This is a genomic window from Stutzerimonas kunmingensis, from assembly GCF_014764705.1.
In the GTDB taxonomy this organism is placed as follows: Bacteria; Pseudomonadota; Gammaproteobacteria; order Pseudomonadales; family Pseudomonadaceae; genus Stutzerimonas.
This window is the reverse complement of sequence record NZ_JACXXG010000033.1, coordinates 1-43,642: the sequence shown is the minus strand read 5'-3', so window position 1 is coordinate 43,642 and position 43,642 is coordinate 1. Positions and strand designations below refer to the sequence as shown.

32 protein-coding genes and 6 pseudogenes are annotated in these 43,642 nt (G+C 56.5%); 22 read left to right on the top strand and 16 right to left on the bottom strand.

Going from position 1 to position 43,642, the window contains the following annotated elements; translation table 11 throughout:
- On the top strand, positions 1-119 hold a 119-nt coding region (locus IEG05_RS19245), incomplete at its 5' end, for a transposase (RefSeq protein ID WP_135960837.1).
- Between the two features lie 280 nt (positions 120-399).
- On the opposite strand, the gene IEG05_RS19240 is transcribed toward IEG05_RS19245, so the two are convergent.
- On the bottom strand, positions 400-1,719 hold the full coding sequence (locus tag IEG05_RS19240; protein WP_046622394.1) for an OprD family porin: 1,320 nt from the start codon (positions 1,717-1,719) through the stop codon (positions 400-402).
- A gap of 288 nt (positions 1,720-2,007) precedes the next feature.
- Positions 2,008-3,036: an IS30 family transposase gene (locus tag IEG05_RS19235; protein WP_038661402.1), complete on the bottom strand. Its 1,029-nt coding sequence runs from the start codon at positions 3,034-3,036 to the stop codon at positions 2,008-2,010.
- A gap of 629 nt (positions 3,037-3,665) precedes the next feature.
- Between IEG05_RS19235 and IEG05_RS19230 the strand changes: the two genes are divergently transcribed.
- From IEG05_RS19230 to IEG05_RS19220, 3 genes are read left to right on the top strand one after another with little or no spacing between them, the layout of a single operon-like run.
- Positions 3,666-4,973, top strand: coding sequence for a TolC family protein (locus tag IEG05_RS19230; protein ID WP_046622390.1), 1,308 nt, complete (start codon positions 3,666-3,668; stop codon positions 4,971-4,973).
- A gap of 9 nt (positions 4,974-4,982) precedes the next feature.
- A complete protein-coding gene (locus tag IEG05_RS19225; RefSeq protein WP_046622389.1) occupies positions 4,983-6,353 on the top strand; it encodes an efflux RND transporter periplasmic adaptor subunit in 1,371 nt (456 codons plus the stop codon).
- Positions 6,354-6,370: 17 nt separating this feature from the next.
- Complete coding sequence (locus IEG05_RS19220; RefSeq protein WP_046622387.1) at positions 6,371-9,541, top strand: efflux RND transporter permease subunit; 3,171 nt, start codon at positions 6,371-6,373, stop codon at positions 9,539-9,541.
- A gap of 639 nt (positions 9,542-10,180) precedes the next feature.
- Here IEG05_RS19220 and IEG05_RS19215 read toward each other — a convergent pair.
- Positions 10,181-10,510, bottom strand: a complete 330-nt coding sequence (locus IEG05_RS19215) for a hypothetical protein (protein ID WP_080950630.1) — start codon at positions 10,508-10,510, stop codon at positions 10,181-10,183.
- A 393-nt stretch (positions 10,511-10,903) separates the two neighbouring features.
- On the opposite strand from IEG05_RS19215, the gene IEG05_RS19210 reads away from it, so the two are divergent.
- On the top strand, positions 10,904-11,824 hold the full coding sequence (locus IEG05_RS19210; RefSeq protein WP_003463565.1) for a cation diffusion facilitator family transporter: 921 nt from the start codon (positions 10,904-10,906) through the stop codon (positions 11,822-11,824).
- 215 nt (positions 11,825-12,039) lie between these two features.
- On the opposite strand, the gene IEG05_RS19205 is transcribed toward IEG05_RS19210, so the two are convergent.
- From IEG05_RS19205 to IEG05_RS19195, 3 genes are read right to left on the bottom strand one after another with little or no spacing between them, the layout of a single operon-like run.
- The gene (locus tag IEG05_RS19205) at positions 12,040-12,501 is read right to left on the bottom strand and encodes a methyltransferase family protein (RefSeq protein ID WP_041013797.1); all 462 of its coding nucleotides are present in this window, start codon (positions 12,499-12,501) and stop codon (positions 12,040-12,042) included.
- A 4-nt stretch (positions 12,502-12,505) separates the two neighbouring features.
- The gene (locus IEG05_RS19200; protein WP_041013796.1) at positions 12,506-13,186 is read right to left on the bottom strand and encodes a DsbA family protein; all 681 of its coding nucleotides are present in this window, start codon (positions 13,184-13,186) and stop codon (positions 12,506-12,508) included.
- Complete coding sequence (locus tag IEG05_RS19195) at positions 13,183-13,617, bottom strand: disulfide bond formation protein B (RefSeq protein WP_173425615.1); 435 nt, start codon at positions 13,615-13,617, stop codon at positions 13,183-13,185. The genes IEG05_RS19200 and IEG05_RS19195 overlap by 4 nt, the downstream gene beginning before the upstream one ends.
- 209 nt (positions 13,618-13,826) lie before the next feature.
- Between IEG05_RS19195 and IEG05_RS19190 the strand changes: the two genes are divergently transcribed.
- Positions 13,827-14,786 (top strand): arsenic resistance protein, encoded by a 960-nt coding sequence (locus tag IEG05_RS19190; RefSeq protein WP_041013794.1) that lies wholly within the window; start codon positions 13,827-13,829, stop codon positions 14,784-14,786.
- Positions 14,787-14,811: 25 nt separating this feature from the next.
- On the opposite strand, the gene tnpC is transcribed toward IEG05_RS19190, so the two are convergent.
- The 3 genes and pseudogenes from tnpC to IEG05_RS19175 form a co-directional block, all read right to left on the bottom strand.
- Positions 14,812-15,174 carry a Tn3 family transposase post-transcriptional regulator TnpC gene (tnpC, locus tag IEG05_RS19185; RefSeq protein WP_041013793.1) on the bottom strand — a complete coding sequence of 121 codons (363 nt, stop codon included), beginning with the start codon at positions 15,172-15,174 and terminating at the stop codon, positions 14,812-14,814.
- Positions 15,171-18,185 carry a Tn3 family transposase gene (locus IEG05_RS19180; RefSeq protein WP_041013792.1) on the bottom strand — a complete coding sequence of 1,005 codons (3,015 nt, stop codon included), beginning with the start codon at positions 18,183-18,185 and terminating at the stop codon, positions 15,171-15,173. The genes tnpC and IEG05_RS19180 overlap by 4 nt, the downstream gene beginning before the upstream one ends.
- 122 nt (positions 18,186-18,307) lie before the next feature.
- Positions 18,308-19,085: pseudogene (locus IEG05_RS19175) on the bottom strand (FUSC family protein); the annotation flags it as partial.
- Between the two features lie 203 nt (positions 19,086-19,288).
- On the opposite strand from IEG05_RS19175, the gene IEG05_RS19170 reads away from it, so the two are divergent.
- Positions 19,289-20,038 (top strand): IS5 family transposase, encoded by a 750-nt coding sequence (locus IEG05_RS19170; protein ID WP_191122547.1) that lies wholly within the window; start codon positions 19,289-19,291, stop codon positions 20,036-20,038.
- A 68-nt stretch (positions 20,039-20,106) separates the two neighbouring features.
- Positions 20,107-20,911 (top strand): annotated as a pseudogene (locus IEG05_RS19165) (helix-turn-helix domain-containing protein).
- 348 nt (positions 20,912-21,259) lie between these two features.
- Here IEG05_RS19165 and IEG05_RS19160 read toward each other — a convergent pair.
- Positions 21,260-21,619, bottom strand: a complete 360-nt coding sequence (locus tag IEG05_RS19160) for a YgjP-like metallopeptidase domain-containing protein (protein WP_234175060.1) — start codon at positions 21,617-21,619, stop codon at positions 21,260-21,262.
- On the opposite strand from IEG05_RS19160, the pseudogene IEG05_RS19155 reads away from it, so the two are divergent.
- The 8 genes and pseudogenes from IEG05_RS19155 to IEG05_RS19120 form a co-directional block, all read left to right on the top strand.
- Positions 21,600-21,968 (top strand): annotated as a pseudogene (locus IEG05_RS19155) (Arm DNA-binding domain-containing protein); the annotation flags it as partial. The gene IEG05_RS19160 and the pseudogene IEG05_RS19155 sit on opposite strands and share 20 nt — an antisense overlap.
- Positions 21,965-22,231 (top strand): annotated as a pseudogene (locus tag IEG05_RS19150) (S26 family signal peptidase); the annotation flags it as partial. The pseudogenes IEG05_RS19155 and IEG05_RS19150, both read left to right, overlap by 4 nt.
- Before the next feature lie 460 nt (positions 22,232-22,691).
- Entirely contained in the window at positions 22,692-24,683 is a 1,992-nt protein-coding gene (locus IEG05_RS19145; protein ID WP_191122546.1) for a relaxase/mobilization nuclease domain-containing protein, read from the top strand.
- Positions 24,684-24,793: 110 nt separating this feature from the next.
- A complete protein-coding gene (locus IEG05_RS19140; protein WP_023101672.1) occupies positions 24,794-25,192 on the top strand; it encodes a BlaI/MecI/CopY family transcriptional regulator in 399 nt (132 codons plus the stop codon).
- Positions 25,192-26,187 (top strand): M56 family metallopeptidase, encoded by a 996-nt coding sequence (locus IEG05_RS19135; protein ID WP_191122549.1) that lies wholly within the window; start codon positions 25,192-25,194, stop codon positions 26,185-26,187. The genes IEG05_RS19140 and IEG05_RS19135 overlap by 1 nt, the downstream gene beginning before the upstream one ends.
- A 138-nt stretch (positions 26,188-26,325) precedes the next feature.
- Entirely contained in the window at positions 26,326-27,573 is a 1,248-nt protein-coding gene (locus IEG05_RS19130; protein WP_191122545.1) for a TolC family protein, read from the top strand.
- On the top strand, positions 27,570-28,799 hold the full coding sequence (locus tag IEG05_RS19125; protein ID WP_191122544.1) for an efflux RND transporter periplasmic adaptor subunit: 1,230 nt from the start codon (positions 27,570-27,572) through the stop codon (positions 28,797-28,799). The genes IEG05_RS19130 and IEG05_RS19125 overlap by 4 nt, the downstream gene beginning before the upstream one ends.
- A 10-nt stretch (positions 28,800-28,809) precedes the next feature.
- Positions 28,810-31,950 carry an efflux RND transporter permease subunit gene (locus IEG05_RS19120; RefSeq protein ID WP_191122543.1) on the top strand — a complete coding sequence of 1,047 codons (3,141 nt, stop codon included), beginning with the start codon at positions 28,810-28,812 and terminating at the stop codon, positions 31,948-31,950.
- A gap of 286 nt (positions 31,951-32,236) precedes the next feature.
- Here IEG05_RS19120 and IEG05_RS19115 read toward each other — a convergent pair.
- Positions 32,237-32,695 (bottom strand): annotated as a pseudogene (locus tag IEG05_RS19115) (IS5 family transposase); the annotation flags it as partial.
- A gap of 72 nt (positions 32,696-32,767) precedes the next feature.
- On the bottom strand, positions 32,768-34,273 hold the full coding sequence (gene ltrA / locus IEG05_RS19110; protein ID WP_046622612.1) for a group II intron reverse transcriptase/maturase: 1,506 nt from the start codon (positions 34,271-34,273) through the stop codon (positions 32,768-32,770).
- A gap of 763 nt (positions 34,274-35,036) precedes the next feature.
- Here ltrA and IEG05_RS19105 point away from each other — a divergent pair.
- Both IEG05_RS19105 and IEG05_RS23640 read left to right on the top strand, forming a co-directional pair.
- Positions 35,037-35,300, top strand: a complete 264-nt coding sequence (locus IEG05_RS19105) for a hypothetical protein (protein WP_191122542.1) — start codon at positions 35,037-35,039, stop codon at positions 35,298-35,300.
- A gap of 88 nt (positions 35,301-35,388) precedes the next feature.
- Positions 35,389-35,508: pseudogene (locus IEG05_RS23640) on the top strand (hypothetical protein); the annotation flags it as partial.
- A gap of 127 nt (positions 35,509-35,635) precedes the next feature.
- Here the strand turns inward: IEG05_RS23640 and IEG05_RS19095 are convergent.
- From IEG05_RS19095 to IEG05_RS19080, 4 genes are read right to left on the bottom strand one after another with little or no spacing between them, the layout of a single operon-like run.
- Positions 35,636-36,037, bottom strand: coding sequence for a DUF6957 family protein (locus IEG05_RS19095; RefSeq protein WP_191122541.1), 402 nt, complete (start codon positions 36,035-36,037; stop codon positions 35,636-35,638).
- 11 nt (positions 36,038-36,048) lie between these two features.
- Positions 36,049-36,384, bottom strand: a complete 336-nt coding sequence (locus IEG05_RS19090) for a hypothetical protein (RefSeq protein ID WP_191122540.1) — start codon at positions 36,382-36,384, stop codon at positions 36,049-36,051.
- Positions 36,381-37,694, bottom strand: coding sequence for an N-6 DNA methylase (locus IEG05_RS19085; protein ID WP_191122539.1), 1,314 nt, complete (start codon positions 37,692-37,694; stop codon positions 36,381-36,383). Before IEG05_RS19085 ends, IEG05_RS19090 begins: the two co-directional genes overlap by 4 nt.
- On the bottom strand, positions 37,691-38,272 hold the full coding sequence (locus IEG05_RS19080) for a restriction endonuclease subunit S domain-containing protein (protein ID WP_191122538.1): 582 nt from the start codon (positions 38,270-38,272) through the stop codon (positions 37,691-37,693). Before IEG05_RS19080 ends, IEG05_RS19085 begins: the two co-directional genes overlap by 4 nt.
- A gap of 140 nt (positions 38,273-38,412) precedes the next feature.
- Between IEG05_RS19080 and IEG05_RS19075 the strand changes: the two genes are divergently transcribed.
- The 4 genes from IEG05_RS19075 to IEG05_RS19060 are packed head-to-tail and all read left to right on the top strand — an operon-like array spanning position 38,413 to position 43,390.
- Entirely contained in the window at positions 38,413-39,033 is a 621-nt protein-coding gene (locus IEG05_RS19075) for a TnsA endonuclease N-terminal domain-containing protein (RefSeq protein WP_191122537.1), read from the top strand.
- A gap of 2 nt (positions 39,034-39,035) precedes the next feature.
- Positions 39,036-40,895 (top strand): DNA-binding domain-containing protein, encoded by a 1,860-nt coding sequence (locus IEG05_RS19070; protein WP_191122536.1) that lies wholly within the window; start codon positions 39,036-39,038, stop codon positions 40,893-40,895.
- A complete protein-coding gene (locus tag IEG05_RS19065; RefSeq protein WP_157837832.1) occupies positions 40,876-41,802 on the top strand; it encodes a TniB family NTP-binding protein in 927 nt (308 codons plus the stop codon). Before IEG05_RS19070 ends, IEG05_RS19065 begins: the two co-directional genes overlap by 20 nt.
- Positions 41,795-43,390 (top strand): TniQ family protein, encoded by a 1,596-nt coding sequence (locus IEG05_RS19060; RefSeq protein ID WP_191122535.1) that lies wholly within the window; start codon positions 41,795-41,797, stop codon positions 43,388-43,390. The genes IEG05_RS19065 and IEG05_RS19060 overlap by 8 nt, the downstream gene beginning before the upstream one ends.
- Positions 43,391-43,642: the final 252 nt, after the last annotated feature.

The following is a 43,642-nucleotide window of genomic DNA, read 5'->3' as shown; positions in this document are numbered from 1 at the left end:
GCGTCCTTGAGGGCGTCAACAACCGCATCAAGGTGATCAAGCGTATGGCCTATGGTTTTCGGGACTCGGAATACTTTTTCCTGAAAATCAAGGCTGCCTTCCCCGGGAAAGCGCGATGAACCAAAAATAATCCATGTAGTAACTAGGTCAAGACGAAAGCGGCTTGGCTCTAGCGTGAAAGGCAGAGGCGAAAAGATCTGCCCAGGGAAGCGGGAAGCACTTTAACGCGGTAAAAGCCCTGTGAGGGCTATCTTGCGAATTTGTAATCTACCGGTCATTTGGTTGACCCGCAGCGCGAGCGGGTGCACCAAACGAAAAAAGGCGCCCTGATGGGCGCCTGAAACACATCTTCAAACCAAGGGAGCAAACTAAAGAAGATGTGGTGTTGCTCATGGTGTTTCACAAGATCGAGAGAGGGTACTCGGCGATGAATCGGACCTCATCGAGGTCGGACTCGAAAGCAGTCGCCCGCGTGGTAGCCTGGCGCACCCGCAGAGACAAATCCTTGAGAGAGCCAGTCTGTACAACGTAGCGGGCTTCGACGTCGCGTTCCCAGCGGTTCTGTCCGGTCAGCGGCGCACCGTTATCGTCTTGGCGCATGTACACCTCGTTCGCGTTGCTGTAATCGGCGCCCCAACCGCGGGCGTAGCGGGTCATGAAAGTAAGCCCAGGTATGCCGTACCCCGCCATGTTCAGGTCGTAGCGCAGCATCCAGGACTGTTCTTTAGGTGAGTTGAAATCACTGTACTGGATGGAGTTGTTCAGGTAGATCGAGTCCGCCTGGCGCAGGTAGTCAAAGTCGTTGTTACCGTTGTTTCGCTGATACGACGCCGTGACGGTGTGCGCGCCGAAGGCGACACCCAGGCTGGAGCTCCATATGTTGTTGTTGAGTTCGCCCAACAGCTCGCGGCCTTCATCGGTTGCCTTGTAGTAGTTGAAGGTGCCCAGCAGCGCGACGACATCAGAAAGCGGGTAAGTGGCCGATACACCAAAGTAATGCTGATTCCATGCATCTTTAAGGCGGCTGGTATACAGGCTAAGACTGAGATTTTCGTTGACGCTATAGTCGCCGCCTGCGTAGCCGAGCCAAGGGGCGTCGACGGCACCGCCATAAAACGTGACGAAGTCATCGTTCGTGTTGCTGGTATTGGGCTGGCTCATCGCGTGTAGGCGCCCGGCCGCAAGCGTAAGACTGTCCAGCGAGTTGTTCACAACGGTGAACCCCTTGAAAGACTCCGGCAGCAGCCGTGCGTCACCAAAGTGCACGACGGGAGTAGTGGGGAACACATCACCAGCTTTAATCTCGGTGTCCAAGAACCGTGCTTTCACGGCCCCTCCCACTCGAGAAAAGTCATCCTCGGCATCGCCGGCGCTATTGTAGGGGAGAAGATCGACGCTTCCGCCAGCACCGGAACGTCCTGATCCAGAATCGAGCTTGAGACCGAGCATGGCGAAGGCGTCGACACCGACCCCCACCGAGCCTTGAGTATATCCGGACTCGAAGAAGGCCATTAATCCGTGCGCCCACTCCTCAGAGTAGCCATTGCCGGTCGCACTCTCACCGTCGCGAAAATCTCGATTGAAATAATAGTTGCGATTTATCAGCGATAGCGTGCTGCCTTCGATGAAGCCCTCCGCTGTTTCCGATTGGGCAAAGACCGGGGCGCTGCCCAATGCCAGTGAAAGGGCTGTTAGTGAAAAAACGGCCATTTTGCTCATGATGATGCTCCTGGTGTACGGCAGGTCAGTGCTCAAATGACGCCTTTCGCTTTTTTTTAGCGCTTAGGCAAGTTCTTCCCTGCAGATGACCGCAGGATTAGCGGCAAATTACTATTTTGTTATCTGAGAGGCAAGCAATCGCGCATATCCTCGATTACAGATTTGTAATGTTGCGGTCACGCGGTCGTTATCCACTCTTCTTTAAAGTCAGCCCCATGGCCATCAGTTATCTCCCCGGCTTGGCGAGGCAGATAAAAACGGCGGTTGCAGGAGCTGAGTGCAACACGGTTATTGAATTGAAGCAGGCGCATCATGCCGCATAGCCATGGCTTCCTGCATCACTTTGCCCATAACTTCAATTGGGCATTTGAAGTCGAAGCGCTTACGTGGGCGCATGTTCAGTTGCAGTGCGATGGCATCCAGTTCTTCCTGGCTGTGTACCGACAGGTCTGTGCCTTTGGGCAGGTACTGGCGGATCAAGCCATTGATGTTTTCGTTGCTGCCGCGCTGCCAAGGGCTGTGCGGGTCGCAGAAGTAAATGGCCACCCCGGTCTGCTGAGTGATTTCAGCATGCCGCGCCATTTCTCGGCCCTGGTCGTAGGTCATGCTCTTGCGCATCGCCAGCGGCATGCCATTGAGCGCTGCACTGAAGCCTTCCATCGCCGAGGTCGCCGTCGCGTCGTTCATCTTCACCAGCATCAGGTAGCCACTGGTGCGCTCCACCAGCGTACCTACAGACGAGGCGTTGGCCTTGCCCTTGATCAGGTCGCCTTCCCAATGCCCTGGCATCAGCCGGTCTTCGATCTCCGGCGGACGTACATGAATACTGACCATCTCAGGGATCTGACCGCGCCGATCCACACCGCCAGAGCGCGGCCTGCGCGTCGTCTTGCTTTGGCGCAGGCAGATGATCAGCTCCTTGCGCAGTTCACCGACCGGCAGGGCATAGATCGCGTTATAGATCGTCTCACGACAGACGTAGGCCTCTCTGAGGCTGGGAATGTTCATGCTGCGCAGCTTGCCGGCAATCTGCTCGGGAGACAAACGCTCACGCAGCATATGAACCACCAGCTCAAAGCGCTCGCTACCCGGCAACAGCTTTCGCATCGGTCGACACACCTGGCGGCGGGCTTGCATCTGCTGTTGGGCTACACGGGCCGAGTAGCCACCACAGGCATCTCGATTGCGGCGCAGCTCCCGGCTGATGGTCGAAGGGGATCGGTTGATCAAGCAGGCAATCCCACGCAGGCTGAAACCTTGGGCATGACCGATTTGAATGGTGGCGCGCTCTTCAACGCTGAGTTCGGTATAAGACATGGGGGCAGCACCGTACCGGAAAGGTCAGGTGTTGCACTCAGTTTTTGCCGCCGCCAACGCTTTCGTGTATTGTGTCCTAAACTCAGGACGAATCACTGTCGCAGTAGCGGCGCTGTGTTCCGCGTCTTGGCGGGGGTAGCTCTATGATTGGATTCGACATCTAAACCAGGAAGTCATCGTTTTGCCTTGGATGAGAAAAATAGTTCTGCTGTTGTTGCTAGCCCTGTTCCCATTGCAATCATCATGGGCAGTTGTTAGCACGAACTGCAGACATGAGGATGGTTCGGCAGCAAATCATCTTGGACATCACGAACATTCGCACGAGTCTCTGGGTGCTGACGAGGAAGGATCGTCAAAAGCCGCAAAAAAAATCAGTCTGGATGGAGACTGTGTCTTTCATGGCGACCATATCAAGCCGCTTATAAGGAAAGGGATTTCTCCCGGTTCGGTATTATCAATAAGCTTGAAACCGTTTTCTTCTGCTAGCTACGCATCGGCTGAAGCGGGGCGTCCTGAGAAACCTAATTGGCGCATCGGTGCAAAGCCGGTGAGACGCCAGATTAACCAGTAGGACGCCATTTATCTGTATCTGACGTCTCACCGAACCTTCCCTTTTCTAGGAGATTTCGGTGCGAAAAGTTCTTTTACCGCTGGGGTTGTCGATGTTGTCGTGCAACCTCGCCTATGCGCAGCCTTTAGAGTTGCCGACCTTCACACAGACCTTACCTGTCAGTGTGTCAAATACCTTCCCCGTTGAGTCTGTCGACTCCATAAGCTTTCTACGCGCCTTGGAGCTCGCTAGCTCTGCAAGCCCTGAACTGGCTGCTGCAAGACGTGAGCTGGCTGCTTCTCGCGCATTGATTAGCCAAGCCGGAGCACGTCCGAATCCAATATTGTCCGCTAGCCAGGAGGGAATCCGAGGTGATGCCCCCGAGACGACGCTTGAGCTGAGCCAAGAAATAGAGCTGGGTGGTAAACGTTCGGCTCGTATTGAGGCAGCGCAACGCGCCATGGACGTAGCGGCCGCCGACCTACAGGACGCCCAAGCTCGACTGAGGGGGGCAGTGATGGGTGCATACTACGATGTGCTTACTGCTCAAGAACGGCTGGACCTCGCTCAGGCTGCTTCAAAGCTTGCGAAGCAAGCTGTGAACGTTGCCAATCGACGTGTGAGGGCCGGCATGGTCTCTCCCGTAGAGGAAACCCGGGCGCGGGTTGCGGCTACTGGAGTGCAAGTAGAGCTTGCCCAGGCCACAGCTGAACTCGAAGCTGCGCGCACTCGGCTGGCGGCCAACTGGGGAAATCCACAGCCACGCTTTGAGCGAGTAAAAGAGCCGGTAGAGGCAGTGCCTCCTCTTCCCGAGCTAGCTGAGCTTTATAGCCGTTTGAACGATTCCGCCCAACTAACCCGCGCGCGTCGGGAGGCTGAAAGACGTCGGGCTGCGTTGGAGCTGGAAAGGACGAATCGCTTTTCTAACGTGACGGTTAGCGTAGGTGCCCAACGCTCAGATGAATATAACGGCACGCTGGGACTGGTGAGTATCTCGATGCCCCTGCCGTTGTTTGATCGAAACCAAGGCAACATCGGAGCAGCACAGGAACGGGCCTACCAGGCGCAGGACGAGCTTAACGCCGTCCATATACGCCTGAAAAGCGAACTTTCCCAAGCGCACATGCGGCTGCGCACTGCTCGCCAGCAGTTCGAACTGTTGCGCAACGACATGCTCCCCAGTGCCCAAAGCGCTTATGAAGCTGCCAGCAAGGGGTTTGAACTAGGAAAGTTCACCTTCCTTGACGTACTGGATGCTCAACGCACGCTTTTCCAAGCCCGCTCTCAGTATCTGTCTGCGCTCTCGCAAGCTAACCAGGCGGCGGCGGAAATCGCCCGAATCGTCGGCGATGGGTCGGCCGTTATCACCTCGGCCACTCAGCCATAAGGAATCCATATGAAAAGTAAATCGAATACATCTTCCTTGGCTGGTCACAAGAAGCAGATTTTTTGGATCGTCGTCATATTAAGCGTGGCACTTATGCTTGGCGGATTGCTTCTTCGCAGTAGTCCAACTGTGCCCGATGCGGGCGACGCACATAGCGAGCATGGTGACGAATCGGAGCATGAGGATGAAGGGCATTCGGATGAGGATGCAGAAGCAGAAGCAGAAGCAGAAGCAGAAGGAGAAGGAGATCATGGCCATGATGAAGGAGGCGCCGATAGCGATCACGAGGTCGGTGCGGCAGAGAAAGATGAGCATGACGATGGTCCTGAGGGAGCAGCGCACGCCGAAGCAGCAGAGGTAGAACTCTCAGAGACACAAATCCTAGCCGCGGGCATCTCGCTGGCAACCGCTCAGCCTGCACAGATACAAAGCGCAATCGAGCTGCCAGGTGAAATTACGTTTAACCAGGATCGCACAGCGCAAGTTGTGCCTCGTCTCTCAGGCGTCGTTGAAGCGGTCAAAGTCGATTTGGGCGAACAGGTGAAACAGGGGCAAGTACTCGCTGTGATCGCGAGTACTGACCTGTCGGAACGTAGAAGCGAGCTCTACGCGGCACAAAAACGTCTTGCATTGGCTCAGAAAACCTATCGACGCGAAAAGGAGCTGTGGGAAGAGCGTATTTCCGCAGAACAGGATTATTTACAGGCACAACAGGCTCTACGGGAAGCAGAGCTGACTGTTGCGAATGCAAAAGCACAGCTACAAGCGCTTGGCAGTGATGCTGGCAAGCCAGACGCATTGAGCCGCTACGAACTCAGGGCGCCGTTCGATGGGATGATCGTTGAGAAGGACATCACTCTCGGTGAGTCAGTCAATACCGATGACCAGATATTCATCATTTCCGATCTTTCTACCGTTTGGGCAGATATCAGCGTTCCTGCCAATGCACTCAGCGCGGTACGAGTCGGCAGCAACGCGGTTATCGAAGCCACAGCATTCGAGTCCAGTGCCAATGGCACCGTTTCTTATGTCGGCTCACTTGTTGGTCAGCAAAGCCGCGCCGCTACCGCCCGGGTCACGCTTCCCAACCCGGAAGGTGTTTGGCGCCCCGGCCTGTTCGTCAAAGTGCGGGTAGGCTCTGGCGGAGCGTCCGTGCCGGTTGCAGTTAAGCCCGATGCGATCCACACATTGGAAGATAGTCCGGTGGTGTTTGTACGGACCGATCATGGCTTCGCCGCTCAGCCAATCGTGACTGGTCGCAGCGATAGTGAAGCGGTTGAAATCAAGGAAGGCCTCCAGCCCGGAGCGCGCTATGCCTTGGATAACAGCTTCATCATCAAGTCCGAGCTTGGCAAAGCCAGCGCCTCGCATGCTCACTGATACGGAGTTATAGAATCGTGTTCGAACGTATCATTCGTTTTTCTATAGAGCATCGTTGGCTGGTTTTGCTAGCCGTACTTGGCATGGCAGCGTTAGGAGCTTACAGCTACCAAAAGCTGCCTATCGATGCTGTCCCTGATATCACCAACGTACAGGTGCAAATCAACACTGCGGCGCCAGGTTATTCGCCGTTGGAAGTGGAACAGCGTATTACCTACCCGCTCGAGACGGTAATGGCCGGGTTGCCCAAGCTCGAGCAGACCCGTTCCTTGTCTCGATATGGCCTGTCTCAAATCACAGTTATTTTTGAGGAAGGCACTAACATCTATTTTGCCCGCCAGCTTGTAAATGAGCGCCTGGGTGGAGCCAAAGATCAGCTTCCTGAAGGCGCCACTCCAACACTTGGCCCTATTTCCACAGGGCTTGGCGAAATCTATTTTTGGACGGTTGAAGCTGAGGAAGGTGCCGCCAAATCGGACGGTACGCCTTATACCCCTACTGACTTGCGTGAGATTCAAGATTGGATCATCAAACCGCAAGTCCGTAATGTGCCAGGTGTTACTGAGATCAATACGATCGGAGGATATGCAAAGGAATATCAGATCGCCCCCAACCCAGACACGTTGCGGTCGTTTGGACTAACACTACAAGATCTGATCGAGGCGGTTGAGCAAAACAATAACAATCTAGGTGCCGGGTATATTGAAAAACGAGGCGAGCAGTATCTTGTTCGTGCTCCAGGACAAATGCAGTCAGTAGAGGACATCCGCAATACCCTTATTAGCAACGTTGACGGTACCCCAGTACGTATCCGCGACGTTGCGACGGTCGAGGTTGGAAAGGAGCTCCGCACTGGCGCAGCCACCGAGAATGGCCGCGAAGTGGTGCTAGGTACGGCTTTCATGCTTATCGGTGAAAATAGCCGGGTAGTTTCTAGGGCTGTCGATGACAAGATGAAAGAGATAAACCTTTCGCTTCCAGAGGGCGTAAAGGCGATTACTGTCTACGATAGAACTGTACTCGTAGACAAAGCTATATCCACCGTTAAGAAGAACCTCACTGAGGGTGCCATTCTTGTTGTGGTTATACTTTTTCTCTTCTTGGGTAATATTCGGGCGGCGATCCTAACCGCACTTGTTATACCGCTGGCGATGCTCTTTACGTTCACCGGCATGGTAGCCAACGAGGTCAGCGCCAACCTGATGAGCTTAGGCGCATTGGATTTCGGCATCATCATCGATGGTGCCGTGGTGATTGTTGAGAACTGCGTGCGTCGACTTGCTCACGCTCAGTCCCATCACGGGCGGGCATTAACGCTGTCCGAACGGCTTCATGAAGTGTTCGCTGCGGCAAAGGAAGTGCGTCGGCCTCTTCTCTATGGGCAGCTGATCATTATGATCGTATATCTGCCGATATTCGCCCTTACAGGGGTAGAAGGTAAGATGTTCACGCCCATGGCGTTTACCGTAGTGACAGCGCTATTCGGAGCGATGATTCTCTCGGTGACGTTCGTCCCGGCAGCCGTTGCGCTCTTTATCGGCAAGCGTGTTACAGAGAAGGAAAACTTTCTAATCCGCAATGCTAAACGGGCCTACGCACCTGCATTCGATGCGGTGATGGCCAACAAGCCAGTAGTGCTCACCTTTGCCGTAGTTGCAGTTGTACTTTCCGGCCTCGTAGGGGCACGTATGGGTAGTGAGTTCGTGCCTAGCCTCAATGAAGGAGACTTCGCTATCCAAGCTCTTCGTGTACCGGCTACCAGTCTTAGTCAGTCTTTAGAGATGCAGCAGCAGCTGGAACGAAAGCTTATGGAAGAGTTTCCAGAGATCGAGCGGATTTTTGCGCGTACTGGCACTGCGGAGGTGGCATCCGATGCCATGCCACCAAACATTTCCGACGGCTACGTCATGCTGAAACCTCAAGAACAGTGGCCGGATTCAGGCAAGCCGCGCGACGAACTCTTAAGCGAGGTCCAAGCATCCGCCGCTGAGTTACCGGGCAATAACTACGAGTTTTCCCAGCCTATTCAGCTGCGTTTCAACGAGTTGATTTCCGGTGTTCGTGCCGCTGTAGCCGTGAAAATCTATGGTGATGACATGGAGGTTCTTAACAGCACGGCGGCGGAAGTGTCCGAGGTGCTAGGACAAGTACCAGGCGCCTCCGAGGTTACGGTCGAGCAAACGACTGGCCTTCCTATGCTCACGATTGATATCGATCGCGATCAGATCGCACGATACGGCCTGAGTCTAGATACCGTCCAGCAAGCGGTTGCAGTAGCTATCGGTGGCCGAGAGGCCGGCACCTTGTTTCAAGGAGATCGGCGTTTCGATATCGTGGTTCGTTTACCGGACGAGATACGCAGCGATCTCGCCGCAATTGAGAGGCTTCCAATTGCCCTTCCAAGGGAATTAAACAGCGCCATGAGTTATATCCCCCTCGGCGAGGTGGCCACGCTAGATTTGGCCCCCGGCCCGAATCAGATCAGTAGAGAGGAAGGGAAACGGCGAATTGTCGTTAGTGCAAATGTCCGTGATCGGGACATTGGATCATTCGTATCCGAGGCAGAACAGAAAATCCAGGCCCAGATAGATATTCCGGCAGGTTATTGGATCGACTGGGGCGGTACATTTGAGCAGCTTGAATCAGCAACGAAGCGGCTGCAGATTGTCGTCCCCGTGGCGCTGCTCCTCGTCTTCATTCTGCTTTTCATGATGTTCAACAATGTCAAAGACGGCTTGTTGGTCTTTACAGGGATTCCATTTGCGCTCACCGGAGGCATTGTTGCGCTGTGGCTGAGAGATATCCCATTGTCCATTTCAGCAGGAGTTGGCTTTATTGCTCTGTCAGGCGTCGCCGTTCTTAATGGCTTGGTAATGATCTCCTTCATCCGTAGCTTACGGGAGCAAGGTCTACCTTTGGACACTGCTATCCGCGAAGGCGCTCTTACCCGGCTAAGACCGGTATTGATGACGGCCCTGGTGGCTTCACTCGGGTTCGTTCCGATGGCCTTGAATGTGGGTACCGGTGCAGAGGTACAACGTCCCCTTGCGACAGTGGTAATCGGGGGAATTCTCTCCTCAACGGTGCTAACGCTATTAGTTTTGCCGTTGCTCTACCAGATGGCTCATCGGCGCGAAGACGAATTGGAGGAGCAAGAAATCGCGCTAGCCGCCGACAGAACGAGCTAGATATCGGATGGCGGTACACAACGCCCCGTTCTTGCTAGCAAGCAAGAACGGGGCGTGTTGATTATCGGAGCGCTAAGTTCATTAGCGGCGCAGCGGGCAGTACAGCCTTGGTGGCGCAGGTCTGATGCATCTAAGCGGTAAATAAGAAACTTGCTCGCGCTAAGTGCTATGACCTGCGCTACATACGCCTCCTCGACCTGATGGCTTTCACCCAAGGTGAGCTGACGAAGGATTATGCGAGCAGCGGCTGACCTGCCCTGGTTGGCAGCAAGGGGCGATAGCTACGACAACGCCCTGGCTGGAATGATCAGCAGGCTGTACAAGACCGAGCTGACACCTTCAATCATGCACGAACCGCGAGACCGCTGAGATGACGACCCCCGACATGGATGCGGGGTAGGCCACCAGCGTCTGTTCAGCTCACTCGATATGCTCCTTGCGAAGGCTAATAACAACAGATCAGGCGATGGCGGCCTGACTTAAACGAAACGGCTTTTATAAATCAAGGGCGATTCGCTGGTAGCGATGTTGCGGGCAAGTTATGGAAACAAAAAAGCGCCCCGAAGGCGCTTAGAGTGCAACTGCTTCCAAAGGAGCTTGGAAGCTGCCGGAGGCGAATATCGTTCAGATATGAAGCGGTTAGTCAGCTTTGGTTTCTTTCTTAATTTCCGTGTTGTTCTGATCTTGGCGAATATCATTAACCTTCAACTCGTTTGCTTTTTTTTCGGCGGATTCGGTTCCGTGAATTCGCTTTTGATCTGCTCGGAATTTTTCATTAAATTTCATTGAACGGTCGTATCCATCTCCTGCATAAGACGATGCGGAGCCGAAAATTACCAAACCAACAACAATAGCTTTCAACAGATTCATAGGGCAGTCCTCGCTAAATTCAAAGGTGGCTTGCTGAGCTTTCTCGCTGAGCCCTGCAGGTTCGAATGAATTTTGCGTGATTGAAGCTAACAGCAGCATGAGCCAAGCATTACATTATTGAAATGTAATGCTTCCATTGCGCGGTGACATGAGCGCCTTGCTTCGTCATGTCAGCACCGAGGCGCACCAATCTGCAAGGGCCTATCCTACGAAAAGAATGATTGGAAGATTACAATTTTGTCATCCTCGGATTGACGCCGTATCATCTATCATTAGCGAGCAACGTCGTTTAACGTTTGAGAGGGATCGGCCAGTTATCGGCAAGTTTCAGACGATAATGCACGAACTCGCTTGAGAGTGGTCGCATTTCTGTCAGTGTGGTTTGGAAGGCCAGATGGTATAGGCACTAGTATTGCCTAATTAGCTATTATGGGCGGTCGTTTGGTTTTCCTACCCTTGTCTTACTTTATTTTTTAGGAGCGGTAAAAACCAATGGCCCACGAACATAACCATAACACCGAAGCCATAGGCGATAAGCGTTTAATCGCTGCCATTGGCGTTAATGCTGCGTTAACTCTGGCACAAGTTGTTGGAGGAATACTTTCTGGCAGCTTATCGCTTATAGCTGACGCGCTACATAATTTGAGCGATGCCGCATCACTGGTTATTGCGCTAATCGCGCGTAAGATCGGTCGCAGGCCGCCGGATGCTTTTAAAACCTTCGGCTACCGACGCAGTGAAACCATAGCGGCCTTAATCAACTTGGTCTCGTTGATTATCATCGGTCTCTACCTTATTTACGAGGCTATAGGTCGGTTATATTCCCCTCAGCCTATTGAGGGTTGGACAGTGGTCGTGGTGGCGGGAATAGCCTTGATTGTAGATATCGCCACGGCCTTGCTCACCTACACAATGTCTAAGGACAGCATGAATATAAAGGCGGCATTCCTGCATAATGTATCGGATGCACTAGCCTCCGTCGGCGTTGTTGTCGCCGGGACATTGATTCTTCTGTACGGCTGGTACTGGACGGATACTGTAGTGACATTGATGATTGCTGGTTACGTGCTCTGGCAGGGCTTTAGCATGCTGCCTAAAACCATTCACTTGTTGATGGAGGGCGCACCAGAAGGAGTTTCCATCGCCGATATAATCAACGTCATGGAGCAAGTAGACGATGTTGAGAGTGTTCACCACGTACATGTTTGGGAAATCGCGGAACATACAATTGCATTGGAAGCCCACGTTGTCATAAAGAAGGCTAGTCTGCCTGATATCGAACGAGTGAAGACCGATTTAAAACGAGTACTCCATGAGCAATTCAAAGTCAGCCACTCGACACTTGAAATGGAGCTAGACGGCAGTGTTTGTATCGACACCAGGCAGGCCGACAATCATCGCAGCGAAGCATAAGCCTGCTTTGCTTTTACCGCTGTCACCTGACAGTTAGCTCGATATCAACGGAGCGAATTCGCGTGCGTCACTCGTTGGCGCTATGCCCTTGACCTTAGAAATGCTAACGGCATGTGGCCAAAGTAGCTCGCCACGAGGAGATCAGGCTAGGTCGTGGCACCTTCAGCAGGCTGCCGCGACGAGTAAGCCCCGCCAGTCGCTACCGCCGCCGACGCTCAGAGCCAGCGGCGGACTCGTGCACGGTAGCGGGCGAATGATTCGCCGAACAGTGCTTCCAGCGCCCACTCTTCGGGTGTGATCTGGAAACGGTTCATGTACAGCACGAAAGCAACCACGCCAAGCAGGGTTAGAGGCGAAGCCAAGACCAGCGCCCAAGCCGCCAGGATAATGGCAAAGCCTAAGTACATGGGGTTGCGGCTGTACCGGTAGATGCCAGCCTCCACTAATGCCGAAGCCTGCTGCGGCTGCAATGGATTAACCGTAGTACGCGCGCGGCGAAACGACAGGACGCCGGCGAGGCACACGCCGAGCCCCAGGAGCAGTACCGGCAAAGCGAAGGTCAGGCGCGCGGTCCATGCCAGTTCGAAACCCGGCAATTTGGTTCCCGACAAACCCATCAGCACAGCGATCAGGCCTGCCACGAGCAGCGGTGGCACGCGGTTTTCCAGCGCGCTCATAGTGTCATTCCCGTGCCTTGGCCACTTCGCTGCTCACCAACTGGCGCAGCGGCTCCGGGCCAAACTCGCTGAGCGCACGACCATTGACAAAAAAAGTCGGCGTGCCACGAACCCCAACGGCCTTAACGTCCTGCATGTCCGTTTCCAGCACGGCGTTGACGCCAGGCGTATGCATGTCCTGGCGGGCCTGTTCCAAGTTCAAACCGACGCGCTCTGCAGCAGCCCATGCCTGCGTTACCTTGGGGTCGTCGTGCCAACCGGGTTGGGCCTCCAGCACAGCCTCCAGCACTTTTTCATGGAGATTTTGCTTACGCGCCGCCTCAAGCATCCGCGCCACTTCTTCCGAACCCTGATGGAACAGTACATAGCGCAGCACCAGACGTACATCTTCCGGGTTCTCGGCGAGGATCTGCTTCACATAGGGGTGGAAGGCGCGGCATGCCTCGCACGAAGGATCGAAGAATTCGACGATGGTCACTGGAGCCTGCGCCGGACCGAACACTGGTGAGTGGAAGCGAACCAATTGGCCGCCGTTCTGTTTGGGTTGTGTCCCGGTCTCTTGGGCGGTCGAACCGGGAGCCTGGGCCTGTTGAGGCGACTGCGAGGGGGAATAGAAGAATGCGGCGGCAGCAAAGACGGCCAGGATCACGACACTGATGATCAGGACCACGGAACGGCGATTCATGGAGTTGTTCTCCGACGGATGAGAATGAGCAGGATGGCGATCAGGATAAAGGCGAACAAGGCGAGTGCCGGCAGGGGCACCACGCCGAAGAGGGTCATTCCGGCGCCTGAGCAGGATGGACCGGTGGCCGTGCAGGGCTGGATCGGCTGTGGAATCAGCCCGGCATAGAGCAGCGTGTGAACAAATGCCAGCGCCGCACCGATAACGGTCAGCGGTAGGGCATAACGCCAGACTGTAAAATCCGAGCGGTAGCAGGCGATGGCCAGGATCACCGCCAGCGGAAACATGAAGGCACGCTGGAACCAGCACAACACGCAGGGTGCCTGGCCCATCACCTCACCAATGAACAGCGCGGACAGCGTCGATACCAGTGCGACCAGCCAGGTTAGCAGCAGCAGATTCCAGGTCATGCTTGGAGGTTGAGGATTCATTGCGGTTAACTCCTGGCGATGGCGAGCACTTGCCTCAGACCCGCCATCCAGTTATTTCGAAACATCATGCATCCTCTTATCGGCAGGACTTGTTAGGACCGTTGCGGACTTCGCCCAACGGCAAAGCGAAAAGCAACCAGCCTCAACGCTGGGTTAAATCCGATGCCAGTGGGAGAATGTCGCCCTTGCGCAACAAGGGAAGATATCAGATGTCGCGGGACTGGCTGGAAGAACACCAGATAGCATTTTATTTCGCGGCGGTGGTGGCCGCTGCCATTGCAGGTTTGAGCTCTGCGCAATTCACCGGACTGACGGCCATGGCCATCACACCGGCGATTGCCGTGCTGATGTATGCCATGTTTCTGCAGATTCCTTTTTTGGAGCTGCGAGAAGCTTTTGCCAACCACCGCTTCGTCGGTGCCCTGTTGCTGGCCAACTTCCTATTGGTGCCATTGATGGTGTGGCTGGTGACGTGGCCGCTCTCATCGAACAAGGCCTTGTTGGTCGGCGCGCTGCTTGTCCTGCTAACGCCTTGTATCGATTACGTGGTGGTCTTCACCCACCTGGGCAAAGGGGACTCTCGTCTGGTGCTCGCGGCGACGCCATTGCTGCTGTTGCTCCAGCTTCTGCTGCTGCCCCTCTACTTGCGGCTAATCCTTGGCCCCGAAGCCGGCACAGTGATCGAGCTGTGGCCCTTCGCAGAAGCCTTCCTGTTGCTGATCGTCCTACCCTTGGTAGCGGCTGTGCTCACCGAATTTGGCGGACGCCGATCTCTGCTGCTTCGCGCATGGAGCGCAGGTTGGGCCTGGCTGCCAGTGCCTGCAATGGCCCTGGTTCTAATCGTGGTGGTGGGTTCGCAGATCGCGGCTGTCGTGTACCAACTCGACATCCTGGCGCCGTTGCTTCCGGTATACGGAGCGTTTCTACTACTCGCTCCGGCCCTCGGCGTACTCAGCTCCCGGCTATTTGGCTTGGAGGCTTCTGCCGCACGGGCAGTGGCCTTTAGCTCAGGCACTCGCAACTCGCTTGTAGTGCTTCCCCTGGCCCTAGCGCTCCCGGAGTCCATTCGCGCGCTGGCCGCGGCGGCTGTGATCACTCAGACACTCATAGAACTGATTGGTGAATTGATCTACTTACGGGCGATTCCAGCCATGGTCAGGAACAGGTGAGCCTGGTCGAAATAGGCCAGAGCGCTCATGGACCGTGGTTTGGTGCAAGGTCGATCAGCGGCGCAATGAGGAGCTGAGCAGCACGAGCCCAGGAAACCAGCGCCTCAAGATCCATTTGTAGAGATTCGGCTTCTGCCCAGATACAAGCACTCTCGGCAGGCACCGTAAGAGCGATGCCCTCAACTATCGTCAGAGCCATCGCATGCAATCTCAGCAGCTCGTCGCGAATGGAGGTGATTCCACCCAGTTCCACCAAGCAGACGTCCAATCGATCAACCAGCCGGAGCAGTTGAGAGGTGTCGAAGCTGTCGCGCAGGTTTTCCAACGCCACGGCGTCCACTTCGCCGTACGGTGTAAGGCGGAAGGATGCGGGAGGAATGTTGATCATGGCGTTTTCTCGGTATCTAGCTGGCTAGGTCTGATCACCCGCAGCGAGCCGGCAGCTTGTTGGAACACCGAGTCCTTGATCCAGGGCTCCGGTGGCCGGTTTAGCTTGAGGTTGAATTCGCCGAAGCGCTTGACGTTGCTGGTCAGGTAGGGGCTGAGGAAGGACACGTCCTCGTCGGTGAACTGCCAATCCTCTCGGGCCAATTTCTGCAGGATGCGCATCATATCTACAGTGTTCTGCAGGATCACCGATGAGGCCACCATGTCGTTGTAGCGCAGACGTTTTTGCTGTTCGTCCGGATCGTTTTCGGCAATCACGTCGCCACCGAAAGAAAGCCACTTCGAGAAACCATTGTAGGACTCGATCTTGTTGGTGTTGGCGGTCACTTCCTGGCGCAGCTCACGGCTGCCGATCCAGTTGAGCAGGAAGATCGTGCGGATCACGCTGCCCAGTGCCTGGGCGGCGTGGTAGAGCTTGTTGCGGCGGCTGTAGGAGCCGAGTTTTCGCAGCAGCATAGGCGAGGAGATTTTGCCGGCCTGGATGGACAGCGCGACCTGCATCAGATCCTGCCAGTGAGTTTCGATCAAGTGCCAGTCTGCAGTGTCGGTGAACAGGCGGTTGATATGCTTGTAAGACGCGCCGCGATCCGGCCGGCACATCACCAGGTCACGCCAGTTGCGTATACGCGGCATCAGGTTGATGCCCAGCAGATGGGTGAAGGCAAAGACTGTCGCCGATTGCCCTTGAGTATCTGAATACACAGTGTCTGCCTCGACACTCAGATCAGCCTTAAGCAGCCCCTCAATTACGTAGATCGCCTCCCAGATGCCAGGTGGGATGAAATGCTGGAACACAGCGATGTAGTTGTTGGCCACGTGCCGATAGGCCACGGCACCCATCTTGCGGTAGCGGAAGTGATAGCCGGCCAGCAGGTTGTCATCATAGAAGTCGAACTGTGTGCCATCCGCTGCCACCGCTTTGCCATCTCCCCAGATCTTAGGCAGATCAAGCTGCAGATAGAGTTCCACCAGCTCGCGGTTAGCCTTGTCCAGCTTCTCCAATGATAGGTGGCGGCGATTCGTATAGGACAGCATGTGTGGCGTGACATTACCGGCCAGATGCCGCGCGGCCTGGTTGGGGCCGAGATTGCAGCCCATGGCGAAGATGGTCATCAGATAGCGCTCGGCAGGCTCTTTGAGCTTCGACTCGTTACCGGACATGGGACCGAAATGCCGCGTGAACTGAATCCAATGCTCGATGTTGGCCATGATGTCGAGCACGTGCCTAGCCGGCATGCGCTGCATAAGCGCCGTCTGTAGTGAGATGGCCGAAGGTGGGATGTCCCGCGCCGTTACTCGGCGCAACACCGGTTCTCCGGCTTCGTTAATCGATACGTCTCCTCGGCAAGATGGGAATTTGTCGTCCAGTTGTTGCGCGGTTTCCTCCAGCTGGGTCTTGAGGGAGGCAACAAACTCCTTCGCCGTGCCTGGCAGCCCGACCTTTTCGCAGTAGGCCGGTAGTCGCTGCAGGCATTCTTCCCAGGGCAGCAACTGCTTGCGGTAGTCGGCGAAGGATTCCGACCCCTGTACACACATGTCACCCGATCGCAGCTCGCTGGCCAGGTAGGAGAACACGCAGACTTCTAAATAGCGCCGGTTGGTCGGTGGTCCCTCACTGGCAGGACGACGAACGACCTTGACCCAGCGCTCCGACGCAAACGACAAGTCGACGTGCTCGTCGATCCATTCGCGGTGTAGATTCTCGCTGTCCTGTATCAGTTGAAGAGCCTGAACCAGCGATCGATCCTGAGTCGTGGGCTCCAGTTGAAGAAGGTGGCTTAGACGGAACAATAACGAGCGATGTGACTTGAAGTGCTTCCAGATCAGCGGCAGGTAGTTATTACCGCCGGTAGCCTGTACTTCGGCGCAAGTCTCACGCAACCGATCCAGATTGCCACCGGGGGAGAGGTATTCCCGAATTAGACTGCCAGCCTCCTGGTCATCCGGTTCTTGGACCAGAATCTGCACCACGCCATCAAGGGTCGCCGCCAATTGCTCCAGCTTCTGGCGTTGCCGCGCCTGGATTTGCTCCAACTCCTCCTTGGCGCGTTTATGGATCGTCGAAATCCGTCGGATGAACATCTCGGCCAAGTGATCCCGGGTCCGCACGCGCATGCGGTAGATTAAGGCCAGCATCAGCGTGTAGCGCTTCGGCAGTAAGCAGTCCTTCAACTCCGCGACGTCCGATGCCGCGGCTTGGGCAGCAAAATGGCGGATCTTGGTGTCGACTATTCCTTCAAAAATGGTACCCAGATCCCCGAAGCTCTCTAGCCAAGCCAGATGGTCGATCAGCACCTCTAGGTGCTTGCGAGATGGCTTCTTGGGTGCCTGTTTCAGCGCATTGAAGTCGCTCTGGCGTCGCCCGAAGTCAGTGTCGAGCAAATCCTTTAGCTTGTGGATCACCTCGACTGGCGTTCTGGTTACTACGAGATTGAATATTGCCTCTTGGGACTCGGCATGAATCCGCTCAGCGAGATCATTCAGGGTCGAATACGCAGGGAGCTCATAATCCTGGCGGATCAGTTCTTCAATCACGGAATTGATGATGTCAGCGCGCTGGTCAAGCACAAGCGACATTGCTTTGGCATGCCGCTCGGCGAGCTCGACAGCATCAGAGCCGTAGAATGCCGTCACACCGAGGCGAACTCGGATCGCGTTCATGTGGCGATATTGCTGGAACCACTTGTATTCCGCGAGTTTCACCTTGCTACGCTGACCCAACTCTCCGCGAATGAAATCCACCAGTTGATCAGGTACGTCGGTGATATCAGGAAAATACCGGAGCACCTGAAAGGTCTTGAGGAGAACGGCGAGATTGAGGTGAAAAGGGGCCTTGGACTTGCTTCGTACCCATTTAATCTCATCATCTGAGAACGAAAAATCTCGCTGCAGCTCAGCTTTTGAATACGCCTTTGGCAGAGTGGGATACGCCGTACGCTCTAATGAAGCCATAGGAACTCCTTTTCTGAGGAGTCAGAAAAGATAGTCCACGATCAGAGGCTGTGCGGTCTATTTGGTAAATTCTCTTGGCATCAACACGTTACGAGCGAAGTGAGTGAATTTTCCCTTCATCTCGGCATGACCCGCTGTAGCTCGGTTTGAAGCCGGTGCAGCGAGTCCGCGGTGGAGATTAGCTGGGGCATCAACATCGCCATCCGCGCGCGAAATTCGCGAGCATGAACGGTGGAGAGATGACTGCCGCTGTCGTGGCTCAGATGGCTGATCATCGCGTCCAACCCCATTACATCCACCAGCAGCGCATTCAGCGCACGCTGGTCGACTTCGCCCAGGTGCTGGGTTGAGCATCCGACTGACGGCACCGCGCCCATCTCGCAACAGCAGGTGCATCTTCGCCGCGAGAGTCGGCGCGATGCGGCTGGGAAACAGCACGGCGTTCACCACGCTGGCGCAGACGATACCGAGCAGAATTTCCTCGGAACGCGCCAGGGCGACATCGAAGATGGTCGCTGGGTGATTGACCTCGGCGAGACTGATCAGCGGCACCGTATAGGCGGCGAGTAGAAAGATGTAGCTGCGTGGCGAGCGGTCCAGCAATGAGAGAAAGAGCAGGGCGCCAATCCACAACGAGATCGCCAGGCTCAGCATCACCGGTTGCTGAGCGAACGTTGGCAGAAGCACGACCGATGCGGCTGCACCGAGCAGCGTACCCAGCGCGCGATAGATCGCCTTCGAACGTGTCGCCCCGGACAACGGATGCGACACGACGTAAACCGAGGCCATGGCCCAGTAAGGGTTTTCCAGCGGTATCGCCAGAGCGATGTACAGCGCAAGCAGGGCGGCAATCAGCGCCTTGGCCGAAAACAGCCATTCGCGCCAGGTTGGCATATTCATAGAGTTCGTTTTTTGGGGCGTGGGCCAGAGGCGGGAGAGGGCGCGGCCGTCACGCTGCAACACAGATGGTTACATTTAACGTCAAAGACGTATGACAGACTGAACAACCACTAGGGTCTGTTGCCGTTTTGCGGTAACTCATTGATCTATAAGAGCAAACTCGTATCTTTGAAGCTCTGACCCAACATCGATACGAGTTTGCAATGCCCCGATTACTGCTCAGCGATGAGCATTGGTCGAAGCTGCGGGAAATTCTGCTGCACAAGGCCATCTACAACAAGCGTGATCTACGAATGACTGTGGAGGGCATGCTGTACCGCATGCGCACGGGATGCCCCTGGAGAGACCTGCCCAAGGCGTTCGGGAACTGGAACAAGGTCTATAAACGCTTCAATGCCTGGTCCGCTGCCGGCAAATGGCTCAAGGTCTTCAAGCTGCTGGTGGCGGAGCCCGACATGGAGTGGGTGTTCATCGATGGCAGCTACGCCAAGGCTCACCAGCACAGTGCAGGTGCTGCCAGCAGTAATGATGAGGCTATAGGGAAAAGTCGAGCTGGCAATACCAGCAAGATTCACCTGGCAGTGGACGCCCACGGCTTGCCCATCGAGTTTGAAATCACAGGTGGCCAAATCAATGACTGCACGCAGGCCCCAGCGTTGATTTCCAAGCTCCCAGGGGCAGAAACCGTCGTCGCGGATAAGGGCTATGACAGCGAGAGAATCCGAGAGCAGATTGAGCTACAAGGGGCCAAGGCCGTGATCCCGAGAAAGCGTAACTCTGTGAAAGGCAACGCGGATTTGGACAGGGGTCTTTACCGCAATCGGCATCTGGTGGAAAACGCCTTCGCCCGACTGAAGCACTACCGGGCGGTGGCATCGCGATTCGACAAGCTCAAGAGGAATTATGAAAGCGTGGTGGCCATGGCCTGTGCCTTCCTATGGTTGCCCATGTGAAACGGCAACAGACCCTAGGACGATTAGTGCATTTTTTCGCGCGGGATACGGCACCACGGCAGGAATTCATGAGCAAACGCATTCCCAACTACGCCTTGTACGGCCAGGCTGCATTGCCCGTATGGCAGGACCTGTTGCATCTGGAATGGATCAACGAACGCGGCGACATGCATCAGCGCGAAATCAAGCCGCATCAGCATGACTCACTGTTGCAGATCGTCTATGTACGAAGTGGCGAGGGCGAAGGAGTCGATGGCGCGGATTTTGTCCAGCGACCTGCTGGCCTTGATGCAACGTCCGGCAGTGGTGCCGCTGCCGTGGGATGCAGACGGTGAAGAGCCGATATGGCCGCTGATCCAGCTGATCCAGGCGGAAGCGCACAGTCAGGAACGTGGCAATGTCGCCGCGGGGCACGCATTGTTGCTCGCGCTGCTCGTACATGTCGTCCGGCTGGAACAGCCAGTGCCGATAGCTCGCCCAGCCAATGGCAGGCGGTCCCAGCTGCTGATTCAGTTTCGCGCGTTGGTCGACACGCATTTCAGACAGCATTGGCCGCTTGGTCTGTACGCCGAAGCGCTGGGAATCACGCCAGCCACACTGGGCCGAGCCACCCGCGAAGGTCTGGGTGAATCACCGACTGCGATCATCAACGAGCGAGTCGTTCGCGAAGCACAACGTCAGCTGGCGTATACCACGCTCGACATCCAGCAGATCGCCCGCGACCTGGGGTTCGACGACGCGGCATACTTCAGCCGTTTCTTTCGCAAGCAGACCGGACTCAAACCCAGCGAATTTCGCTCGGCGTTTCGGAATGCGGAAACTAATCAGCCGAACAGCCAGCATACGCAGGCAAAGGATTCACCTGAGAGCTGAAGCGCTTTGGAGATATCGAGGCGAAAAGCTGGAGGTGATCTGGTGGTGTAACGCCTAAGGCGCAAGGTCGGCGTTTCGCATAATCTATATTATGTTAAATTGAGTTTGTGGTAATGGCCGTGCTTTGCCATCGCCACCTGTCGTACGTCAGCTAACTGGAGAATTCCGTCAAGGATGAGAATTCAAAAAACCCTTCTGGATCAGATGCCTACGATTGGGCGCTGGTATGCCAATCAGCGAGTCGCGCATTTTTTCTCCTAACCTGCACTGCTGCTCACTGGTGGGACATGGCGATCTGATTGGCTGAAATTGACGTTATGAATGGGATCATGCGATGCAGCGAGCAGCCTAGAACTCAGCCAGCACCGATCCGTTAAGTTCCTCACGCAGCGTCCGCCATTGCGGCAAGTGCTGGTTAAGCAACCCGGTAAATCGCACGTTGTGATGGTGCTCCAACAGATGTGTCAGCTCATGCACAAGGATGTATTCCAGACATTGCGCCGGCTTTTTTGTTTCACGATGACTCCAGCCCGGTAGTTCGCTGGACTGCGCCGTAGCTCGATACAGCAGGTTTATCAATAGCTTACGCGCGTCCATCATATGCCGGTGCTTTCTGAAACTTGACCCGGTTTTCCCTCGCGCCGCTCCTATCTGGCTCTTGGAATCCGGGTCGTTCCAAGGAGTCATCATGGCAAAGATCAAGCTCACCAAAACCGCCGTGGAGGCGGCCCAGCCCCAAGCCAAGGATGTTGAACTGCGGGATACCGTGGTGCCTGGCTTCCTGTGCAAGATTACCCCGACCGGCCGCCGGGTGTTCATGCTCCAGTACCGCACGAACTCCGGCCAGCCCCGCAAGCCCTCGCTGGGGCTGTACGGGGAGCTGACCGTCGAACAGGCACGAGTCAAGGCACAGGACTGGCTGGCCGAGGTTCGCCGGGGCGGCGACCCCGGCGGCGCCAAGGCCGAGGCGCGCAAGGCGCCCACGATGGCCGAGTTGTGCAAGAAGTTCATGGAGGACTACTCCAAGAAGCGCAACAAGCCCAGCACGCAGGACGGCTAGGTGCGGTGGCGCCGCAAGAGGTGTGCATCGCTGACGGCAGCGTCCGCATCAACGGCGTGCCTTCGGCCGCCGTGCTGCCTGCCGACCGCTGGGGCCGCCCGCTGCCATCCTGGCAGCAGTGCCGCCGCCTTCGGCCTGGCGAGCTGTTCCTGCTCAGTGTCACCAATCCGGCGTCGTTCGACAGCCGGTATTTCGGGCCGGTCAGCGCATCCGCCGTGATCGGCGTCGCGCATCCGGTCTGGCTGGAATCCCGCCCATGATGGCCGTCGATTCGCTGCACGTTGCCGTGCATCTCATCGTGCCATCGGGCGTGTCGTCCTGCTGGTCGTCGCCGTGTCGTCGCGCGTGCAGTGCGGGTGCCAATCCTGCGCATTGGGCACCGCACTTCGCGCTGCCTTCGGCGCAGCCGTCCAACGTGCAGGCGTCTTGCCTCGAACGCGCCCGGCCTGCGGCCGTGTCCGCGTTCGCCGGCGCGCTGGCTGCTCGCGCAGCAGCGCCGCCGGGCCGCCGCTGCTCCGAGCGACAGCGAGGGGCAAAGGCGGAAGGCAAGACAAAAGGGTGCGGCACCTGTCGGCCCGCAAAGCCAGTCTGCACGTGCGGGTGGCGCGGCACGCAGCGGCTTCGCCGCCGTGCCGCGTGGGGCGCGAGGCTCGCGCCAATGCAGGCTTGTCCGCGTGCTTCGCACGACCAGACATGCCAGAGCTTGCAGGGAGCACAGCCATGACCGACCGCCGCGACGACGATTTCCGCATCCGCCCCGGCGCCCCAAAGAACCGCGACCAGAGCTTCGTCTCCAAGGTGCTCAAGCAGGCGGGCAAGGCCAGCAGCGGCAAGTCCGCTGTGCGCCGTCCTGGCACTGCCACCGGCACCGGCACCGGGAGGGGCACCGGCCAGCGGCCCGGCTCGCGCCTCGGGCGCGGCCACACAGCGGCGCGCTTCGCCGGCGCCAAGCTGACGCCCATGTCGCGGCGCGTGACCATCAAGACGCTGCTGGTCAACCAGCGCCAAGCCAGCCCGCAGTCGCTCGCCAAGCATCTACGCTACATCGAGCGCGACGGTGTGGGCCGCGATGGCGAGCCGGGCCAAGCCTACGGGCCGCAAACCGATGCCGCCGACCTCGACGCCTTCAAGGAACGCTGCGCTGACGACCGGCACCATTTCCGCTTCATCCTCTCGCCCGAGGATGGGGCCGAGCTGGAAGACCTACGCACCTACACGCGGCACCTGATGGGCCGCATGGAAGCCGACCTGGGCACGGGCCTCGATTGGGTAGCCGTCAACCACTGGAACACCGACAACCCGCACACGCACATCGTCGTGCGCGGACGCGACGACACCGGCAAAGACCTCATCATCGCGGGCGACTACATCGCCGATGGCTTCCGCCATCGCGCCGCAGAACTGGCGACCGAATGGCTGGGGCCGCGCAGCGAGCTGGAGATCCAGCAGACCTTGCAGCGCGAGGTGGAGCAAGAGCGGTGGACGAGCCTCGACCGCACGTTGCAGCGCGAGGCCGGCGAGGATGGCCGGGTGCAGATCGAACGCTTCAACGAACCTCGGCTGCAACGCCAGCGCCTGCTGCTGATCGGCCGGCTGCAACGCTTGCAGCGCCTGGGCCTGGCCGACGAGATGCAGCCGGGCACCTGGGCCGTCCATGCCGACGCGGAAAAGACCCTGCGCGCCCTGGGCGAACGTGGCGACATCATCCGCACCATGCAGCGGGCGATGCGCGGCGAGCCGCGCGAACTGGCGGTGTTCGAGCCGGGCGACGACGGCCGAACCATCCTCGGCCGAGTGGCCGCGAAGGGACTGGCCGACGAGCTGCGCGACCGGGGCTATCTGGTCATCGACGGCGTGGACGGCAAGGCCCACTACGTCGCGCTCAATGCCCGCGACGAGCTGGCGAACTACCCGACTGGCGCCGTGGTGGAGGTGAAGGGGTCGGCCGACGTGCGCGCGGCCGACAAGAACATCGCCGCGCTGGCGAGCGATGGCCTGTACCGCACTGACCACCACCTGGCCGTCGCGCAGGGTCAGGCCGTGCCGGGCCGCGATCCGCAGGAAGTCGTCGCGGCCCACGTCCGCCGGCTGGAAGCCCTGCGCCGCGCCGGCATCGTGGAGCGCGTGGCCGAGGGACTATGGAAGGTGCCGGACGACCTGGCCGAACAGGGCCGCCGCTATGACGCGCAGCGCCTGGGCGGCGTGGCGGTGGAACTGAAATCGCACCTGCCCATCGAGCGGCAGGCCCGCGTGATCGGCGCCACTTGGCTCGACCAGCAGTTGATCGGTGGCGGGTCGGGCCTGGGCGACCTGGGCTTTGGTAGTGAGGCCAAACAGGCGATGCAGCAGCGCGCCGACTTCCTGGCCGAACAGGGGCTGGCCGAGCGGCGCGGGCAGCGCGTGATTCTGGCGCGCAACCTGCTGGGCACGCTGCGCAACCGGGAGCTGGCGCAGGCCGCCAAGGACATTGCCGCCGAAACTGGCCTGGAGCATCGGCCCGTGACTGACGGGCAGCGCGTGGCGGGCATCTACAGGCGCTCCGTCATGCTCGCCAGTGGGCGCTACGCCATGCTCGATGGCGGCAAGGGGTTCAGCCTGGTGCCGTGGAAACCAGTGATCGAGCAGCGGCTAGGACAGCAGCTTGCCGCTACGGTGCGCGGTGGCGGGGTGTCTTGGGAGATCGGGCGGCAGCGTGGGCCTGCCGTCGGTTAACTGTTCACACTAGCAGAGTGTGGCGCCAGCGAGCCATGATAAACCGATTGACGGTCGGTTTTTTGTAAGGGATACTTCTAGGTTCGAGTCAAAGCTCGGAGTTGACAACCTTGACCAATCACAGCGTACCAACACTGGGCGATCTGGAGATCGCCGTGCTCGAAGACATCTGGCGCTTCGGCCCGTCCGACACCAAGGCGGTGTATGCCCGCATTGGGCAGGCTCGCTCGATTTCTCCGAACACCGTGCAATCTACGCTGGAACGTCTTTTTCGCAAGGCCATGCTCCGGCGAGAAAAGATCAGCCATGCCTATGAATATTCAGCACGAGTTTCCCGCCGCGAATTGATCCAGAAGTTGGTGGAATCCACGGTGCGTCGCGTCGCAGGCCCGCAGCCGGATGCGTTGCTGAGCGCCTTTGTCGATCTTGCTGCAAGGGCGGATGACGACCAGCTCAAGAGGCTGGAGGAGTTGATTGCCCATCGTCGCGCTGAATTGGATCAGACGTGATGACGAGTTATGGGCCACTGCTTCAATTTGCATTGCTATCCGGTTTCGTACTGGCGGTAACGCTGACCTTGCTGATTGGAGCCTGCGAGCGCCCATTGCGCCGTGCGCTGTCGGGAAAGACGCCTTCCCAGCGAGCAAGGGTATCGTGGTGGACGCTGGTAACACCTGCCTCGGCGGGTATTGCCTACGCGGCCATGACCATTGCCATGCCGTCGATGTTTGATGATTCGGCCCGATTTGCCGCTGCCTGCTCTGCACACGCTGAAACGCTCTTGCACCTGTGCGTTTGGCACCCGAGCGGCAATGGGCAAAGTGCTTGGCTATGGGGAGCATTGGCATTGTTGGCAGGATACGCGGCTTGGCTGGCTTCACGGGCCGCAGTGGGTCTTTGGCGTGCTCGGCGAACCCTTGCCTCGATGGTGCGCCTGAGCTGGCGTCCGGGGCATCCAGACAAACTTCGCGTGCTTGATGTCGATCAACCTATGGCGCTGGCCTGTGGCGTCGGGCAAGGTCACATCCTGCTTTCGACCTCGTTGATGCGGCGACTTGATCCGACGCAGTTGCGCGTGGTGTTGGCGCACGAACAGGCTCACATCGCCAATCGCGATGTTCTGCATCGTTTGATCGCCGTCGTATTGTCGAGCATCCAGTTGCCAGGTACTCGCCGCCGGTTGTTGCGTGATCTGGAACTCGCATTGGAACAGCGTTGTGATTTTGCCGCTGCAACCGAAGTGGGATGTCCTGTCGCCGTGGCCGAAACCATCGTTGTAGTGGAGAAGATATTTCGGCAACACGCCAAGGAACAGGTGCCATTGACGATGGCGTTCTTTTCCGATTTTGTCCCTGAGCGCGTCGAGGCGTTGCTGTCGCCCAAGCTCTCGTCTGTCTCATACTTGGGGCCGGTGCTAGGCAGTCTTGTTCTGGTGTTTTGCAGCCTCTCTACAGGCTGGCTGCATTCTGTAACCGAATCTCTCATCGCCGTGATGACGAGGTAACCATATGCCTGTGTGCTGTGTTTTTTTGTCCGAAAAACCGATTGATGCTCGGTTTTATGGTGATTTCGCTCCGGCGTGCGCGGGATGTCGTCACGCGGAATCATTTGCTCGCCAACTTTTGTCGTCATGAGGATTTCCATGAATTTGATCCGCGTAGTGGCCTTGGTGTTCGTCGGAGCCTGCGGCACGTCCGCAGCCGTGGCCGCCGAAACCTTGCGATTGGAGGATGCAGTCACCCGCGCATTGGCCGCTCACCCATCCATTGCCGCTGAAACGGCTCAACTCCAAGCCGTGCAAGCCCGCACGCAGCGCGAGGCGTTGCCACCGCCTTACACCATTGGCGGCGAGGTAGAGAACGTGGCCGGTAACGGCAACCTACGAGGTGTTCGCTCGGCGGAAACGACATTGCGCATTGGCCGGGTCATAGAACTCGGCGGCAAGCGCGAGGCCCGTCAGACGTTGGGCCGGGCCGAGATGAGGGAGCAAGAGCATCAGGCCACCAAAGTGCGGATCGACTTGGCCAGCCTGACTACAACTCGCTTCATCGAGGTGCTCGCCAGACAGCAGCGGCTGGCGTATGCCGAGGAACGTATCCAGCAAGCGGAGCGCACCCGCCAGGAGGTTGCAGCGTGGGTGCAGGCCGCTCGAAATCCCGAGTCGGATTTGCAGGCCGCGGAGATTGCGCTCGCTGAGGCGCAACTCAATCGCGAAAGTGCTGCACACGAGCTGGCTAGCGCAAAGATGACTTTAGCAGCGAGTTGGGGCGCGCTGGCACCCGACTTCGGTGAGGTCGTCGGTGACCTGCAAGCCTTGCCGACTGTGGCGCCGTTCGAGACGCTGGCTGCACGCTTGCCTTCGACGCCAGAACTGTGGGCCTCGCGATTGCGGGCCGACACCATTGGCGCCCGGCGCCGGCTCGCCGAGGCTGAGGCCAAACCAAACATCGACGTCAGCTTGGGCGTGCGACGCCTGGAAGCCTTCAAGGATCACGGCGTGGTGATGTCGATCTCGGTGCCGTTGGGTAGTCCAACGCGCTCTGGATACGCGGTGTCTCAAGCAAATGCGGAGCTTGCTGCGCTGGAAGCGCGGCGTGATGCCGAACGCTTCGAGCGCCACCAGACGCTGTTCGACAAATATCAGGAACTCACGCACGCGCGGCACGAAGCCGAATCGCTACGCACACGAATGCTGCCTATGGCTGAAAGTGCCTTAGCGACGACTCGGCGCGGCTTTGAACAAGGCCGCTTCTCTTATCTGTCACTGGCTCAAGCGCAGCGGACACTGTTCGATTTGCGTGCGCGAACTGTCGAAGCCGCCACCCGCTATCACCTTTTGCTGGTCGAGGTGGAACGCCTCACCGCCACCGTCGAGGACACCGCACCATGATTCGCATTCTCTCCCTGTTGCTCCTTTGCGTGCTTGCCACCGCTTGCGGCCCCGGCGGCGACAAATCCAAAGAGGAGGCCAGTGTCCAAGCCAGTGGAAGTTATGAGCGTGGGCCGAACAATGGCCGGCTACTGCGTGATGGAGACTTCGCCCTAGAAGTCACCATCTACGAAACCAACGCACCTCCGCATTACAGGCTCTACGCCTATCGCGATGGAAAGCCAGTCGCTGCCACCGATGTCGTTGCGACCATCAAACTCTCCCGTTTGGATGGCGAGGTCAACCAATTCACGTTCACGCCAGAGGGCAACTATCTAGTCGGCAGCGGCGAAGTGACCGAACCGCATTCGTTCGATGTCGCCGTGTCCGCCGAACATGCCGGAAAGAAGTCCACTTGGTCTTACGAGTCCTATGAGGGTCGCGTAACCATTCCGGCCGGCATCGCCAAGGATGCCGGTATCAAGACTGCATCGGCCGGGCCAGCAGTCATCCGAGATGTTGTGCGGTTGATGGGAACCGTTGTTCTGGATGCCGATAGACACGCGGCGGTTCGCGCACGCTTTCCCGGCATCGTGCGATCGGTGAACGTGCAACAGGGCGAACGAGTCCGCCGTGGCCAGACGCTGGCCGTCGTTGAGGGCAACGACAGTATGCGCACCTATCCAATTGTCGCGCCGTTCGATGGCGTGGTGCTCACGCGCAATACGAACGTGGGTGACGTGGCCGAGGCAGGTGCGCTGTTCGAGCTGGCTGACCCGTCCAACGTATGGATCGACTTGCGTGCCATTGGCACTGATGCCGAAGCCCTACAGCCAGGACAGCCAGTGCGAATCCGGTCAGCGACGGGAAAGACCGAAGCCAGCGGCAAGATTCAGCGACTGTTGCCGGTAGCTGGTAGCGGCCAGAGCCTCATTGCCCGCGTCAGCATCCCGAACCCGGAGGGACGCTGGCGCCCCGGAATGACCGTGGCGGCAGAGGTCACAGTAGGTACGCGCAACGTACCGCTGGCGGTGAGGGAGTCGGGGTTGCAGCGATTCCGCGATTTCACCGTGGTGTTCGCGCAGGTCGGCGACACATACGAAGTCCGAATGCTCGAACTCGGCGATCGTGATGGTGAGTACGTTGAAGTGACTGGCGGACTCAAGCCCGGCACTAACTACGTGGCCGAGCAAAGTTTCCTGATACGCCAAGACATCGAAAAGTCTGGCGCAAGCCACGATCACTGAGGACGCAGATATGCTCGAACGCATCATTCGCGCGTCCATCGCGCATCGCTGGCTCGTGCTTCTATTGGTGCTCGCCCTGTCCGGGCTGGGTATCTGGAACTACAGCCGCTTGCCGATCGACGCGATACCGGACATTACCAATGTCCAAGTGCAGATCAATACTGAGGCGCCAGGCTACTCGCCAATGGAGGCCGAGCAGCGCGTCACTTTCCCGGTTGAAACGGCGCTGGCCGGCCTTGCCCGGCTGGACTACACCCGCTCGATTTCCCGCTACGGTCTGTCGCAGGTCACTGCGGTCTTCGAGGACGGCACTGACATTTACTTCGCCCGTCAGCAGGTCGCCGAACGCTTGCAGCAGGCATCTTCGCAACTTCCGGCGGGCCTGAATCCCTCGCTCGGGCCAGTGGCAACCGGCCTGGGCGAGATATTCATGTACACCTTGGAACCCGAAAAGGGCTACGAGGAAATATGGACACCCACCACGCTGCGCACCTTGCAGGATTGGTCGGTACGTCCGCAGCTTCGCAATCTGAAAGGCGTCACCGAGGTCAACACCATCGGCGGCTACGTGCGTCAGTTCCACATCACGCCCGATCCGGTCAAATTGCTGGCCTACGAGTTGACGATGAATGACGTGCTGAACGCCGTCGCGCGGAACAACGCCAACGTCGGCGCCGGCTACATCGAACGTCATGGCGAGCAGTACCTGATCCGCATCCCCGGCCAGATTGGCGACATCGAGCGGCTGCGAAAAATCGACGTGGCAACGCGCGATGGGCTGCCGCTGCGAATAAGCGATGTGGCGGAGGTGCTGGAGGGTAGCGAACTGCGAACCGGCGCAGCCACCAAGGACGGCAAAGAGGTCGTGTTGGGCACGGCTTTCATGTTGATTGGCGAGAACAGCCGGGCGGTTGCGCAGCGCACAGTAGAAAAGCTCGCTGAAATCGACGCGACACTACCAGAAGGAGTCCGCGCGCACGCCGTTTACGACCGCACTCAGCTCGTTGATCGCACCATTGCAACGGTGCAGAAGAATCTTCTGGAAGGCGCGCTGCTGGTGATAGCAGTGCTGTTCCTCCTGCTGGGCAACATGCGCGCGGCACTGATAACCGCGGCGGTGATCCCGATCGCCATGCTGCTGACGATTACCGGCATGGTGCAGAACCGCATCTCGGCCAACCTGATGAGCCTGGGCGCGCTGGATTTCGGCCTGATCGTCGATGGCGCGGTCATCATCGTGGAAAACTGCTTGCGCAGGTTCAGTGAGCGACAGCATCAGCTCGGTCGCCTGCTGACCCGTGATGAGCGTTTCTCGCTGGTTTCCAGCGCCAGCGCAGAGGTCATCAAGCCCGCCCTGTTCGGGTTGTTCATCATCACGGCTGTTTACCTTCCGATCTTCGCGTTGTCGGGCGTGGAAGGAAAGATGTTTCACCCGATGGCCCTCACCGTCGTGATCGCATTGACTGGTGCGATGGTGTTGTCGTTGACCTTTGTGCCTGCGGCTGTCGCACTGTTTGTCACCGGCAAAGTTTCCGAAAAAGAAACCAAGGTGATGCGCGGCATCAGCCGCTTCTATGCGCCACTTCTCCAGAAGGCAATCAAGCTGAGAGTCGTGGTTGCCGCGGCGGCGGCAGTGCTGGTGGTGCTGTCCGGTTTGCTTGCGACACGCTTGGGCACCGAGTTCATCCCCAATCTGGATGAGGGTGACATCGCCTTGCACGCGATGCGCATTCCCGGAACGAGTCTGACCCAGGCGATTGGTATGCAGCGCCAATTGGAAGCGCGGATCAAGGAGTTTCCAGAGGTGGAGGAAGTCGTCGCCAAGATCGGCACTGCCGAAGTTGCGACCGATCCCATGCCGCCTTCTGTGGCCGACACTTTCATCATGCTCAAGGATCGCAGCGAATGGCCCGATCCTCGCAAGCCGAGAGGCGTCCTGCTTGCGGAACTGGAGAAGGCGGTGAACGCCATTCCCGGCAACAACTACGAGTTCACTCAACCCGTGCAGATGCGCATGAATGAGTTGATCGCAGGTGTCCGTGCCGAGGTGGCGATCAAGGTGTATGGCGATGATATGGAGCAACTTGCCCGACTAGGCTCGGAGATTGAAGCTGTGGCCGAGAGCATCGAGGGGTCTGCTGACGTGGCGCTCGAACAGATCACGGGCCTGCCGATGATGACGATCACGCCGAACGTGGATGCGCTGTCCCGACACGGCTTGGCGATCGACGACATACAGCAGACGGTGGCAATCGCCCTTGGCGGCGCTGTCGCCGGCCAGGTATTTGAGGGAGATCGCCGGTTCGACATCGTGGTTCGGCTACCCGAAGCGCAACGCCAAGATCCGAAGGCACTGGCGACACTGACCATTCCGGTTTCGACCGGCATGGCTGCCGGGCTGGGCCAAGCTGCTTACGTGCCGCTCAGCCAGCTTGCATCCATCGAAGTGGCGCCCGGCCCCAATCAGATCAGCCGTGAGAACGGCAAGCGCCGGATCGTCATCACCAGCAACGTCCGCGGGCGCGATTTGGGGTCGTTCGTGGAAGAACTACGAGAGCGGGTAAGCCGCGAAATCACGCTGCCAGAGGGCTATTGGGTCAGCTACGGGGGGACGTTCGAGCAGCTCATTTCGGCAAGCCAGCGCCTGTCCGTCGTCGTGCCCGCCGTGTTGGTTCTGATCTTCGGCCTTCTGTTTATGGCCTTTGGTTCAGGCCGGGACGCCGCCATCGTCTTTAGTGGTGTGCCTTTGGCGCTGACCGGCGGCGTGGCTGCATTGTGGCTGCGCGACATTCCGCTTTCGATCTCAGCAGGGGTCGGCTTCATTGCCCTATCCGGTGTGGCGGTGCTCAACGGCCTGGTGATGGTGAGCTTCATCCGCAAGCTGCACCACGACGGAGCGCCGATTCAGGATGCCATTGTGAATGGCGCGATGACGCGGCTACGCCCGGTGCTGATGACCGCGCTGGTTGCAAGCCTTGGCTTTGTACCGATGGCAATCAATGTCGGCACCGGCGCGGAAGTGCAGCGACCGCTCGCAACTGTCGTCATCGGCGGCATTGTTTCCTCGACGCTGCTGACGCTACTGGTACTGCCGGCCTTGTATCGCCTGATTCATCGGCGTGCCGACCGCCAGGACACCACGCCAGCGTGAGAACGCTGATTCTTACCACCTGATCGCAGGATTGCGGCGATTGAAAATCAATTGCCGCTCTCGATCAAACGATTTGCGGAGTTTATTCAAGGTATGAGATTCATGCACGAAAGACTGTCTGGAGTATTGCCGAGTCCTAAGGAAGGTCTGAAGTAGCCCTGTATTTCCGGTCGACTTCAGCCCTCGCTGCTTTTGAAAGCGGGCCGTCGATCAAAATCGACCAGGTAACCCGCTCAGTTCTCCGTTTTTGGCCGCCGCGAGCACCTCGCAGCAGCCATTTTCCGCATTACAGGCGCACCTCTCCTGCGGTAGTCAGCAAATGTCGGCGCGCCATCCATAGGTTCGACAGCGCGAACAGCGTCACCAGCTGAGCGGTGTTCTTGGCCAGGCCACGGAAGCGCACCTTCACGTAACCGAACTGGCGCTTGATCACTCGAAACGGATGCTCGACCTTCGCTCGCACTTGTGCCTTGGCCTTCTCGATCTTGCGCTTGGCTTTGTACAGGGCACTGCGCTTATCGAGCTTCTTGTAGGTGCTGCGGCGTGCTGCGACCTGCCAGATCACTTCGTGGCCAGCATGTTCGGGGCGCTTTTCGACGCCGGTGTAGCCGGCATCCGCGCAGACGACGTTCTCGTCACCGTGCAGCAGTTTGTCGACCTGGGTGATATCCGCCACGTTGGCTGCCGTGCCTACCACGCTGTGTACCAGCCCCGACTCATCATCCACGCCGATGTGCGCCTTCAGTCGGGTAAAACAGGGGTGTTACCACCCCTGTCTCCCCTAAGAACCGTACGTGAGAGTCACCCCTCATACGGCTCAAGCCTTCCAGCAGCCTGAGTAAGACTGGGTAACCTGACGATGCGCTCTTCGGCGCTCAAGGTAAAACGTCCATGCTGGATCGAACGGGTTCGCTGCACTGCATATTTTGATATGCCGCACAATCGAAACACTGGCGGCGGCATACAGCCAAGCAGGTTGACTCAAGCCGCGCGCTTTCTCCTGGGTGGCGAAAGCCCAGTGCCGTTGACCTACGACACGAAAGTAGCGTTGTTTTACCCAATGGGCATTTTTCATGGCGTGCCGACGAACTGCCCAGCGCCATAACACTTGCCAAATCTGATGGTCGATCCAAGCGAAACGCTTGGCGGCGACAACATGGCGATGATACATGGCCCATCCTCGGATCACCGGGTTCAGGGTCAAGATCAAGTTAGCTTGAGTCGCCGTCTTGTTTGCGTTTGCGATTTCCCTCACCTTATCCAGCAATGCCTTCACACTCTTGCGAGCCGGTGTAATGAGCAGCTTGCCGGCGTACTTGCGTACGTTTTGGCCGAGAAAATCGAAGCCTTGTGAGATATGCGTTATCTGAGTCTTTTCATCAGAGAGTTCCAGTCCACGCTGTTTCAGGAACGCCTCAATTGCAGGACGAACCTGATGTTGCAGAACAGCTTGCGTGGCCCCTGTGATGATGAAGTCATCGGCATATCGTACGACGTGTATCTTGAATGGCTTACGCTTGCGCGCTGTCGAAGCCACGCTTGCATGGACGACATCTTCCAGGCCATCCAGCGTCCAATTCGCAAGTACCGGAGAGATGATTCCCCCTTGCGGGGTTCCTGCCTCCGTTGCGAACAAGGCTCCCTGATCGACATACCCCGCTCGAAGCCATTTGCGCAGAACCACCTTATCCATGGGCACGTTGGTGAGCAGCCAATCGTGACTGATATTGTCGAAACAGCCTCGAATGTCAGCTTCCAGTACCCAATGCGCCGAACCACGTTTCGCCAGTGCATTGAAGCAATGTGCGATTGCATCGGCAGTGGATCGCTGCGGCCGAAATCCATAGGAGTTGGGGTCTGCACGCGTTTCGGCAACCGGCTCAAGTGCCAGTTTCCACAGCGCCTGCATCGCACGATCCCGCATCGTTGGAATTCCCAGCGGACGCTTCTTGCCATTGCTTTTGGGTATGTAGATGCGTCTCAGCGGTTGAGGCCGATAGCCCCGATGCTGTAACGCTTGTGCTCCCGTCGATTTAGCCACCGGAGTCGACCAGATCTTGCCATCAACGCCCGGTGTTCTCTTGCCTCTGTTTTCCGTCACTCGTTTCACGGCCAACAGTTTGCCGCTGAACGAGCGAGTCAGCAGTCGTTGCAAGGCTTGCACCTTGCCCCACCTGCCTTCTCGTGTTGCCTTGGCGATACGTACCTGGAGTCGTTTCACTTGCGACTCGATCTGGTTCCAGTGTTGGGGCCAGGCCGATATGAAGTTCGAAGGCGCACCAATGCTCGCCGTTGCTTGCGCATTGGGTGCGAACACTGCCATCTGCTTTCCTCCGTACAACGATTGATCAGGTTTTCTCGCCATGGAAGACCGTGTGGAAGTCTGCTCGCTTTCGCGCCAGATGATGTTTCAATCTGTATTCACCCCATTACAGGGTGACCTTCGCTTTTTCCACATTCCTTTACCCGCAGCATCAACAGCTTGCTTTACAGCTCACCTGCCGAAATCGGCAACGCTACGGGCTTACCCTGTTCCGCATGGATTTCCGAACGGGTCGGGCTCCTCGATTTCGCCGGCGGCACCACATCCACGAGGGGCTATCGGTAAGAACCCCTGCCTGGCCGCGCACCTTTTGGTTCAAGCCTGTCAGCATCTTTGGCTTGGCTACTATGACGACGTTTATATGAGATTCACTTGTGTTAGCCGTACCCGTTCATCCCTAGCACCTCTCCGCCTTGATGCTGGCAGATTCAGTCTGGCCTCGCGGTTCGACCTACCGAAATATCGGCGGTTACATTGTCCCCAGAGCTTCAGACCCGGCTGTTGCCGGCCACGCCTGTCTGGGTAGGGAACGAGTGGTGGAACAGTCGGTTCCGTCGGGCGTTAACCTGCGGAACAGAAACCCATGCGACTTTCAGGTCGCACTGCCGAAGTAGTACTGGTTGCCCTTCTTGGTCTGGTGCATCTCCGGGTCGCGCTTGCCGTCCTATGCACTCCCGCCGTCTTGCTGCGCCGTGCGCGTAACGGGCGGCCGAAGTTTCCCGCCCTGCCTTGTATGCAGGGCCTCACCCCAGGAGATAGTGAAATGAAGATTCGTCCATTTTTGATTGCCGCCCTGGCTCGCACGTTGCTCGCTTCGCCGTTCGTGATGGCCCATCCCGGTGGGCATGATGACGACGAGAAAGCGATGCCGAAGACATGCGAGCAATTGGCTGATACCAAGCGGTACATCAGCGATGTGGCTTATCCCGAAGTGAAGAAGCTGAAAGAGCAGTGCGACGCCGCGAAGAAGAAGCCGACTGCCACGCAGTCTCCGGCAACCCGCCGCTCGTCCAGCGGCGGGAACTGATTGCTCAAGGCTGTAGCCGTGACTCACCGGGTCGCGGCTACAGCCTGTGAGGCCCACTAGCTGAGAGTTATCTGTCTTTGACTCACGCAACTATGGATATCCACGGCTGGTAGATCTGTTCGCTGCCATCGACTTGTTCGAGATGAAGCGGATCAACAACCATCCACTGGTTCGCTACAAGCGTCGAGCTGCGGCCACCGTGGCTTGAAAAAGCCGACCAGGCATCAATCGAAGCAGGTTACTGGTAAGGAAAGCATTAACAAATTTGTTAATAAAATCACGACGTATCCTGAGGCTATCAGGCGTTACCTGGATTGGAGACTGTTGGCTGGTATTCAGAACACTATTCGCCCAACCGTCTCCAGTGCGGCCTGCTTTTTCTGACCGTCCCCGAGCAGCACATAAACTGAGTTGAGCGTCTGGAACAGGCAGCCGTCACGGAACTCTTGCAGCGGCGATGTTCGCACAAGGTCGCCTACGTCCCAGCGCCTTTGTGAGTCGTAGATGACCTTATGCGCAAAGATGATCACAGGTTTTCGACTTGTTTTCTCAAGCTCTGCCAACTGAAGTGGCGTGACAATGAGGTCAATCCAGACCCAATCTCTGACCAAGCAGTACTCGGTGTTCAGGCGTAGGTCGCGCATGAAATTGAGCGCCTGCTCGTCGGTCATTGGGGAACCTGTCATGACCTCTCCGTCCCCGTTGAACAGGTTCGACAATGAATCGAGCTCGCTCATAGTCGTTTCACTTAATGAACATGCCATAACGAATGGGATAGCCGAGCTGCCTCAAATTTTTCAGCAAGGTTTTCTATAGACTGACGACCACCGCGTGCAAAGGATGCGATGACGAAGAACTCATCATCACGAGTTTTGAGCATCCAACGATCTGGCGAAAAGAGCATGATCTGCATAATTTCTGTGCTGACCAGAGATTCGCCATTCCGATAGCCGAATGCCTTGAACACATTGCCCATCAGATGGAGGGACTCGATCCGTGCGTCAACGACGTAACCAGAGACCACGTCCGGATAGTCTTCAATCATCGCAGCGGCCAGCAAGGCCATCTTGCGCTGGTTTTTCATGGGGCGACCTTCTCAGCTAGCCTACTGAGCAATTCGTCAATCTGTCCCCCCACCTGCCAAAGCTCAAGCTTGAGGTACTCATGCTCACGGCTAAGGGCGTCGAGATCATGCAGTCCTTCATCAGCACGGGCGGAGAAATATCGCCCTGGGTTCAGCGCGAAGCCAGTGGCTTCAAGATCAGCTATGGACAGAAGAACAGCATTACCTTCAACAGGTTCACGACGGGAATAATGTTTCTGAATCTGCTGAATACCCTCAGCCGTGAGCGTGTTGAGGCTCTTTTCAGATGTGTACTGCTTGCTCGCATCTATGAGCAGCACCGAACTGCTTTGACGCGAAGACTTGAAGACCAAAATCGCAAGCGAGCGCGCATCACTGCGATAAAGCTTTGCCGGAAGATAGACTACAGCGTCGAGCAAATTGTTCTGCATGATCGCTCGTCTGATTTCAGCTTCCTTGCCCGCCCTTAGCAGGGCCGCTAGATCCACTACAGCGATTGCCACCCCTTGGTCTTTCCGCATGCACGCAAGCATGTGCTGTATGAGCGGCCACTCCCCTTTCCCTTTCGGGGCAATACCGTATTTGAATCGCCCGAATGGATCTCCGGCACCGAGCTCTGTAGCCCAGACGTCAGCACTTTCTGACAGGTCTGAAACCACCACATCAAAAGATTGAAGCCCCACTCCGTCATTGGGTGGTGACTTCAGGGCATCTGCCTTTTCGAATGTCAGAGAATCGTGCTGGAAGAAAGCGCGTAGCAGCCCATGCAGGATATCTTCGTCAGCAGAGGATTGGCCCAGCCCCCAAGCTGATGAGCTTGAGTTGGAAACGAGTTCGGCAAGCAGTCGTCCATTCGCGCTGAGGGGGTCGTAGTAAGAGCGCCCACCAGACTGCTGGCTTATGCCAGCGATCACTTGGATTAGCTCCTCAGGGCAAGGCCTTGTCCCTTCATAAGAGCCATCAGCTTCAAGCGATTGAAGGAGCATCTCCAGCAGCATTGGTCTTACCGAGTCATCCTTAGCTAATCCGTGTGCAATCGCACGGAAATACTCATGGTGAGCGGCTAGCGAGCCTGCCTCCAGCTTGTAGATATCAAGCTTTTTGCGGAGTGCATTGGCAAGCAAAGGCGAGGTCTCGCCGACTAGCCAAGCAGCACGGTAAAAGAATTCTTCTTCAAAGGATTCCGGCACTTCCTCATCAGACGAGTCGTGGTCATTCGGACTCCACAAGATCAGAAGGAATAGGTGCGTTGTAAGCGTCCTGTAGTCCGGACTGGCCGTGATTGACTCCAGGAGATCTACCCTGCTCATACCGTTCCCTTCCCGAGGACTTGACTGGCGACCGCCGCCATTTGTTGCTGCCTGGTTTTCATTAGAGACTCGAACAGAAGCTGCTCTCTTCTAGCGAGCGTGACCAGGTGATGAAGCTCTTGCTGCACTGCTCGTTCAGCGAACACGACAGGGGTTGCACTCAGGGTCGGCAACGTGATGTGCCGGGTGTTGACGTTTGGTGTGTTCAGGTCGAAGTGACGCTGAGCACATACCTGGTTCAGTTGCCATGCGATGAAAGCAGGACTGAACCGCTCGTCACGTACACGGATAACGAAGAAGTGTTGCGTGCAGACAACCTTGCTGAAAGGCACCTCAGTCAGACACACAGCGAAATTCTTGCGCCCACGTGCTTGGAAAAGGATGTCTCCAGCTTGTAACCAGTCCGGCTCTTTGCGAGCGGTGATGGTACAGCGCTCCAAACCTGCCCAATCCACCCCACTCTGTTGATCAGCATCGCGGATCTGGATCACCCGGCTGTGCGCTTCAAAGTCAGGCGTGATAGCGCCGCGGAACGCATGCCCTGCGCGGATTTCAGCGATTTCTGAGAGGGTCACCATCTCGCTTCCTTCTTGTGCGTATCACTCATCCTAGCTGCCAGGCATAACAACATCAACACGATGATGCTATTTTTCCTCTTGACAGGCATCCGAGATTCCATAGCATTAGCATCATCGCGTTGATTCATGTGGTGGCGCAGTTGAAACCAAAGCAAAAACCTAAGGGTGTCTGGTCTAAGCCGATCCGGCATTTCTACTCGGTGAAGAACCAGGCCAGGTTCTGGTGTGAAAGCTTGCTGGAGAGGGATGCCCTACTGACCCTAGAGTTTGATGAGGCGGTTGAGTCCTACAAGGCGCAACCCGTTTCATTTGCCTATACCGCAATTAACGGAAAACCTGCGAGATACACTCCAGACCAACTCGCCAAGTTTAGTGATGACCGTGGCTATCAGTTCCGCGAGATTAAAATGGCTAAACGCGTCGACGATGCCTTGCAAGAAAAAATGGCGTGGATTCGTCGACACATAAATGATGCTTGTGGTGCAGGCCTAGAGATTGTCACAGATGAAGACATCCGGTTGGGCGATTCAATTTTCAACATGAATATGCTTTATCCTTACAAGAGAGTCTTTATCAATCGGCCTGAAGTGGCAAAAATAAAGAAAGGAATGCCACAAGACATTTGTTTCTCGGAGCTAAAAGAATATCTAAGGCGTCTGGGATTTCCTGATACGACACCATTCGCACTTTTGGCTCATGGCGAATTTCGGTTCGATTTTTCTATACGCCTGACCGAGCAAACAGCCCTTATCAAGGTGTAGCCATGCAAAATCTATATGTGGATTGTTTGCTTTCCTATGAGGGGCGAACCGGCAATCTTCGCCTCTTTGATGGCGATCTTGCCGTAATAAAATTTAAAGATGGAAAGGTGGAGAGCTTCACTCCAGAGGAACTGGAGCGTGCACGATCAGATGGGAAGCTTCATTTGTTCAGGACTCCTTCTTACAATCCGTGCTACATAAAGACCAGCACAGAGCAGGATGAAGAAATTGCACGCATGACTGCTTATTGCAGTGCGCTGAAACTTGAGGCAAAGCCCTGTGCAAAAGGCGTCCGGGAACTCGTCATAGCTCGCATCTCATATCTTATCTCGGATAGCACTCCACCGAGTATTTCCAATCTGCATAGAATTTACAAGAAATGGATTGCTGCCAGCGAGAACATGGCTGAAGTCCTTTTTGGTGGTAAGAGAGTCCGGAACCCGTCTATCGCTAATGAAGTATTTGACCTAATGGACATGGTCATAAAAAAGGAATATCTCACCGAAGAGAAACCTTCGATGCATCGCGTATATTTGATTTTTTCCGCAAAATACGCTGCCAGAGGATACATTGCACCTTGCCCATCTCTCTCAACCCTTGAACGCCGTATTCGCGCGCTTGATCGCATCAGCGTGATTGCGTGCCGGTACGGGAAAAGTGCAGCCAGGCATGAGGCTAGATCTACCAACTCTAAAATTGAAATCGAAAGAATTCTGCAACGTGCAGAGCTTGATACGGCACATTTTAATGTAGGGCTAAAAAACAAATTCGGCAAATTTATAGGAAAGCCTAGCATCTACTTTGTCGTTGATGCCTACTCGCGCGTCGTGCTGGGTTACGCCATTCACGTTGGCAAGCCGCGAGAGACATCTGCCTGTGTAATCCATACGCTTCGATATGCTATTTCACGAAAGAATGACCCGCTATATCCATATTGCGGAATACCCGCGCGGGTGGTCGTAGACCAAGGAGCTGCATATATCTCTGCTGACACCATGCGATTTTTTGACAACTTGAAAGTCGAAGTTGATTGCACTGGCACCAAAATGGGTTGGGGCAAACCCATCGTGGAACGATTCATTGGCACGACCCGTACAGGCCTATTTCAGGGGCTAAAAGGCTATCTGGGGAAGCCGGATAACAGATATAAGTCTGACTCCAGCATAAAGTCCTCTGCGAAGCACACATTTTCTGAATTCAGGAAGTTGTTCAGTGAGTTCATTATCAAGTACCACAATCAGCCGCACTCTGGATTGAATGGCCGAACCCCTGCCGAAGTTTGGCGTGAAAGCGCCACAAAATATCCGCCGGTAATGGTTGATGAGATTGGGCATGACAACTTGCTGCGCGGGCTACGCGAAGAGCATAACCTTGCTCATGTGAAGGGAATTACCTGTGACTATCAGGTTTTCAATAGTGACGAGCTTCAAGCAATTTATCATCGATCACAACGAAACCAAAAACCGCATAAAAAAGATGAAGTCAAGGTGATTGCATACCGCGACCCGCTCGATGCCAGTGCCATTAGCGTTGTAGACCCTTTTACAAATCGGATTCTAGAGGTTCCAAATATTCTAGGGGGCAAGACCTCGGGGCTTTCATTTTCAGAACTTCGCGTGGGGCGAGTTTATCGCACGACGAAGGATGAATCGCCCACATGGGATGATGGTATCCGTGAGGGTTATAGCGATCCTGAAAAGCCACGCCGTAAAGGGCCAGACATACCGCTTAACTCAGCGGGGACACCTATCGACCTTGAAACACTGCTGAAGTCACCCGTCGAAGAATACTCAGCAGACAGCATTTGTGCTGTTTCACCGATTATTGATGAGGATGACGACTATGCAATCACCATCGAGTAATGCTCCACGCCGAAAGCCGCACACGGAAGCATTCTTGCAGCTAACAATTCGAAATCAGCAGTTCGACCTAGCGTATCAAGCGATTAGTCGGTGCCATAAAACTGCCGGCCTGAAGCCAAAAAGCATGATGCTGCTTGGAGCCAGCGGAGCTGGCAAATCGACTTTGCTTCACTTATATCGCAAGGCCTTTCCAGATGCTGAGTTGGAAGACAGAACCCTGCGTCCAATCCTCTACATATCACTGCCGTCCCGAGTTACTGTAAACGACATTCTCAGCGGATTGCTTGAGGCTTGCGGCGATCCCGAGCCTCAGAAAGGTACGGCCAGGTCACTATTGAGTCGCCTTTACGGCCTGACAAAATCACTGGGTGTTCAGCTAATCATCATCGATGAAATTCAACATGTGCTCCCCGAGCACACCCACCGGCGGACGCAAGAAGCTGCTGACATGATCAAAAGCATCATGGATCGAAGCCTAATTCCTTTTGTCCTTGCCGGACTTCCCCATGGGAATCGAATTTTGACTGACACAGTCAAAGGTAAGCACAGTGAAGATCAGCTGATTCGTAGGTTTAACGCTTCTGTCCAGCTTAAGCCTCCTGCTCTAGGATCAAATGCATGGAAGAATCTCATGGCTGTATATCAGAAAACCATTGGCGTTCCATGCATCAACCTGAGCAGTGACGAGATGCTGAAACGGTTCTATCTCGCCAGTAACGGGCTCCATGGATTCATTGCGAACGTGCTTGAGCATGCGCTTGAAAGCACTGACGGGAATCAGCAGATCTGCATGACTCATTTGTCGGAGGCATTCGACGTCAGCAGTTACGCAGATTTGATAGAAAATCCTTTCAAGATGTCCCTGCCTCAAGTCGAACGGGCCCTGGCGTTGCGGGCAAATGTCTAAGCTGCGACTTCTGCCGGTACGCCTTCGCCCCGAACCCGGTGAGCATTTTTCCGCTTATCTACTGCGCTTGGCTGTGGCTAATGGGCGCAGTTCTGTAAAGGAGCTGTTTTCTACCCTGAGAATTGGTGGCAGCAAAGCACAAAACCATCAATCGCCTGATACCCAGGCTGCGTTGGCAGGATGGTTAGGTCTGAGTCCGGCAGAGCTGAGTTGCTATGTCGTTCGAGATGAGATTCTCGCCAAAGTTACAGCACATGACTCCTCGCGAATTTACCGAAACCTTGAGCTGCGAGTTCCCCGAATCTGTACGGCATGCCTTCGGAAGAAAAAACGGATGCCAGCATATTTTGGTCAGTTGCCATTCACGCATTGCTATGAGCATCGTCATGAATTGATTCATGCTTGCCCGCACTGCAATGACCAGTTTGAGTGGTCGGAAGAGCTTTTCGAATGCCGTTGCCCTTCGTGCAAGGCTGACCTCAAAGCCTCTACTAGGCCAGTACAGCTGCCGGCGTATGCTTCAGACCTTCGTTCACGTTTATCCGACTCGAATGTGCTCAACCATTTCATTCGGGATCTGCTACTAGCCCTTCAATGCATCCTTGTACCGTTGAGCACTGATCTGTCTGCTCGTGAGAGGCCACCCACTGAAATCGCGCCTTGGCCTCAGCTTCTGGATCAGGCATACACCCTGCTCAATGAGTCAACGGCGATGCAGTCATGGGCCGAAACTTGTCGAGTACATAGATCTCCCACAGCTGTAATTGGCGCATTCGCCGTTTACCTGCCGATTTATGCGCTGGTAGAAAAACTGGCGCTGCCCTGGCCTTTTCGGGATTTGAATTGGCTTTCGGGGAGGCAGTCGGTCAAGGAGTCAGCTGCGGAGAACGCAACATCATTGGCGCTAGTTGATCATCGGTTGCTGTCACAAGTCCTGGGGTGCCAGCCAACCGAGATACTGCCTTTAATTGAGTCATCTGCACTCCGGGGACTCAGCGGCCACAGGTCTATACGGGATACCCGTTTTGATCTAGTTACATTGGCCAAACAGGTTGAGCAGCTGGAGACAGTCGTTTCTGGCCAGGTCATCGATATGGTGCATGCTGCGCGAATCGCATCAGCGCATGGCGGCCATATGGGGCATGTACTGGCCGGCATCCTGTTAAAAGAAATTCCATTCCGACCCAATTCAGATCGGAAAGCTTTGCTTGATGGTGCCTTTGTGGGTGTTGACAGTCTGTTGGCCTGGATGGCGAAGCATCTCGCTTCGCTGGAGGCTGCTCACTGCACGCTACTTGAAACCATCGCCATCACAGGGATGAACAAGCAAGAAATCACTACGGCTTGCTCCCTCGGGCTGATCAAGCCACTGGGCTGGAAACGTGAACTTTGTTTCCAGGGTGGCGAGATCAGTCGACTGCTCAGTAGCCATATCTCAATAAAACGGTGGTCGAAGATGTCGGGGGTTCCTGCTCGTCGGCCATTGGCAAGCCTCACTGAATCCTGTTTCGAGGCCGCCATTGCGGGCGTTCTTTACAAGCGCACCGAAGAGCTAGATTCTTGGCTGAATAGCTTCGCAAGCCGCTGAAGTCATTGCAGCCCGCAGGACTGTTGCCGCTGACCGAAAACTGACCCAGTAGAGGCTGTTCTGCCGACTGAAAACTGACCCAGGTGTTCAACTGCTTCTGCTCAATTTTTGAGCAGGAGAACACGGGGTGATCAGTATGGAAATGATGGGCAAAATCCGCCGGATGTATTTCCGCGACAAGCTGTCGCTGCATGAGATAGCCAAGCGCACCGGGTTGGCGCGCAACACGATTCGCAAGTGGGTCAGAGCACC

What these genes read in the sequence shown, in the direction of transcription:
- IEG05_RS19240 (WP_046622394.1), bottom strand. Translation starts at nt 1,719, where the DNA reads ATGAGCAAAATGGCCGTTTTTTCACTAACAGCCCTTTCACTGGCATTG.
- IEG05_RS19235 (WP_038661402.1), bottom strand. Translation starts at nt 3,036, where the DNA reads ATGTCTTATACCGAACTCAGCGTTGAAGAGCGCGCCACCATTCAAATC.
- IEG05_RS19225 (WP_046622389.1), top strand. Translation starts at nt 4,983, where the DNA reads ATGAAAAGTAAATCGAATACATCTTCCTTGGCTGGTCACAAGAAGCAG.
- IEG05_RS19215 (WP_080950630.1), bottom strand. Translation starts at nt 10,510, where the DNA reads ATGCTGCTGTTAGCTTCAATCACGCAAAATTCATTCGAACCTGCAGGG.
- IEG05_RS19210 (WP_003463565.1), top strand. Translation starts at nt 10,904, where the DNA reads ATGGCCCACGAACATAACCATAACACCGAAGCCATAGGCGATAAGCGT.
- IEG05_RS19205 (WP_041013797.1), bottom strand. Translation starts at nt 12,501, where the DNA reads ATGAGCGCGCTGGAAAACCGCGTGCCACCGCTGCTCGTGGCAGGCCTG.
- IEG05_RS19200 (WP_041013796.1), bottom strand. Translation starts at nt 13,186, where the DNA reads ATGAATCGCCGTTCCGTGGTCCTGATCATCAGTGTCGTGATCCTGGCC.
- IEG05_RS19195 (WP_173425615.1), bottom strand. Translation starts at nt 13,617, where the DNA reads ATGAATCCTCAACCTCCAAGCATGACCTGGAATCTGCTGCTGCTAACC.
- IEG05_RS19190 (WP_041013794.1), top strand. Translation starts at nt 13,827, where the DNA reads ATGTCGCGGGACTGGCTGGAAGAACACCAGATAGCATTTTATTTCGCG.
- tnpC (WP_041013793.1), bottom strand. Translation starts at nt 15,174, where the DNA reads ATGATCAACATTCCTCCCGCATCCTTCCGCCTTACACCGTACGGCGAA.
- IEG05_RS19180 (WP_041013792.1), bottom strand. Translation starts at nt 18,185, where the DNA reads ATGGCTTCATTAGAGCGTACGGCGTATCCCACTCTGCCAAAGGCGTAT.
- IEG05_RS19170 (WP_191122547.1), top strand. Translation starts at nt 19,289, where the DNA reads ATGCCCCGATTACTGCTCAGCGATGAGCATTGGTCGAAGCTGCGGGAA.
- IEG05_RS19145 (WP_191122546.1), top strand. Translation starts at nt 22,692, where the DNA reads ATGACCGACCGCCGCGACGACGATTTCCGCATCCGCCCCGGCGCCCCA.
- IEG05_RS19135 (WP_191122549.1), top strand. Translation starts at nt 25,192, where the DNA reads ATGACGAGTTATGGGCCACTGCTTCAATTTGCATTGCTATCCGGTTTC.
- IEG05_RS19130 (WP_191122545.1), top strand. Translation starts at nt 26,326, where the DNA reads ATGAATTTGATCCGCGTAGTGGCCTTGGTGTTCGTCGGAGCCTGCGGC.
- IEG05_RS19125 (WP_191122544.1), top strand. Translation starts at nt 27,570, where the DNA reads ATGATTCGCATTCTCTCCCTGTTGCTCCTTTGCGTGCTTGCCACCGCT.
- IEG05_RS19120 (WP_191122543.1), top strand. Translation starts at nt 28,810, where the DNA reads ATGCTCGAACGCATCATTCGCGCGTCCATCGCGCATCGCTGGCTCGTG.
- ltrA (WP_046622612.1), bottom strand. Translation starts at nt 34,273, where the DNA reads ATGGCAGTGTTCGCACCCAATGCGCAAGCAACGGCGAGCATTGGTGCG.
- IEG05_RS19105 (WP_191122542.1), top strand. Translation starts at nt 35,037, where the DNA reads ATGAAGATTCGTCCATTTTTGATTGCCGCCCTGGCTCGCACGTTGCTC.
- IEG05_RS19095 (WP_191122541.1), bottom strand. Translation starts at nt 36,037, where the DNA reads ATGAGCGAGCTCGATTCATTGTCGAACCTGTTCAACGGGGACGGAGAG.
- IEG05_RS19090 (WP_191122540.1), bottom strand. Translation starts at nt 36,384, where the DNA reads ATGAAAAACCAGCGCAAGATGGCCTTGCTGGCCGCTGCGATGATTGAA.
- IEG05_RS19085 (WP_191122539.1), bottom strand. Translation starts at nt 37,694, where the DNA reads ATGAGCAGGGTAGATCTCCTGGAGTCAATCACGGCCAGTCCGGACTAC.
- IEG05_RS19080 (WP_191122538.1), bottom strand. Translation starts at nt 38,272, where the DNA reads ATGGTGACCCTCTCAGAAATCGCTGAAATCCGCGCAGGGCATGCGTTC.
- IEG05_RS19070 (WP_191122536.1), top strand. Translation starts at nt 39,036, where the DNA reads ATGCAAAATCTATATGTGGATTGTTTGCTTTCCTATGAGGGGCGAACC.
- IEG05_RS19065 (WP_157837832.1), top strand. Translation starts at nt 40,876, where the DNA reads ATGCAATCACCATCGAGTAATGCTCCACGCCGAAAGCCGCACACGGAA.
- IEG05_RS19060 (WP_191122535.1), top strand. Translation starts at nt 41,795, where the DNA reads ATGTCTAAGCTGCGACTTCTGCCGGTACGCCTTCGCCCCGAACCCGGT.